Source organism: Micromonospora musae (genome assembly GCF_003626635.1).
GTDB classification, from domain to species: Bacteria; Actinomycetota; Actinomycetes; order Mycobacteriales; family Micromonosporaceae; genus Micromonospora; species Micromonospora musae.
In genome coordinates this window covers 344,523-401,247 of record NZ_RAZT01000005.1, presented here as the reverse complement: position 1 = coordinate 401,247, position 56,725 = coordinate 344,523, and the positions used below count along the sequence as shown (strand labels likewise).

Here is a 56,725-nt window from a genome sequence, read left to right as displayed (position 1 = left end):
GCTCTCCGTCGAGGTGGTCGCCGACAAGGTGCCGGTGCTCGACCACGTCAACGACGTGGTGCAGACGGTCGTACGCCCGACCGCAGGCGGTCTGGCCTTCGGTGCGGGCTCGACCGCCGAGACGGTCACGGTGAGCGACCCGGGCAACTTCTTCTCGTCGCACGAGTGGGTGCCGGTCGTGACCGGCGTGCTCATCGCGTTCGGCGTGCACCTGCTCAAGTCCGCCGCCCGTCCCGTCATCAACGCGACCACCGCCGGGGTGGGCGCGCCGGTGGCGAGCACTGCCGAGGACGCGACGAGCGCCGTGGTGTCGGTGGTGGCGATCCTGCTGCCGGTGCTCGTCCTGCTGTTCCTGGCCGGACTGCTCGCCTTCCTCTTCTGGTTCCGGCGCCGGCGCGCCGACCGGCGCCGGGAGCTGGAGGCGGCCCGAGCAGCCGGCTTCCGCGTCTAGGGTCTGCTTCACAAGGCTCGCCCGAGCGAGCCGAGCCCCAGGCGGCGGTCCGGCAAGGCGGAGGTTCGTGCGGATACCCCCGGTGTTGTATCCGGACGAACCGTCGCCGCCTGGGGCCGGCGCAGCCGGGCACGGTCTTATGGAACAGACCCAAGTGGATACGCCGCTGGCCGGCACCCGTGATGGGTGCCGGCCAGCGGTTGGTCGTGCTGTTTGGTTGTCAGCTGTTCCAGTACTGGCTCACCAGGTCGGCGGCCTGCTGCTCCCACTGCGCGTAGGCGTCCGGGTAGGCCGACACCTGCACGGTCTGGGCGGCGTCGGTCAGCGGCATGTCCTGCCAGCCGTCAACCTGCTTCAGACCCTTCAGGAACGCGGTGGTCGAGTACTGCGGGTCGGTGATCTGCTCCGGCGTACCCCAACCCGAGGTCGGGCGCTGCTGGAACAGGCCCAGCGAGTCGTGGTCGTTGGCGTCACCCAGGTGACCCAGGTTCTCCAACTTCGACTCCTGCAGGCTGGTGGCGATGGAGATGACCGCGGCCCGCTCGTTCATGTCCGACTTCTTCGTCGCGGCGATGATCGCCTTCACATTGGCGGTCTGCTCGTCGTCGAGGTTGATGCGGGACTGGGTGCCGTGGGTGCCGTTGGGCATCAGCTTGCCCTTGTCCACACCCGGCTTGTCAGCCTGCACGACAGCGACGGGCTTGGCATCCACCGCCGGGGTGGCGGCGTGGGCGGCGACGGGGCCGCCGATGACACCACCGGCGAACGCGAGACCAGCGATACCGAGAACGCTCTTACGCATGATCGTGTTCATGTCAAAGCTCCTTCGGGGGTGATGACCCACACCCGGGGGGGTGTGCAGGTCAGCGCCACGCTCGGGCGCTTCAAAAAGGGGGGAAAGTCTGAGTGGGCGCTTCCGCGAGAGGGAGTTCGCGGGGCCCGGTGTCCCGGGGCGAAGCGGGGGGGCTTCACCGCGCCGGGACGGTGTTCAACGGTCGGCGACCCGCCATCATTCCCGGCGACATGCCCGGGGGTCTCGGGGGCTTGCGGGACCGGGTTCAACGACCGGCGGCCCGCCATGATTCCCGGCGACGTGCCCGGGGCTTCGGGAGGCTCGGTGACCGTGGCCCGCTGCGACCCGGGAGGGGGTCGTGCGGCGGGACCGTGTTCAACGACCGGCAGGCCACCGTCATTCCCGGGGAGCCTCGCGGCTCGGTCCGGGCGGACGGGCCATCGGGCGGGGCTGCTACCTCGGCCGTCGGGGGTGTTCAACGCCCGCGACCCGGCCACGATTCCGGCCTGAGGATGCCACCGGTCACACCCCGAAACCGCCCAAACCATCAGCCTGGGGTGGCCGCACCCCAGGCTGCGCGCACGTGAACCGGACACCGTTCGCCAATCACCCCAGGCGCCGCTCGTGATCGACTCGGGGTCCTTGAAGTCGGGGCATCACGCGACCGGGACACCCCGACATCAAGGAACCCGAGTCGATCACCGACGCGCACGGGGCGATGAGCGCGATATATCCGGTTTGCGAGCCCGGGAGAAGGCGATGGGTCGCGCACAGCGACCCGGCTCTGCCGGGGGGACCGGCCCGATCCCCTCATAGGTCGATTCGGGGCCGCAAGGTCGGGGCATCACCCCGCCGGGACGCCCCGAAAAGCAGGCACGTCGAGTCGATCAACCCCAAGAGTGGCCGGGATCGGCACGACAGCCATCCCGCACGCGATCCGGCCCGTGCCGCCGGCCGATCAGGTCAAGGGTCGACTCGGGTTCCTTGAGGTCGGGGCATCCGCACCACCCGGACACCCCGACCTCCACGGACCCCGAGTCGATCACCGGTGGCCCGGGTACCCGGCGGCGAAAAGGCTCCGGCACGTTCATGGGGGTCAAAGTGCTCGAATTCCGGAAATCGGGAGATCGGCGGTGGTCCGATGGAGGTCACAGCGGTACGCGGCGAGATCGGGGCCGGCCGCCATTTCTGGCAGCCGGTGAGTCCGGATCGGCCGGGTGACCCGCAGGCTCTCAAGGAGGTCGAGATGACCGCGGCGATGCAGATGCCCCGCGTCGAGGAGTGTGTGGTCGCCTCGTGCGCGTACAACCACACCGGCGACTGCCACGCCTTCGCCATCACGATCGGCAGCCCCGACCACGCCCACTGTCACACCTTCGTACAGCTGCCGGTCCGCGCCGGGGTGGCAGAACTGACCGCTCAGGTCGGCGCCTGCCAGCGCGCCGACTGCCGGCACAACGAGCAGTTGGAGTGCCACGCACCGGCCATCCGGGTCGGCCCGGACAACGACCTGGCCGACTGCATCACCTACGCCGAACGCTGAGGCCGGCAACCGCCACCCGCGAACGCCGACGGCCGCAGCGCCAGAAGCAGCACCGCCAAGGGCGCCGGCAGCGCCGAGGCGGGCGCCCGCCAGGAAGCGTCGACAGCGCCGAAGGCCGGCACCGCCGAGAGGCGCTCATCGTGGGCGCGGGATCAGGTCAGCCCGTTCGCCTCGCGGATCACGGTGACCAGCTCGTCCACCACCCCGGTGAGGGCGAAGTCCCTGGGGGTGAAGACCCGGGCCACCCCGGCGGCCCGTAGCTGCTCCGCGTCCGGGGCCGGAATGATGCCGCCGACCACCACCGGAAGGTCCCCCCGCCCGGCGGCACGTAGCCCGTCGAGCACGGCGGGCACCGCCGCGAGGTGGGAGCCGGAGAGGACGGAGAGCCCGACCAGGTCGACGTCCTCCTCCACGGCGGCCGCCACGATCTGCCCGGCGGTCAGCCGGATCCCCTGGTAGATCACCTCGAAGCCGGCGTCGCGGGCGCGTACGGCGATCTGCTCGGCGCCGTTGGAGTGCCCGTCCAGTCCCGGCTTGCCGACGAGCAGCCGCAGCCGACCGGCACCCAGGTCGCGGGCGGTCGCGATGACCCGCTGCCGGACGGCGGCGAGCCCCGGGTCCGCCCCGGCGGCGGCGGTCGCGGTCAGCCCGGTCGGCGCCCGGTACTCGCCGAAGACCTGGCGCAGCGCTCCTGCCCACTCCCCCGTGGTCACACCGGCCCGTACGCAGGCGAGCGTGGCCGGCATCAGGTTCGTCGTGCTCGCCGCGTCGGCCTGCAGCCGGGTCAGCGCGGCATCCACCGCCGCCGCGTCCCGCTCCGCGCGCCAGCGGCGTACGGCGATCGCCGCGTCGGCCTCCACCGCCGGGTCGACCTGCTCGATCGCCTCGGCGCCGGTCGCGGTCAGCGGGGAGGGCTCGGTCTCGGTGAACCGGTTGACGCCCACCACCACGTCCGAGCCGACCTCCATCCGGTGCCGCCGCTGTGCCAGCGAGGCGACCAGGGCGCTCTTGAGGTAGCCGGTCTCCACCGCGGCGACCACGCCCCCCATCTCCAGCACCTTCTGCAGCTCGGTCCGTGCCCCGGCGACGAGCCCGTCGACCAACGCCGTCATCACGTGCGAACCCGCGAAGAGGTCCGGGTACTCGAGGAGGTCCGACTCGTACGCGAGCACCTGCTGCATTCGCAGCGACCACTGCTGGTCCCAGGGGCGGGGCAGACCGAGCGCCTCGTTCCAGGCGGGCAGCTGCACCGCGCGGGCCCGGGCGTCGCGGGAGAGCGTGACGCCGAGCATCTCCAGCACGATCCGCTGGATGTTGTTCTCTGGCTGCGCCGCGGTCAGGCCGAGCGAGTTGACCTGCACCCCGTAGCGGAACCGGCGCTGCTTCGGGTCGGTCACGCCGTACCGGTCGCGGGTGATCTCGTCCCAGAGCGCGCCGAAGGCCCGCATCTTGGCGACCTCCTCGACGAAGCGCACCCCGGCGTTGACGAAGAACGACAGGCGCTGCACCACGTCCCCCATCCGCTCGGCGGGCACCTGCCCGCAGTCACGGACCGCGTCGAGCACGGCGACCGCGGTGGCCAGCGCGAAGCCCACCTCCTGCACGGGCGTCGCGCCGGCCTCCTGGAGGTGGTACGAGCAGATGTTGACCGGGTTCCATCTCGGCATCGCCTCGAGGGCGTGCGCGACGACGTCGGCGGTGAGCCGGAGCGACGCCGCTGGCGGGAAGATGTGCGTCCCCCGGGAGAGGTACTCCTTGATGATGTCGTTCTGGGTGGTGCCGGCGAGCATCGAGGCGGTCCAGCCCTGCTCCGTGGCGACCGTCCCGTAGAGGGCGAGCAGCCACATCGCGGGGGCGTTGATGGTCATCGAGGTGTTCATCCGGGCGAGCGGGATGCCGTCGAAGAGGGCCCGCATGTCGCCGAGGTGGGCGACGGGGACGCCGACGCGGCCCACCTCGCCGACGGCGAGCTCGTGATCCGGGTCGTACCCGGTCTGGGTGGGCAGATCGAAGGCGACCGAGAGACCGGTCTGCCCCTTGGCCAGGTTGCGGCGGAAGAGGGCGTTGGTCGCGGTGGCCGAGCTGTGCCCGGCGTACGTGCGCATCACCCACGGACGGTCGCGCTCGGGCAACCGGCCAGGGAGACCCTTCTCGTCCATGACGGGAGTCTAAGTTACCGTTCAGTAAAACCGGCTGTGGAAAATTACACACGTCCATGGCGGAGACAGCCGGGCAGGAACGGCGTGACCTGGCTCCGATCACCACACCCCGCGCGGTCTGGCACCGCAGCCAGGCAGCACACTTGACGGCATGGAGAACGAGCTGGCGATCGCCGTACGAGGGCTGCGCAAGGCGTACGGCGACAACGTCGCGGTGGCCGGCGTGGACCTCGACGTCCGCCGGGGCGAGGTCTTCGCCCTGCTCGGCCCGAACGGGGCGGGCAAGACCACCACGGTGGAGATCCTGGAGGGCTATCGCCGACGCGACGCGGGCGAGGTCCGCGTGCTCGGCAGCGACCCGGCCGCCCCGGCCGCCGACTGGCGCTCCCGGGTCGGGATCGTGCTCCAGGGCACCGGCGAGTTCGACGAGCTGACCGTGGGCGAGGTGGTGCGGCACTTCGCCGGCTTCTACCCCGACGCGGACGATCCGGAGAAGGTCATCGCCCGGGTCGGGCTCACCGACAAGGCGCGGGCCCGTACGCACAGCCTCTCCGGCGGGCAGAAGCGCCGCCTCGACGTGGCGCTGGGCATCGTCGGCCGCCCCGAGCTGCTCTTCCTGGACGAGCCGACCACCGGCTTCGACCCGGAGGCGCGGCGGGAGTTCTGGGGACTGATCCGCGACCTGGCCGCGGCGGGCACCACGATCGTGCTCACCACCCACTACCTCGACGAGGCCGAGGAGCTGGCCGACCGGGTCGGGGTGATCGCCGGCGGCCGGATCGTGGAGGTGTCCACGCCCGAGCAGCTCGGCAACCGGCAGTCGGCCCTGACGACCGTCTCCTGGCGTACCCCGGAGGGGGTCGTGGAGAGCGTCCAGAGCGCGACGCCGACGGCGCTGGTGGCGGAGCTGGCCGGGCGTTTCGGCGGCGAGGTGCCGGGCCTGACCGTGACCCGGCCGACCCTGGAAGACGTCTACCTCACGATGATCGGACACCGATGACCACCACCACGAAGCCCGCGGCGCCGCTCGCCGCCACCGCGCCCCGACGGGTCGGCCCGGTCGCGCTCGGGCTGCGGCAGGGCCGGCTGGAGATCACCCAGTTCCTCCGCAGCCGGGAGTCCGTCGTCTTCACGATGGGCTTCCCGGTGATCATGATCCTGATCTTCGCGGCGATCTTCAACAACAAGATCGCGCCCGGGGTCAGCTACACCCAATACTTCATCACCGGCATGATCGCCACCGGCCTGATGACCGTCAGCTTCCAGAACCTCGGCATCTGGATCCCCATCGAGCGCGACCGCGGGGTGCTGAAGCGCTACCGGGGCACGCCGATGCCGAAGTGGGTGTACTTCGCCGGCAAGGTGATCATGGTGGTGGCGATCGGCGTGGTGGAGACGGTGCTGCTGCTCGCCGTCTCGGCCGCCTTCTTCGACCTCGACCTGCCGGCCACCGCCGGACGCTGGCTCACCTTCGCCTGGGTGGCGGTGCTCGGCGTGACCGCCTGCACGCTCTGCGGCATCGCCATCTCGTCGCTGGCCCGCACCGCACGCAGCGGCTCCGCCGTGGTCACCCCGCTGGCGCTGGTGCTCCAGTTCATCTCCGGGGTGTTCTTCGTCTTCACCGAGCTGCCCACCTGGATGCAGCAGGTGGCCGCGCTCTTCCCGCTCAAGTGGATGTGCCAGGGCCTGCGCTCGGTCTTCCTGCCGGACGGCTTCGGGGCGCAGGAGGCGGGCGGCTCCTTCGAGCTCGGCCGGGTCGCGCTCGTCCTCGGCGCCTGGTGCGTGATCGGCCTGCTGCTCTGCCTGACCACCTTCCGCTGGACCACCCGCCGCGACGGCTGACGCGATCGTCGCCGGACGACACCTGTCACCCGCCGGTGGCGACGAGCGCGGCACCGAGCGGCGTACGCCAGTAGAGCACCTCGCGCCCGGAGCGTCGTTTGTCGACGGCCCCGGCGTCGAGCAGCACCCGCAGGTGGTCGCTCACCGTCCCGAGGGAGAGCCCGGTGAGCGCCACCAGGTGCGACGTGCTCAACGGCGACTCCAGCCGAGCCAGGATGTCGGCCCGGTTCGCGCCGATCAGCCGGGCCAGTCCGTCGGGTGCGGGTGAGGTGGGGTCGACCAGGATCCCGCGCGCCGGATAGACCATCCCGAACCGGGTCGGCAGGTCCCAGACCACCCAGCCGCGCGGGCAGTGCGCGGGCAGGAAGATCAGCTGCTCGGCCCGGTGCAGCGACAGCGCCGGGTCGGGGTAGTCGTTGATCTGGAGGCGACCCTCCCCCAACCACCGCATGTCGCGGTTGAGGTCGGCCAGCACCCCGGCCCAGCCGCGCGTGCTCAACGCCGCGGTGCGCGCCACGATGTCCGCCCGCAGCCGACGTTCCCGCTCCGGCCACTCCGGCTCGACGGTGTGCGTCCAGACCCAGCGCAGGAGCTCCACCACCTCTCCGGTGAGGCCGTCCGCCAGCAGCTCGGCGGCGAGCGGCTCCGGGCGGGTGGCCCGCAGGTCGGCCCGGATCCGCTCGTCGGGCAGCGCCGCGACGGTCGCCAGCTCGGAGGCGAACGTCGGGTCCGGCAGGGCGGGCGCGATGGTGAGGAAGTCCGCCATCCACCGGGGGTAGAACGACGCGGGCAGCAGCGCCCGGACCACCGGCCGCGCGGCCAGCATCCGCTGGAACGCGTCGACGTGCGGCTGTCGCCAGGCCCGCTGCCACGGGGTACGCGGATTGATCAGCGCCTTCAGCGCCGCGACCGTCTCGACCATCGGCGAGACGGTGAAGCGGCTGCCCGCGAGCAGATCCGACGGCACCTGCCAGACACTCACGTTTCGCCTCCAGACGTAACTCTGTGAGAACCGGCCCGTCACCCCCGACCATCGTGCACGTGAGAACGTACGCAGAACTGTTCGCGGTCCGGGAGTTCCGGAACCTCTTCCTCGCGAACTGCGCGGGAATCGCCGCGCACACCACGTCGGCGCTCGCGCTCGGCGCGTTGACCTACGCGTCGACCGGCTCGGCTCTGCTCACCGCGTTGAGCATGTTCGGCGCACCGCTGGCGGGCGTCCTCGGCAGCCTGACGCTGCTCTCCGCCGCGGACAGTGTGCCGCCCCGCCGGGCGCTGACCCTCGCCGCGCTGCTGGTCACCGCCGGGGCGGCGGTGCAGGCCGTGCCCGGGCTGCCACTGTGGGCGCGCTTCGTGGTCATCTTCGGCAGCGCGTACGTCGGCTCGGTCACCGGCGGCGCCCGCTGGGCCCTGCTCACCGACATCCTGCCGGCCAACGCCTACGTCCTGGCTCGCGCCACGATGAACACCAGTGTCGGCGTCATGCAGATCGCCGGCTTCGGGCTGGCCGGCGTCCTGCTCGTCTGGCTCAGCCCGTACCAGGTGTTCCTGCTCGCCCTGGCCCTGCGCGCGGTGGCCGCGGCGGTCGGCTGGTTCGGGCTCTCCGAACATCCGGCTCGGGCGACCGAGCGGGTGACGGTCGCCCGAACCCTCCGGGTGAACCGGGCGCTCTGGGCCGATCCCGGTCGGCGGTCGCTGCTGCTCAACCTCTGGCTGCCCGGCGGCCTGATCGTCGGCTGCGAGGCGTTGTTCGTCCCGTACGCGGGTGACCGCGCCGGTTTCCTGCTCGCCGCCGCCGCCCTCGGCATGCTGATCGGGGACGTGCTGGTCGGGCGGTTCCTGACCCCGGCCCGCCGCGAGCGGTGGCTGCACCCGCTGCGGTTGCTGCTCGCTCTCCCGTACCTGGCCTTCGTGCTCGCGCCGCCGCTGCCGCTGGCCATGGCCGTCGCGCTGATCGCCTCGGTCGGCTACGCCGCCACGCTCCCGCTGCAGGAGCGGCTGGTCGCCCACTCGCCGTCCGACGCCCGTGGTCAGGTGCTCGGTCTGCACCACAACGGCATGCTCGCCGGGCAGGCGCTCTGCGCCGCCGTCGCCGGCGCGGTCGCGGACCTGGTGCCGGCGTACCACGCCGTCGCGCTGTTGGCCGGGGCGTCGCTGGTCGCCACGCTCACCCTCACCGCCGGGCTGCGGCGTACCGCGCCGCGAGCGGCCACGATCGGTGGCGTCGAGGATCGGACCAGGCCCGACCCGGCCGCCGCCGCACCCTGAGGGACGACAGGCGGCCGGTGGCGGGCCCTGGCCGTCCTCAGTACGTGTAGAAGCCCTTGCCGGTCTTGCGCCCCAGGTCACCGGCGGTGACCATGCGCTGGAGCAGCTCCGGCGGGAAGAACTTCTCGTCGGCGGTGTCGGCGTAGATGTTCTTCGCGGCGTGCAGCAGCACGTCGGCGCCGGTGAGGTCCGTGGTGGCGAGCGGGCCCATGGCGTGGCCGAAGCCCAGCTTGCAGGCCGTGTCCAGGTCCTCGGCCGAGATGACGCCCGACTCGACCAGCTTGACCGCCTCGACCACGAGCGCGGCGATCAGCCGGGTGGTGACGAAGCCGGCGATGTCCCGGTTGACCACGACCACCGTCTTGCCGATCTCCTCGGCGAACGCCCGTACGGTGGCGAGCGTGGCGTCACTGGTCTTGTAGCCGCGGACCAGCTCGCAGAGCTTCATCATCGGCACCGGGGAGAAGAAGTGGGTGCCGACCACCGCCTCCGGGCGCTCGGTGACCGCGGCGATCTGGGTGACCGGGATGGCGGAGGTGTTGGTGGCGAGGACGGCGTCGGACTTGCAGATCTTGTCGAGCGCCCGGAACACCTCGTGCTTGATCTCGAGCCGCTCGAAGACCGCCTCGACGACGATGTCGGCGTCGGCGGCGGCCTCCAGGTCGGTGGTCACGCTGATCCGACCGAGCGTCGCCTCGACCTCGGACGCCTCGATCTTGCCCTTCTCGGCGAACTTCTCCAGCGACTTCCGGATGCCGTCGACGCCCCGCTTCGTGGCCGCGTCGTCCAGGTCCCGCAGCGTCACCTGCCAGCCCGCCTGCGCCGCCACCTGGGCGATGCCGGAACCCATCAGCCCGGCCCCGACGACCGCGAGTCGACCCGCCATCTGCTCTCTCCCTCGCCTGATTGAGTGCTTGCCAGCACCCTAGTCGGCGACGCTGAACGATGGCTAAGCCGGTTGCGCTCAGATGGTGAGCTCCGGCTCCTCCGGCGCGGTGCCGCGCTCCACCTCGACCCCCAGGGCCCGCAGGTCGGCCACGAAGTCCGGGTAGCCGCGGTCGACGTGGTGCACGTGCGACACCTCGGTGACTCCGTCCGCGCAGAGGCCCGCGATGATCAGGCCGGCCCCGGCCCGGATGTCGGTGGCCTGCACCGGCGCGCCGGAGAGCCGCTCGTGGCCGCGTACGACCGCGTGGTGGCCGTCGGTCTTGATGTCCGCGCCGAGCCGCATCATCTCGTTGGCGAACATGAAGCGGCCGTCGAAGATGTTCTCGGTGATCAGGGAGGCGCCGTCGCTCACTGCGGCCAGCCCGATCGCCATCGGCAGCAGGTCGGTGGCGAACCCGGGAAAGGGCAGCGTCACCACGTCCACGGCGAAGGGCCGCTCGTCCATCCGGATCCGGAAGGCGTCCGCCCGGGTCTCCACCAGGCCACCGGCGGCCACCAGCTTGTCCAGTGCGACCTCCAGGAAGGCCGGGTCCGCCCCGGTCACTGTCACGTCGCCTCGGGTCATGGCGGCGCCGAACGCCCAGGTGCCCGCCACGATCCGGTCGCCGACGGTGGCGTGCCGCGCCGGGCGCAGCCCGGGCACCCCTTCGATGTGCAGGGTGGACGTGCCCGCGCCGGAGATCTGCGCGCCCATCTCCCGGAGCATCGTGCAGATGTCGACGATCTCCGGCTCGCGGGCCGCGTTGTCGATCACCGTGGCGCCGCGGGCCAGCACCGCCGCCATCACCAGGTTCTCCGTGGCGCCGACGCTCGGGAAGTCCAGCATGATCTCGGCGCCGTGCAGGCCGTTCGGCGCGGCGGCGATGACGAAACCGTGTTCACCGGAGATCTCCGCGCCCATCCGGGTCAGGCCGGAGATGTGCATGTCGAGCCCGCGCGAGCCGATGGCGTCGCCGCCCGGGTGCGCCACCCGTACGTAGCCCTGCCGGGCCAGCAGCGGCCCGAGCACACAGATCGACGCGCGCAGGCGGCGTACCAGGTCGTAGTCGGCCTCGGTGCCCAACTGGTCGGGCACGTCGATGGTCACCGACCTGGATCGGGCCACCCCGCCTCCCGCCACCATCGGATCCACCGGGTCGTCCGCGTCGAACCCGACGTCACAGCCGAGCCGGCGCAGCACCTCCCCCATGATCGCGATGTCGGTGATCCGGGGCACGTTGGTGATCACACTGCGCCCGGGGGCGAGCAGTGCGGCGGCCATCAACTTCAGCGCCGAGTTCTTCGCACCGACCACGTGCACGGTGCCCGCCAGCCGGGCACCGCCGTGGACCCGGATGACGTCGACGTCGTTGACCGAGGGATCGCCGGCGTCGCCGGGACCGACCGCGGTCGGCCAACCGGGCGCGCCCGGCCGCACCGGGATGGTCAGGTCCGGTATCCGTAGGCTGTTCGTCATGGCCGTCCACCTCACGCGCATCTACACCAGGGCCGGCGACGCCGGCACGACCAGGCTGAACAACAACGAGCAGGTGCCGAAGACCGATCCGCGGATCGTCGCGTACGCCGACGTGGACGAGTGCAACTCCTCGATCGGGGTCGCGCTCGCCCTCGGCCAGCTCGACGACGAACTGCGGGCGGTGCTCGGGTCGATCCAGAACGACCTCTTCGACGTGGGCGCCGACCTGGCGACGCCCGTCGAGCCGGAGCCGAAGTATCCACCGTTGCGCGTCACCGAGGAGTACGTCGATCGCCTCGAGGGCTGGTGCGACGAGTACAACGGGCGCCTGAGCAAGCTCGACTCCTTCGTCCTCCCCGGCGGCACCGCGGGCGCGGCGCTGCTGCACGTGGCGCGGACCATCGCCCGGCGCGCCGAGCGTGCGGCATGGGCGCTGGTCAGCCACGACCCGGAGCGGACCAGCACTCTCCCGGCAAAGTATCTCAACCGGCTCTCCGATTTGCTCTTTATCCTGGCAAGAGCGGCGAATCCGGCCGGGGACGTGCTATGGGTTCCGGGCGGGAAGCGCTGACCGGCGGCCTGCACCACGTCGAGGTGTGGGTCCCCGATCTGGCCGCCGCCGAACATGCCTGGGGCTGGCTTCTGGGCGAGCTGGGGTGGGAAATCTTTCAGGAGTGGCCCGCCGGCCGCTCGTGGCGGCTCGGCCCGACCTACCTCGTGCTGGAGGAGTCCCCGGCGATGAGTGGGCGGCGGCACGACCGGCTCGCACCCGGCCTGAACCATCTCGCCTTCCACGCGGGCCCGCCGGCCGCCGTGGACCGGCTGGTCGCCGCGGCGCCGGCGTACGGCTGGGCGCTGCTCTTCCCGGACCGGCACCCGCACGCGGGCGGCCCGGAGACCTACGCGGGCTATCTCACCGACGGCCAGGGGTACGAGATCGAGCTGGTCGCCGAAGCGGGCCGGTGACCGGGGACGGGGTCAGGCGGCAGGCCAGTCCTGGGAGGCCAGACGCGGCGAGACCGCCCCGGGTGGGGCGGCCTCGAGCCAGGAGAGGAAACCCGTCACGGTCGATCGTGCCATCGCGATCTCGACCGGAGCGTGGTGACTGGTACAGCGGAGGATCACCCAGTCGGCGGGCATGGAGAAGCGTTCCTGCCCCTCGGGCAGGCGCCGCCGCTCCACCGCGAGCCCCTCGCGCTCGAGCACCCGCTTCGGGCGCAGCGCGAAACTGAACAACCGGTACCAGCGCAGCTCGGCACCGACGAACCGGCCGAAACCGGGCGACCAGCCACGACCGTCGAGGAGCGTGGAGACCCGGACACTGAGCCGGATGGTGCCCCCACTGCGAGTGAAGAGGGCCCGCCGAACGAAGAGGGTCAGGAGCGCGCAGAGGACGACGGCGAAGCCGATTCCGATCCCCTCGACGATCTCCATCGACGGTGCGGGTCAGCGACCCTGCGCGGCGGAGACCGGGGTGGCGCTCTCGGCGAGGACCGTGACGCCTTCGGCGCTCACGGAGAGGAAGCCGCCGGCCACCTCGTAGGAGACCTGCTCACCGCCGGGGAGCTTGATGCGCACCTGACCGGGCTCGGCGAGCTGGCCGAGCAGCGGCGCGTGCCCCGGCAGCACGCCCAGCTCGCCCTCGGTCGTCCGGGCGACGACCATCTCGGCCTCGCCGGACCAGACCCTCTCCTCGACGGCTACGAGCTCGACGTGAAGCTGCTGTGCCACGCTGTCTCCTTGCTGCGGCGGCGGAATGGGCAAATTCTAATCCTGCCACCACCGCTTACCCAACGCGGGTGGCGCAAGACGTGCCGCGGCTACTTGGTCTTGTTCTGGAAGGTGGGGTGCTCGAGGAGGAAGGCGTCCAACTGCTCGTCCTTCAACGCGGCGAAGAAGTCGTCGACGCCGTCCTGGAACTGCTCCCCCTTGTAGGTCTTGCCGTCGAAGACCGGGCCGCCCGGGAGCTTGATCATCTGGATCGTGTTGGGGCGGATGTCCTTCAGCGCGAGCCCGAAGTCCAGCACGCTGTGGCCGCGACCGTTGAAGATCAGCGACTGGCCCGCCGCTCGGATCACCCGGTCCAGCTTGATCGGGTTGGAGACCACGTCGGCGCTGAACGCCTGGCCCACCATCGCCTTGACGAACTGCTGCTGGTGACGCTGCCGGCCGTAGTCGGCATCCGGCACACCGTTCTTCGGGTAGCGCTGCCGGACGTAGTCCAGCGCCTGCCAACCCTTGAGGTGGTGAGTGCCCTTCGTGTACACGGCCTGTGGCCCGACGTAGCCCTCGCCGTGCTGGTTGAACTCCCGGGGCTTGCCGTCCGGCTGCCGGTGCTCCGAGCGCACCTCGCGCTCGATGTACATGTCGACGCCGCCCATCGCGTCGACGATCTTCTGGAAACCGGTGAAGTTGATGATCGCACCGGCGTCGAAGCGCTTGATGCCGGTGATCTCCTGCACCGTCGTCGCCAGCAACTCGAAACCGCGGGCGGCGTCCGGGTTCTGCCCCGGCACCCGGCTACCGAACGACATCGCGGCGTTCAACTTCGTGGTCTCACCGCCGAAGTCCGCCTTCGGGAAGGCGGGGATGTCCACGTAGAGATCGCGCGGCACGGAGAAGAGATAGGCGCGATCCATGGTGGCGGGCACGTGCAGCACCATGATCGAGTCAGCGAGCGGCGGCGTCGTCGGGTTACGCGGATCGATGCCGACCAGCAGGAGGTTCAGCGGCCCCTTGATGTCGCTCTTCGGCGGCGCCGGGGCGCCGGCCGCCTCGTCACCGAAGAGATCGGCCTTGCCGACGGCCCCCTCGTACCGGGACTTCAGCGCCGCTGTGCCGACCAGCGCGGTGCCGCTGAGCACCATGAGCACAGTGCCGAAGATGGTGCAGATCCGCGCCCACCGCGGGATGGCCCGCCAGGTGGATCGCTTCCGGCCGTTCTTACCGGCCTTGGCCACGACTGTCTCCGTTCGTCACGCCGCTTCCCTGACTGAAGACGGCGTGCGTCCTCGAAAAGGTTGCACCGATCCGCATTGACCAGGTGTGAAGGTGCGGTGAACGCTACCTCGCATCCGCGCGCACGCCGAAAGCGAGGAACGGAGCAGTGGCGACCGTACATGCCAAAGGTGAACAAAAGGCCGCCCCGGCATTGCCGGGGCGGCCTTTTTGTGGAGGGCCTCGTCAGGCCTTCATCAGCTCTTCCGCCTTGCGCTCCAGGTCCTCCAGACCGCCGCACATGAAGAACGCCTGCTCAGGGAAGTGGTCGTACTCACCCTCGCTGATCTTCCGGAACGCCTCGATGGTCTCCTTGATCGGGACCGTCGAGCCCGGAACGCCGGTGAACTGCTCCGCAGCGTAGGTGTTCTGCGACAGGAAGCGCTCGATCCGGCGGGCTCGGCCGACCGTGACCTTGTCCTCCTCGGAGAGCTCCTCGATACCGAGGATGGCGATGATGTCCTGCAGGTCCTTGTAGCGCTGCAGGATCCGCTTCACCTCGGTGGCCACCGCGAAGTGCTCCTGGCCGACGAACTCCGGGGCGAGGATCCGGGACGAGGACGCCAGCGGGTCCACGGCCGGGTAGATGCCCTTGTCGGAGATCGACCGCTCCAGGTTGGTGGTCGCGTCGAGGTGGGCGAACGTGGTGGCCGGGGCGGGGTCGGTGTAGTCGTCCGCCGGCACGTAGATCGCCTGCATCGAGGTGATGGCCTGGCCCCGGACGGAGGTGATCCGCTCCTGGAGCTCGCCCATCTCGTCGGCCAGGGTCGGCTGGTAGCCCACCGCGCTCGGCATCCGGCCGAGCAGGGTGGAGACCTCGGAACCCGCCTGGGTGAAGCGGAAGATGTTGTCGATGAAGAGCAGCACCTCCTGCTTCTTCACGTCGCGGAAGTACTCCGCCATGGTCAGCGCGGAGAGGGCGACCCGGAGCCGGGTGCCCGGCGGCTCGTCCATCTGGCCGTAGACCAGCGCGGTCTTGTCGATGACGCCCGACTCGGTCATCTCGGCGATGAGGTCGTTGCCCTCACGGGTCCGCTCACCCACACCGGCGAAGACCGACGTACCACCGAAGTTACGGGCGACACGGGTGATCATCTCCTGGATGAGCACCGTCTTGCCCACGCCGGCGCCGCCGAACAGGCCGATCTTGCCGCCCTTGACGTACGGGGCGAGCAGGTCGATGACCTTGATGCCGGTCTCCAGCATCTCGGTCTTCGGCTCCAGGTCCGCGAAGGCCGGGGCCTTGCGGTGGATACCCCAGTGGTCGTCCGGGGTGAGCGTCTCGCCCTCGGTGAGGTTGAGGACCTCGCCGATCGCGTTGAACACGTGACCCTTGACCGCGTCGCCCACCGGCACGGTGATCGGCGAACCGGAGTCACGCACCTCCGCGCCGCGGACCAGGCCGTCGGTCGGCTGCATCGAGATGGCCCGGACCATGTTGTCACCCAGGTGCTGGGCGACCTCCAGGGTCAGCGTCTTCTCACCACCGGACAGGTTCACGTCGACGTTCAGGGCGTTGAACAGGGCCGGCATGGCGTCGCGCGGGAACTCGGCGTCGACGACCGGGCCGATGACCCGGACCACGCGACCGGTGGCCGTCTTGGTCTCTACTGGGGCAGTCATCACACTTCACTTCCCGACGCGGCAAGCGCGTTCGCGCCGCCGACGATCTCGCTGATCTCCTGGGTGATCCCGGCCTGGCGGGCCGTGTTCATCTCGCGCGTGTACTTCTCGATCATCTCTTCGGCGTTGTCGGTGGCGCTCTTCATCGCCCGCCGCCGGGCCGCCGACTCGCTCGCCGCCGACTCGATCAACGCCGCGTAGATCCGCGTGTTGATGTACTTCGGCAGCAGCGCGTCGAGCAGCGCCTCCGCCTCCGGCTCGAACTCGTAGGCCGGGAGCAGCCCCTCGGAGCGCGGCCGGTCCTCGACCTGCATCGGCCCGATGATCTTGGCGACCGGGGTCTGGGTCATCAACGAGTGGAACTCGGTGTAGACCATGTGCAGCTCGTCGATGCCGAGCACCCCGTCCACCCCGGCGCCGCCGTCGACGTCGTCCGCACCGGCCGTGAACGCCTTGATCAGCGTCTCGCCCACCGCGCGGGCGTCCGCGAACGACGGCTGCTCCGAGAATCCGGTCCAGTTCGCCTCGATCGGCCGGTTCCGGAACCGGTAGTAGCTGACGCCCTTGCGCCCGACGACGTAGAGCACCGGCTCCTTGCCGTCGGCCCGGAGGCGGGCGATCAACGACTCAGCCGTCTTGATCGCGTTGGAGCTGTAACCGCCGGCCAGACCCCGGTCGGCGGTTACCAGCACGACGCCCGCCCGCCGCACCCGCTCACGCGGGGTGAGCAGCGGGTGGTCGATCCGCGCGTTGGACGCGAGCGCGGTGAGCACGCCGGTGATGGCCTGGGCGTACGGCAGGGACGCCTCCACCCGCGCCTGGGACTTGGCGATCCGGCTCGTCGCCACGAGCTCCATCGCCTTGGTGATCTTCTTCATCCCCTTAGCGGAGCGGATCCGCTGACGAAGAACGCGTACCTGGGCCGCCATGGGATCAGCTCTCGGCCGGGCGGTCGGTCGCGCCGTCGCGGAAGCGGGTCACCGTCTCGCGGTTCTCGTCACCCTCCAGCGGCGCGGCCGGCGCGTCGTTGACCTGACGCTCGTCCTCCTTGCCGAGGAAGACCTGCTTGAACTCGGTGATCGCCGCGTCCAGGGAGCCGATGATGTCGTCGTCCCACTTGTTGTCGGCGATCCCCGCCAGCACACCGGCGTGCTTGTGCCGCAGGTACTGGAGGAACTCCGACTCGAAGCGCCGGACCTCGCCCACCGGGACGTCGTCCAGCTTGCCCTCGGTGCCGGCCCAGACCGAGACGACCTGCTCCTGCACCGGGTACGGCGAGTAGTTCGACTGCTTCAGCAGCTCGACCAGGCGGGCGCCGCGGTCCAGCTGGGCCCGGGAGGCCTTGTCCAGGTCGGAGGCGAAGGCGGCGAACGCCTCCAGCTCGCGGTACTGGGCCAGGTTGAGCCGCAGCGAGCCGGCGACCTTCTTCATCGGCTTCACCTGCGCGGCGCCACCGACCCGGGAGACCGAGGTGCCGACGTTGATGGCCGGCCGGACGCCCTGGTTGAACAGGTCGGTCTCGAGGAAGATCTGGCCGTCGGTGATCGAGATGACGTTGGTCGGGATGAAGGCCGAGATGTCGCTGGCCTTCGTCTCGATGATCGGCAGACCGGTCATCGAGCCGCCACCCAGCTCGTCGGAGAGCTTCGCGCAGCGCTCCAGCAGGCGGGAGTGCAGGTAGAAGACGTCACCCGGGTACGCCTCACGGCCCGGCGGGCGGCGCAGCAGCAGCGACACGGCGCGGTACGCCTCGGCCTGCTTGCTCAGGTCGTCGAAGACGATCAGGACGTGCTTGCCGCCGTACATCCAGTGCTGCCCGATGGACGAGCCGGTGTAGGGGGCGATGTACTTGAAGCCGGCCGGGTCGGAGGCCGGGGAGGCCACGATGGTGGTGTACTCCATCGCGCCCGACTCTTCCAGCTGGCCCTTGATCGAGGCGATCGTGGAGGCCTTCTGGCCGATGGCGACGTAGATGCAGCGGACCTGCTTCTTCGGGTCGCCGGAGCGCCAGTTCTCCCGCTGGTTCAGGATGGCGTCGAGGGCGACCGTGGTCTTGCCGGTCTTCCGGTCACCGATGATCAGCTGCCGCTGGCCCCGACCCACCGGCGTCATGGCGTCGATCGCCTTGATGCCGGTCTGCAGCGGCTCGAAGACCGACTGCCGGGCCATCACGTTCGGCGCCTGCAGCTCCAGCTCGCGGTAGCCCTCGTCGGCGATGTCGCCGAGGCCGTCGATCGGCTGGCCGAGCGCGTTGACCACGCGGCCGAGGAAGGCGTCGCCGACCGGCACGGAGAGCACCCGGTCGGTGCGCTTGACGCGCTGCCCCTCCTCCAGGTTGGCGGAGTCACCGAGAACGACGACACCGATCTCCCGGACGTCGAGGTTGAGCGCCACGCCGAGCGTGCCGTCCTCGAACTCCAGCAGCTCGTTGGTCTTGGTCGAAGGCAGGCCCTCGACGTGGGCGATGCCGTCGCCGGTGTCGGAGACGGTGCCGACCTCCTCGCGGGAGACGTCGGTCGAGTAGGAGGAGACGTAGCGCTCCAGGGCGCCGCGGATCTCCTCCGTCGAGATGGTCAGCTCGGCCATCCTCTGCTTCCTTATGTATCAGGGGCCCGGGATACCTAGTACCGACCGGTCCGAGTGGCGTCTGTCGTTGAGGGCGCTGCGCGGCTGAGCCGGTCAGCGCTTCGCGAGCGCGTTGCGGGTCTCGTTGAGGCGGCGCAGGACGGTGCCGTCGTACAGGTCGGAGCCGACCCGCACGCTCACGCCACCCAGAACGTCGGGGTTCACCGTCTGTCGCACGGATACCTCCCGACCGTATATCGCGGAGAGCCGAGCGCCCAGCCGCTGCTCCTCACCGTCACTCAACGGGGCGGCGACGGTCACGTACGCGACCTGCCGGTCCCGCCGCTCGGCGGAGAGCTCGACCAGCCGGGTGAGCGCCCCACTGAAGGAGCGACCTCCGAAGCCACCGAGCGCGACCCCGACGAGGCGGCCGGTGACCGGCCGGGCCTTGCCGGCGAGCAGCTGGTCGACCAGGGTCGCCCGCCGCTCGGACGGGACCATCGGGTCGGAGAGCGCGTTGGAGAGCTCCGGAGAGCCGGCGACGACCTGCCCGAAGCGGAACAGCTCGTCCTCGACCTCACTGAGCTCGCCGGCGGAGTCGGCGCTGGCCAGCAGCGCCTCCACGCCCAGCCGCTCGGCGCCGTCGAGAAGCTCGGACGGCGCCGACCACCGGCCGGAGACCAGCGCGGTGAGCAGGGTCAGCGCGTCCGCGCCGATCTTGCCGCTGAGCATCCCCGCGAGCAGCCCGGACCGGTCCTCGCCGGACCGGGCCGGGTCGGAGAGCGCCCGGCGCAGCCGCGGCTCCCGCCGCAGCAGGGCGGCGACGGAGAGGATGTCGTCGGCGGTGGTGGCCACCGCCGACGCCTCCGCGCCGCGGACGTACTCGTCGAGGCGCTCGGCCGCGATCTTGTACGACTCCCGGCTGGCGGCCTGCATCAGCGGGCCCCCGTGCTCTCGAGGCTGTCCAGGAACCGGTCGACGGTGCCCTTGCGACGTGCCTCGTCGGCGAGCGACTCACCGACGATCTTGCTGGCCAGGTCGACCGCGATCGTGCCGACCTCGGCGCGCAGCTCGCGCACGATGGTGGCCCGCTCGGCGGCGAGCTGGTCCTTGCCCGCCTGGATGACCCGGTCGGCCTCCTCCCGCGCCTTGGCGAGGATGTCCTGCCGGATGCCCTCGGCGTCGGCCCGGGCGTCGTCCCGGATCTTGGCGGCGTCGGTACGCGCCTCGGCGAGCTGCGCACGGTACTGCTCGAGCAGCTGGTTCGCCTCGGACTGCGCGGCCTCGGCGCGCTTGATGCCACCCTCGATGGCGTCGACCCGGGCCTGGAACGTCTGCTCCATGCGCGGGAAGACGAACTTCATCAGCACGAAGCAGAGCACGATGAAGGCGATGCCACCGACCACGATCTCCTGCCAGAGCGGCAGGATCGGGTTGTGCGCTTCACCGCCTTCTGCGGCGAGGAAGTACATGGAAGACCTCCCGGTCGAAGGGGGGCGGAATTACTGAATCGGGCCCTGCCACACGAAGCCGAATGCGACACCCAGCAGGGCGAGCGCCTCGATGACGGCGAAGCCGATCCAGACGTACGGCAGGGTGATCCGCGACGACTCCGGCTGGCGGGCGGTCGACTGGATGTAGGCGGCGAAGACCAGGCCGACGCCGATACCCGGGCCGATGGCGGCGAGGCCGTAGCCGATGGCGGCGGTGCTGCCCTCTACCGCGGCGAGAACGCTAGCGTCCATTGGTGTGGTTCCTCCTGGTTATCACGCGTGACTCTCACGCGGGACGACAACGGTTGGTGCGAGTGGATCAGTGTTCCTCGGCGAGCGCGCCCTGCACGTAGCTGGCGGTCAACACCGTGAAGACGTAGGCCTGCAGCACGATCACCAGGAACTCGAGGAAGGTGAGCGCCACGGTCATCACCCAGGACAGGACCGAGATCGGCGCCAGCAGGGCGTTGGCGTTGAGCATCGCGAAGCCGCCGAGCGTGAAGACCAGCAGGAGCATGTGGCCGGCGAACATGTTCGCGAAGAGACGAACGGCGAGCGAGAAGGGCCGGACCAGGAAGGTCGAGAACGCCTCGATCGGGATCAGCAGCGGCAGGATGTACCACGGCGCCGGGGGGATGAGGGCCCGCTTGAAGTACCCGCCGAAGCCGTGCTTCTTGATACCGACCCAGTTGAAGAGCACGTAGCTGATCAAGGCGAGGAAGGCCGGGAAGGCGATGTGCGAGTTCGGGGAGATCTGGAAGAACGGCACGATCGCGAAGAAGTTCGTCAGCAGCACGAAGCAGAAGAGCGTCGTGAAGTAGGGCGCGAACCGCACACCCTGGTGCCCGATCATCTCGACCGCGATGTTGTTGCGCACGAAGCCGTAGATCGACTCGGCGAGCCACTGCTTCTTGGTGGGCACCAACTGCGGCTTGCGGTAGGTGAGCAGGAAGAACAGGATCAGGATCCCGACCGCCAGCCACACCATGAACGTGATCTTGGTGAACCAGTAGTTGTTCTCCGCGCCCCACGGGGCGATGCTGGGCAGGTAGAAGTCCTCCACGCTGGGTGGGAAATTAACCTCGCCCTGTGCCAGGACGTTCGACTGTCCGAACACCGCGTCCCTTCCTATTTAGGCGTGCCGAGGTTGCGGATGACCAGGACGATGCCCCCGGCCATGCCGAGCACGATCCCGATGCCGGTGGCGATGCCCCCGGTCTCCAGCCATCCGTCAACCAGCCAGCCGATGAAGCCCCACACGAGCATGCCCGCGATCAGGTAGCTGAGCGCGGTCCAACCCTGACCGGCACCGGACGGAACATCGTCCGGGCCGCCAGCGCTGGGGGGTTTCTGGTCACCGGCCATGACGGGGCGAACGATATCAGTCGGGGAGAGAAGGCTGTGCCTCACCCCCCGCACAACCTGGTTGTGTGGGACACGGGTGGGCGAAGTCGTCGCGATGCACGCTACTCCCCTTCGGCAGGGGAGAGAATGACCGATCGGGGACACATCGGCGCGCGTTCCGAAAACTGGGACGCCGGCCCCGTCAACCCGCCACGCGTCGCGCGTGGACCGTGGTGAGCCACCAGATGTGCACGCCCGTCCAGACCGCCACCCCGGCGGCGATGCCCAGGCACATCGGGATGAGACCGGGCCAACCGGTCGAGGCCACCCCGACCATCACCGCGCCGATCACCGTGAACTTCGCGACGTAGAGCGCGAGGCCGAACGGCAGCACCAACTGCGTGTTGCGGGCGTCGACCCAGGCCAGCACCACAGTGGTGAGGCTGTAGCTGATCACCGTGACGGCCACCCCGGCGGCGGCGCCGAGCGCCGCGTCGGCCCCGCCGGTCACCCCGCCGACCACCGCCGCGACCCCGGCCAGCAGCACCGACGCGATCAGCAGCACCGGCAGGTGCCGCAGCCGCCAGCCCCGGTCCTCCGCTGCCCGCTCCGCGCGGGCCACCGGCTCAGCCACGGGGGTACGCCGGGAAAGTGGCGACCAGGTCGGTCACCTCGACGCCGATCCGGGCCAGCTCGTCGGCGCCCCCGGCCGTGGCCGGGTCGGTCCGCACGGCCCGGGCGATCAGACTCGCGATCTGCCGCATCTCGGGCTCCCGCATGCCCTGGGTGGTGACGCTCGGCGTGCCCACCCGGATGCCGGAGGAGACCATCGGCTTCTGCGGGTCGTACGGGATGGCGTTCTTGTTCAACGTGATGGCGGCGGCGTCGCAGCGCGCCTCCGCCTCCGCGCCCGTCACCCCGAGCTCTCGCAGATCGATCAGGGCCAGGTGGGTGTCGGTGCCGCCGGAGACCGGGCGCATCCCCTCGTCGGCGAGCCCCGTGGCGAGCGCCTGCGCGTTACTGATCACCTGGTCGGCGTAGGCCCGGTACTCGGGCTGCGCGGCCTCGCGCAGCGCCACCGCCTTCGCCGCGACCGCGTGCATCAGCGGGCCGCCCTGGGTGAACGGGAAGACCGCCTTGTCGATCCGCTGGGCCAGCGACTCCCGGCAGAGGATCATGCCGCCGCGCGGGCCGCGGAGCACCTTGTGGGTGGTGCAGCTGACCACGTCGGCGTACGGCACCGGCGACGGGATCGCCTTGCCCGCGACGAGCCCGATGAAGTGGGCGGCGTCCACCATGAGGTACGCGTCGACCTCGTCGGCGATCTCCCGGAACTTCGCGAAGTCGATCAGCCGGGGGTACGCGGTCGCACCGCAGATGATCATCTTTGGCCGGTGCGCCCGGGCCAGGTCCCGCACCTCGTCGTAGTCGATCAGCTCGGTGTCGCGCCGCACCGTGTAGCCCACCGTGGCGAACCACTTGCCGGAGAAGTTGACCCGGCTGCCGTGGGTGAGGTGCCCGCCGTGCGGCAGGTCCATGGCGAGGACGGTGTCCCCGGGCTGCACCAGCGCCGCGTACGTGGCCAGGTTGGCGCTCGCCCCGGAGTGCGGCTGGAGGTTGGCGTGCTCGGCGCCGAAGAGCTCCTTCGCCCGGGTGATGCCGATCTCCTCGGCCCGGTCCACCTCGGCGCAGCCGCCGTAGTAGCGCCGCCCCGGGTAGCCCTCGGCGTACTTGTTGGTGAGCGTCGAGCCGAGCGCGGCGAGCACCGCGGGCGAGGTGAGGTTCTCGCTCGCGATCAGTTGCAGCCCGCCCCGTAGGCGGTCCAGCTCGCCGAGCACCACGCCGGCGATCTCCGGGTCGGTGGCGCGGAGCTGCTCGAAGTCCGGCCCCCAGAAGGTGCTCGTCACGGTGTCCACGACGAAGCAGTCTATGGGGCCGCAGACTGGACACTGTGAGATGCCTGGTCACCGGTGCGACCGGATACATCGGCGGGCGGCTCGCGCCGCGACTGCTGGCCGACGGGCACCAGGTGCGCTGCCTGGCCCGCCACGCCGGCCGGCTGCGCGACGCGCCCTGGGCCGCAGCCGTGGAGATCGTCGAGGGCGACCTGCGTCGCCCCGAGACGCTGCCGCCCGCCTTCGCCGACGTGGACACCGCCTACTACCTGGTGCACTCGCTCGGTCAGGCCGGGTTCGAGTCGGCCGACCGGGAGGCCGCCGAGGCCTTCGCCGCGGCGGCCCGGGCCGCCGGCGTACGCCGCATCGTCTATCTCGGCGGGCCCGAGCCGGCCCGCGACGAGGCCTCGGCCCACCTACGGTCCCGCGCCGAGGTGGGGCGGATCCTGCTGGCCAGCGGTGTGCCGACGGCGGTGCTCCGGGCCGCGGTGATCATCGGATCCGGCTCGGCCTCGTTCGAGATGCTGCGCTACCTGAGCGAACGCCTGCCGGCGATGGTCACCCCGCGCTGGGTGCACAACCGGATCCAGCCGATCTCGGTCGAGGACGTGCTGCGCTACCTCGTCGGCTGCGTCGACCTGCCGCCCGAGGTCAACCGCGCCTTCGACATCGGCGGGCCGGACGTGCTCACCTTCGGCGACATGATCCAGCGGTACGCCCGGGTGGCCGGGCTGCGCGAGCGCGTCATCGTGCCGGTGCGCCCGCTGAGCCCCACGCTGTCGTCGTACTGGGTCGGACTGGTCACCCCGGTGCCGAACGCGATCGCTCGACCGCTGATCGAGAGCCTGATCCACGAGGCGGTCGTGCAGGAGCACGACATCGCCGCGTACGTCCCCGACCCGCCCGAGGGGCTCACCGGCTTCGACCAGGCGCTCGAGCTGGCCCTGGCGCGGGTGCGCGACGCCCAGGTGGAGACTCGGTGGTCGACCGCGAGCGGCCCGTACGCCCCGGCCGAGCCGCTGCCCAGCGACCCGGAGTGGTCCGGTGGTACCGCCTACACCGACCTGCGCGAACAGGTCGTCGACGCGCCCCCTGAGGCGCTCTGGCGGATCATCGAGGGCGTCGGGGGCGAGCACGGGTGGTACTCGTTCCCGCTGGCCTGGTCGGTGCGGGGCTGGTTCGACCGGCTGATCGGCGGGGCGGGGCTGCGACGCGGGCGGCGCGATCCGCACCGGCTCCAGGTCGGCGAGGCGCTGGACTTCTGGCGGGTCGAGGAGATCGAACCGGGACGGCTGCTGCGGCTGCGCGCGGAGATGCGGCTGCCCGGCCGGGCCTGGCTGGAGATGCGCGCTCTGCCGGCCGCCGACGGGCGCAGCCGGTACCAGCAGCGGGCGGTGTTCCTGCCGCGTGGGCTGGCCGGGCACACCTACTGGGCCGCCGTCACCCCGTTCCACGCGGTGGTCTTCGGTGGGATGGCCCGCAACATCGCCCGCGGCGCGGAGCGGGGCGGCAGTGACCTCAGTTCCCGGTCCGGGGGCCGGTGAGGTCGAAGGCGATCCGTTCGCTCGGCGGCACGAAGTCACGTACCGGCTGGTCCCGCAGCCCGAACGAGAGCACCTCCCCGACCGAGCGGGCCAGTTCGGCCTGCACCGGCTTGCCGACCGCGTCCCGGGGGTCGTCCGGGTTCGCGGCCATCGCGGCGACCGCGAGTTGCGGGGTGAAGGCGACCACCGTCTCCGTCTCGTACCGCTCGGAGCTGCCCGTCTTGCCGGCCACCGGCCGGCCCAGCCGCTGCCGCAGGTCGGTCACGGTCCCGCCGTCGCACCCGTTGTACATCGACTGGTCGCCGACCGGGCAGCGGGCCGCGTCCACGGCCGCCCGCGCCACATCGGTGTCCAGCACCTGCCGGCAGTCCGGCTGCGCCGCCTCCACCGGCCGCCCGGACGCGTCGGTGATCGACACCACCGGCGAGGGTGCGCACCAGGTTCCCTCGGCCGCCAGCGTGGCGTACGCGTTCGCCAGGTCGAGCGGGGTGGTCGCAGAGACGCCGAGGGTGAACGGTCCCCACTCCTTCGCGCCGTGCCGGGCGAGTTGGGCGTCGGACTCGGCCCGGAAGGCGACGCCCAACCGCTCGGCCATCTCCACCGCCTTGTCGGCGCCGACCCGCTCGATCAGCCAGGCGAAGTACGTGTTGACCGAGTTGCCGAAGGCGCTCCACATGGTGTGCCGGCCGTCGACCGACGCAGAGGAGTTCTGCGGGCACCATTGGCCGTCGCAGCTCGCCGGCCCCGTTGCGCGATAGCCGGTGACCAGGCGGCCCGGTGCGTCGTACTCGGTGCGCAGCGGCAGGCCGGCCTCCAGCGCGGCGAGCATGGTGAAGAGCTTGAAGGTCGAGCCGCCCTGGTAACCGTTGATGGCTCCGCCCCCGGCGACCAGCTGGTTCACGGTGTTCGGGTAGTTCTTCTGCCCGGCGGGGTTCTCGTCGACGCCGTAGTCGCGGTTCACGGCCATGGCGAGCACCCGGCCGGTGCCGGGCTGGACGACGGCGGTCGGCGCCGCCCGGCGGTCGGTCTCCGGGTAGATCCGCAGCACCTGCTCGACGGTGGTGCGCTGCACGGCGGGGTCGAGCGAGGAGACGATCGAGAAACCGCCCCGCCGCAGCGCCCGCTGCCGCTCGTCGGCGCTGGCGCCGAAGGCGGGTTGTGCGCTCCACCACTGGGTGAACCAGTCGCAGAAGAAGCCCCAGTCGTTCTGCGCCTCGGGCACCGCCGTGCAGTCGTTCGGCGTCTCGCTGGGGCGCAGCTTCAGCGGCTCCGCGTTGGCGCGCGCCGCCTGTTCGGGCGGAACCTGGCCGGACTCGGCGAGCTGTTGCAGCACGTACGACCGGCGGCCGAGGGCGGCGTCGGCGTCGCCGTTGATCGGCTCGTCGGTGTGCGGTGAGCGGACCAGGCCGGCCAGCAGTGCCGCCTCGGCCAGGGTCAGCTCCGCAGGCGACTTGGAGAAGTACCGTTTGCTCGCCGCCGCGATCCCGTACGCCCCGGCACCGAAGTACGCGATGTTGAGGTAGCGGGTGAGGATCTCCTCCTTGTCGAACTCCCGTTCCAGGGCGAGGGCGTACCGCATCTCCTGCACCTTGCGGGCGGCGCTCACCTCGGTGGCCGCCTGACGCTGATCGGCGGAGAGGCGGGGATCGGTGCTCAGGACGTTGCGGACGTACTGCATGGTCAGCGTGGACGCGCCCTGCCGGGTCTCGCCGCCGCGCTGGTTGACCGCGAAGGCGCGTACCACGCCGCGCAGGTCCACCCCGCGGTGGTCGTAGAAGCGGAGGTCCTCGGCGGCCACGATGGCCTGCCGCATCACCGGAGCCACCTCGCGCAGCGGCACGTCCACCCGGTCCTCCTGGTAGAAGGAGGTGATCAGGGTGGTGCCGTCGTTGGCGTAGAGGTTGGAGCGCTGCGCGGTCGGCGACGTGCGCAGGGTGTTGGGCAGCTCCGAGTAGGGCGTGGAGAGGGCGCTGAAGCCGATCCCGAAGACCAGCGCGACCGGCAGGGCCGCTCCCGCCAACACCAGACCGGCGAGCACGCCGGCGAGCAACACGGTCAGCACTTTGTCGAGATGGGCCCGGATCATCAGCTCTCCCCGCAGGAGCCGGTCACGCTAGGACCCGTTCAGAATGACCCGGAAAGCCCTGTTTCGCCGCCGATTCGCCTCAAACCCGGAGGAAACTCGCGAGGAGGACGGTCAGGGCAGAAGTGCCGCGGCGAGCGGCTGCACCGTCTCCTCGATCTCGTCGGCCACCCGGCTGAAGCACTGGTCACCCCGGCCCCACGGATCGTCGAGATCATCGGTGGCGAGCGAATGGGAATCGTGACGGGCCGCCTGCACCGCCGCCACCAGCGCCACCCCGCGGGCGTGTACCGCCTCCGGCGTGGCCGAGGACTCCGGCAGCCCAGCCACGTCCACCGCGCCCAGCAGCCGGCCGAACTCCCCCAGCACGAAGGTGCGCGCCGCGGCGTCGGGGCGCAGCGCCACCACGTAGTCCTGCTGGTCGGCGGTTGCCGTGAGGACGAGATCGGCGGCGTCGATGTGGTCCGAGCGGAGCTTGCGGGCGGCGAACCCCTCGGCGTCGCCGCCCCGGGACACCACCTGCCGGGCCGCCGGCGGGTTCATCTCCTCACCGGCGTGCCAGCCCCCGGTGCCGGCGCTGTGGCTGTGCACCAGCTCGTCGGCGCCGGCCGGGTCGAGGCCCAGCCGGGTCAGCCGCTCCCGTACGGCCAGCGCGAGCAGCCGCTCCGCCATCGGTGACCGGCAGATGTTGCCCATGCAGACGTGCAGCACGGTGAACGGTGGCACCTAGACTCCCTCGACGATGTCCGGCACCACGTCGCGCAGCTTCTCCAGCGGGATCGCGCCCTGGCGCAGGACCTGTGGCACCTCGCCGGTGAGATCCACGATCGTGCTCGGCACCGGATCCGGACAGGGGCCCGCCTCCAGGTACGCACGCACCGAGTAACCCAGCTGGTCGCGCGCCTCCTCGGCGGTGAGCGCGGAGGGCTGGCCCGTCTTGTTGGCCGACGAGACGGCCATCGGCCCGGTCTCCCGCAGCACCTCGAGCGCCACCGGGTGCAGCGGCATCCGCACCGCCACCGTGCCGGTCTTGTCCCCGAGGTCCCACTGCAGGCTCGGCGAGTGCTCGATCACGATGGTGAGCGCGCCCGGCCAGAACGCCTCGACGAGGTCCCGGGCCTCCCGGGGCAGCGAGAAGACCAGGCCGTCCAGGGTCTGCCGGGAGCCGATCAGCACCGGCGGCGGCATCTGCCGACCCCGGCCCTTGGCGTCCAGCAGCGCTTTGACGGCGTACGGGGTGAAGGCGTCCGCGCCGATGCCGTAAACGGTGTCCGTCGGCAGGACGACCAGTTCCCCGTTCTTGACCGCCTCGATGGCCGCGGCGATGCCGCGGTCCCGGTCGGCGGGCGACCGGCAGTCGTAGAGCATCACGAGGAGCCAGTCTGCCACGCCGGCCCGAGGTCGGGGCGGCGGCCGTCCGCACGTCGGGACGCGGTGGCGAACCGGGGCCTCCCGGTGAGGTCCCGATGCTCGGTGACGGCGGCGAACCGGCCGTCGGCGACGAGCAACGCCGGCACGTCCGCACCGTGCGTGTCGTCGTGCTCGATGCCGAGCATCCCGCCGGGCCGCAGCAGCGCCGCCGCGCGGGCGATCACCGGGCGGATGACCGACAGCCCGTCCGCGCCCCCGAAGACCGCCTCCGCCGGGTCGTACCCGGCCACCTCCGGGGCCACCACCGTGTCCGCGGGCACGTACGGCGGGTTGCAGAGCAGCACGTCGACCCGGCCGACCAGATCGTCGAGCAGGTCGGGGGCGGTGACGTCCGCCGCCACCACCTCGATCGGCCGGTCTCCCGCCGTGGCCCGGTCCCCCGCGTTGCGGCGCAGCCAGTCCAGCGCCGCCGGGGAGCGCTCGACCGCGACCACCCGGGCCGCCGGCAGCTCCTGGGCCACCGCGAGGGCGATCGCGCCCGAGCCGCTGCAGAGATCCACCACCAGCGGCGTGTCCCGGTCCCGCCCCTGCTCGATGCCCCAGCCGGCGAGCAGCTCCGTCTCCGGCCGGGGCACGAAGACGCCCGGCCCGACGGCCAGCTCCAGCCGCCGGAAGGCGGCGCTGCCGGTGAGGTGCTGCAACGGTTCACGGCTCACCCGGCGGGTCACCAGCGCGTCGAAGGTGGCGAGCTGGTTCGCGTCGAACCCGTCGGCGAGAGCCAGCCGGCCACGCGGCACATCCAGCACGTACGCGGCCAACAGCTCGGCCTCCGTCCGGGCGGCCGGCACCCCGGCATCGTCGAGGATCCGGGCCGCCCGCAGCACGGCGATCGATGGCCGAATCCTATTCGTCCCTTCGGGGGGGTGTTGCGGCTCGATGGTCACGACATAATCATGAAGCGTCGCGGGGCACGTCACGAGCGGGTGCGTACAGGCGCATGCCGACAGGAGGTCGCTGGTGGGTTGGCTCGACCGGGTCGAAGACCAGGTTGACGCGCTGACGCAGTCGCGGGCGTTGCAGGAGGCCAGCCGGTCCGCCGAGGCGTACACGGTGCTGGAACGGGTGCTGCGCACCACAGCCAGCCCACGCACCCGGGCCGACGCCATGGTGCAGCGCCTCTCCGCCCTGATCAATCTCGGGCGCACGGCGGAGTTCACCCGCGCGATCGAGGAGGCGTCGGCGGCCGTCCGCGACCTCGCCGAGCCCTACCTGCACGGGCACCTCAACGCCCTGGCCGCACTCGCCGCCCACCATCAGGGCGCGCTCGACCGCTGCGTCACCCACCTGGTCAAGGCCGCCCGCGCGCTCGGCGCCGTCGAGGACCCGGACCGGGACACCGCCTGGGGCTGGCACGACCTGGCGATGGCCTACTCCTACCTCAGCTTCCACGGCTACGCCCTCGGCGCGATCGAGCGGGCCCGGCAGCTCGGCATGGCCGCCGGGATCCCCGAGGAGACGTTCGCCGCGCCCGGCATCCGCCTGCGCAACGCCGTCGCGCTCGACCACAACGGCGACAGCGACGGCTGCCTGCGGGTGCTGCGCGACGTGGCGAGCGACCTGGCCCGCTTCCTGCACGGCGGGCGGGCCGGGCAGCTGCGCCCCAGCAGTCTCTCCGCGTACGGCTACGCCGCGGCCCGCCGGGCGGCGCTCGGCGACGAGATCGAGTTCAACAGCGACGCCGATCCCGCCCGGCTGCTCGCCCACGGCGGCGACAGCGCCCGGGCGCGGGACATGCGTGAACTCGGTCACGTCTGCCTCGCCATCGCCTCCGGCCGACCGATCGAGGCGGTGGCCCGGCTGGACACCGTCCGGGTCTCCAACGAGACGCTCGGCGCGGCCGAACCGGCCCGGCTGCGCAGCATCGCCCTGTCCCGGGCCGGTGATCACGCGGCCGCACACCGGGCGGACCGGCTGGCGTTCCGGCTGGCGGCGCAGCGCAACGACCGGCTGCGGGACGTCTACATCGACGGCATCGCGGCCCGCATCGACCACGAGGAGATGCGCCGGGAGGCCGCCCGCTACGAGGGCGAGGCGCTCACCGACCCGTTGACCGGTCTGCCCAACCGCCGCCGGCTCGAGCGCTACATCGCCAGCGTGGTGGCGCGGGGCGAGCAGGTGGTGATCGGGGTCTGCGACCTGGACGGCTTCAAGGCGGTCAACACCCGGCACGGACACCACTCGGGTGACCTGGTCCTCCAGCGCATCGCCGGGGTGATCAACCGGGTGATGCGCCGGGGTGACTTCGTGGCCCGCTACGGCGGGGACGAGTTCGTGGTGGTGCTGCCCGGCGCGGGCATGAGCGAGGCCGCCGAGGTGGCCCGCCGGGTCGGCGCGGCGGTGGCGAGCGAGGACTGGGAGGCGCTGGTCCCCGGCACCCCCGTCGGGGTGAGCATCGGCTTCGCCGAGGTCTCCGGCACCGGGCCGGCGCTTCGCGACGCGCTCAGCACCGCGTTCGAGATCGCCGACCGCGAGATGCTCCGAGCCAAGACCCGCCCCCGCGCCTCCTGACCCTCCCCCACGCACACCCTCCCCCTCCCCTTCCCCCGTCCCCCGGGCGTGATCAAGAGGTTTGCGTCACCGGGGTGATCGAAGGTGACGCGAAGCTCTTGATCAACGGGGCGACGGCGCCAGGGAGCCGGGGGCCGGGTCAGCGGCGGGTTAGTTCGGTGTCGCCGGCCAGGCGGGCGGCGCGGTCCGCCTCGGCCAGCGCGTCGAGCACGCCGTCGAGGTCACCGGCGAGGGCCAGATCCAGGTTGTACGCGGTGTAACCGATCCGGTGGTCGGTGATCCGGTTCTGCGGGAAGTTGTAGGTGCGGATCCGCTCCGAGCGGTCCACGGTGCGCACCTGCGCCTTACGCGCGTCGGAGGCGGCCGCGTCGGCCTGCTCCTGCGCCGCCGCGAGCAGCCGGGCCCGCAGGATCCGCATCGCCTGCTCCCGGTTCTGCAGCTGCGACTTCTCGTTCTGGCAGGACACCACGATGCCGGTCGGCAGGTGGGTGATCCTGACCGCCGAGTCGGTGGTGTTCACCGACTGCCCACCGGGGCCGGACGAGCGGAACACGTCGATCCGCAGCTCGTTCGGGTCGATCGTGACGTCGACCTCCTCGGCCTCCGGCAGGACGAGCACACCGGCCGCGCTGGTGTGGATGCGGCCCTGCGACTCGGTGACCGGGACGCGCTGCACCCGGTGCACCCCGCCCTCCCACTTGAGGCGGGACCAGACCCCGTTGCCGCCCTCCGGCACGCCCTTGGTCTTGATCGCCAGCGAGACGTCCTTCATCCCACCGAGGTCGGAGTCCTGGGCGTCGATCACCTCGACCAGCCAGCCCCGCCGCTCGGCGTACCGGGTGTACATCCGCAGCAGGTCACCGGCGAAGAGCGCCGACTCCTCGCCACCCTCGCCGGCCTTGATCTCGACGATCACGTCCTTGGCGTCGTGCGGATCGCGCGGGATCAGCAGCTCCGCCAGCCGCTCCTCCAGCGCCGGCATCGTCCCGGCGATCGAGTCGACCTCGGCGGCGAAGGACGGATCCTCCGCGGCCAGCTCCCGGGCGGCGGCCAGGTCGGCGCGCGCCTGGGCCAGCTCACCGGCCGCCTTGTGCAGCGGCACCAGCTCGGCGTACCGGCGACCGACCCGGCGGGCGACCGCCTGGTCGGCGTGGATGGCCGGGTCGGCCAGGCGCTTCTCCAGGTCCGCGTACTCGTCGAGAAGGGCGGTCAGACGCTCGCTGCTCATGCTGCGGATGCTCCTTCGACGCGAGGACGGAGGGCCGGCGTACCGGAGGGGAACCGGCGGTAATACGGACGGCGCCCGCGTCCGGTGGGAAACCGGACGCGGGCGCCGAACGAGGAGTTACTTGGCCTTCTTGGCCTGAACCTTGGCGTACTTCTGCTGGAACTTCGCGACCCGACCGGCGGTGTCCAGCACGCGCTGCTTACCGGTGTAGAACGGGTGGCAGGCGCTGCAGGTCTCGACGCTGATCTCGCCGCCCTTGGCGGTGCTGCGGGTCGTGAAAGTGTTGCCGCAGGAGCAGCGGACCTCGGTGGTCACGTACTCCGGGTGGATGTTGGGCTTCATGTCGCCTCGGTCCTTTCGTCGGTGGTCGCCGGGTCGCCGTCGCCACCCGCCGCATGTACGACGGGCTCAGGCGTGAACCGGAACCGGTGGCCGATTGACCAGTGTGCCATGGCTGCCGGCCTGACCCGTCATCGGGCGGCACCGCTGGTCCGGCTTCGACAACGCACGGCGTCCCACCGGCATTCCCGTCCGCTGTCCGGGCATTCACCCGGCACCCACCCCCGGGTCGTACCCCGGGTGGGGCACGATCGACCCCGCGCCGCAGGGCGCCCGCCGGAGGCCGACGACGGAGGTGTACGCGATGCCCCGCCTGATCGCGACCCGCGGGCTGCCCGCCTCGGGAAAGACCACCTTCGCCCGTACGCTCCAGCCGTCCGTGGTCCGGGTGAACCGCGACGACCTGCGGCGGATGCTGCACGGCGAGCGGTTGTTCACCCAGTGGGCGGAGGCCCAGGTGACCACCGCCCAGCGGGCCCAGGTCGAGGCGCTGCTCCGGGCCCGGGCCGACGTCTGCGTGGACGACACCAACCTGCGCGCCCGGACGCTGCGGGACTGGGCCGAGCTGGCCGAACGGTACGGCGCCGAGTTCGAGGTGCACGACTTCACCGACGTCCCGCTGGACGAGTGCCTGCGCCGGGACGCCGCCCGGCCGGAGCCGGACCGGGTCGGCGAGGCCGCGATCCGCCGGCTGCACGAGCGCTACCTGGCGGGGCGTCCGCTGCCGCTGCCGGTGCCGCAGGCCCGCGCCGGCCGCCCGAAGCGGGTGCACCCCGCCCCGGCGGGAGCGCCGGAGATCGTTCTGGTGGACATCGACGGCACCGTCGCGCTGCACGTCTCCCGCAGCCCGTACGACATGACGCGGGTCGCCGAGGACGAGCCGAACGAGGCGGTGATCGCCGCGGTCCGGGCCATGCACGCGGCCGGGTACGGGGTGGTCTTCTGCTCCGGCCGGGACGCCTCGGCGCGGGTCGACACGATGGCCTGGCTGGCGCGGCACGTCCGGGTGCCGTACCTCGCGCTGCACCTGCGGGCGGTGGGTGACGCCCGGAAGGACTCGATGGTCAAGCGGGAGATCTACGAGCGGGAGGTGCGGGACCGCTACCGGGTGGTCGGTGTCTTCGACGACCGGGCGCAGGTGGTCCGGATGTGGCGTTCCCTGGGCCTCACGGTGTTCCAGGTCGCCGACGGGGACTTCTGAGGCGGAGGGGCCCCGGCGACCGGGGCCCCTCCCCTGCTCAGGCGGCAGCGCGCAGCGCCGTGGTGATGGTGGCCTGGGCGCGTACGCCGTTGACCGTCACCGCCAGCACCAGCGAGGCGCCGGGGCGCAGCGCGGTGAGCCGGCCGGTGGCCGGGTCGAACCGGGCCACGTGCCACGGTCGCAGCCCGGTCAGCGGCCCGATGTGCACGTTCGGCGACGCGGACCAGTCGGCGCTCACCGGCGCGGCCACCGGGACCGTACGCCCACCCGGCTGGGTCAGCGTGGCGGTGACCGTGACCGGCTTGCCGAGGGCGACGCCGGTCGGGGCGTTCACCGCGAGCCGGTCGGTGTGCGCGTGCACCTCGGCCGTCACCCAGCGCGGCCCGTCGGCGAGCGGGTCCCGCCGGGCCCGGTCGGCCTCGGCGGGGCTGACCGGGTCGACGCCGAACTCGGTCCAGCCGGTGAAGCCGCCCCGGTCGGCCGGGGTGGAGGGCGTCTTGCCGGAGTTGCCGTTGATCACGTACGGGACGCCGTCCACCCGCTCGGCGTGGAACGTGCCGACGTGCCCGCCGACGAAGAGCGCGCCCTTGCCGGTGCGGTGCTGGAAGTCGGCGAGCCACTGCTCCAGGAGCGCCGCCTCCTTCCGGTCGCCGAGCTGGCTCGCCTGCGCCGGGCTGGGATCGCGCGGTGGATGGTGGTGCAGTACGACGACGGAGCCGACGGCCGGGTCGGTGGCCGCCGAGTCGAGCGCCTCGCGCAGCATCCGCACCTGGTCGAAGCCGCCACCACGCAGGGAGCCGGTGGAGGTGTCCAGCGTCACGAAGCGGGTGCCCCGGTGGTCGAGGACCCGTGACGTGTCGCCGAAGACGGCCCGGAAGTTGCTGATCGGCGCGCCCATGATCTCGTGGTTGCCGGGCACGTAGTACCAGGGCAGTTCGTCGCCGAGCTCCTCGTCGAGCAGCCGTTTCGCGAGTTCGAAGTCGGCCGGGTAGGCGGTGTCCACCAGATCACCGTTGATCACCAGGAAGTCCGGGCGGGACGCCTTGATCTCGCGCAGCGTACGGCGGGCCTGGGCGACCAGCTCACTCTCCGGGTCGGCCGCGACGAACTGGGCGTCGGACATCACGGCGAAGCGCCACGGCGCGGCGTCGACGGTGCCGTCGGTGACCACCACCCGGTCGGTCTCCGGCTCTTCGGCGGGTACGTCCACCGACGGCGGCACCTTGGCCACCAGGTCGTCGATGACGATCTCGCTGGTGTACTGGGCAGCGGCGTCGGTCTCGGCCACGTAGAACCGCCGGATCCGCACCGGGTACTGCACCCCGGCCGGAACGGCGAACTCCACGTACCGCCATCCGGTCCAGGTGATGTACGGCCCGCGCAGCACGTGCTGGGTGTCCTGGGCGTCGTGCAGGTGCAGGCTCGGCCACTCCCCCTTGCCGTTGCCGTGGATCCACATTCCGAACGCCTGCGGTTGACCGGGGACCTCGATCCAGGCCGGCGGGTCCGCGTACGCGGCGCGGGTGCCGGTGGACTGGCCGAAGTCGTACGAGAGCTTCAGGCCGGTGCCGGTGTGGCCCGGCACGGGAGCGACGGATCCGCTCGCCCGCGCCTGGCTGAACCTCCAGGCGGCCCCGTCCTCGAAGTCCGCCACCGGCTGGTCGGTCAGCCCGATGGTGACCGGGACGACGGTGCGCTCCCCTCGGACCTGGACGGTGACGAGGGCGGCACCGGTGTCGCGCAGCGCGGTGACCGTGAGGTTGCCGTCGTCGTCGGGGACGATCCGCAGCAGGTCGTGGTCGTACTCCAGCTCCAGGTCGGCGGGCTCGATCGGAGCGGTGTTCCCCTCGGCGTCGCGTCCGACCACGCCGAGGCGTGCCTTGCCGTCGAGCCCGGTCAGGCCGACCCGCTCGACCGTGGCGTCGATGCCGGCGAGCGGCCCGAGGACGGTGAGGTCGAGCGATCCGGTGGCGCCACCTCGGCGCGCGGTGACGGTCGCCGGGCCGGGCAGCAGGGCGCGGAAGATGTTGTCGCCGTCCACCCGGCCGCGCGTCGCGGGTCGGGTCTGCCAGCTCGGCCTGCCGGCCGCCGGACCGTACGTCTCGTCGTGGCCGGCGGCGGTGAGGCGGCGGCTGAGCCCGGGGAAGACCCGGTCCGGCCGGCCGCCGCGGACCGGGGAGACGCCCGGCGCGGCGGTCGGGTCGGCGGCCGTTCCCACCCAGTAGCCGGTCAGCCGCCCGCTGCCCTTCGGGGCGTAGAGGGCGAGGCCGTTGGGGACGGGGCGCTCGGAGCCGTCCGAGGGGCTGTTCTCCACCTGGACGGCGGCCGCGCCCGGCTCGCGGGCGAGCAGCGTCGAGGAGCCGCCGCCGTCGAGGTTGAGCGCGTTCTGCGCACCCAGCTCGGCCATCATCCGGCCCATCTCGGTCTGCGTGACGCCTCGGCTGTCGACCTGCCGGCCGTCCACCGTCAGCATGATCATTTTTCGGCCGTCGGCGGTGAAGCCGACAGCCGTGCGCGGCGCCAGCGACGGATCCGCGATCGTCTGCACCACGCCGTCGCGGACCAGCACGTTCCCGCCGCCGACCGCGGCGTGCAGGTTGCTGCCGTCGGACGGCTTCGGCTGCCAGGCCACCTCCACCGGGTCACCGGGGCGCAGCCCGGCGAGCGCGTCGGCGCCGCCCTCCCGGCCGAGCAGGAGGGTGGTCCCGGCGGGGATGGGTCCGCTGCCCGCTGCCGGGTCCACCCGGGCCACGTGACCGTCGACCACGGTGACCTCGGTGACGCGCGTCGCGCCGGAGACCGCCCGCTCGCGGGGGTACGTCCCCCAGAGCGCGGTGAAGACACCGACGCCGCCGGCCTGGACCATGTTGTTGAACTGGGTGAGCGTGACCGCTCCGGTGGGCAGGGTGGCGGTGCCGTCGAAGTTCACCTCGACGACCCGGCCGACGCCCTGGCTCGTCACCGCCACCGCGTTGCGGTGCCCGCTTACCGCCGACTGGATGAGTTCACCGTCGCGGATGCCGACCCCCTGCGCGGCTCCGGAGTTGTTGATGTCGAAGAAGTCGCCGTTGACCGCGGCGACCGCGCGGGTACGGTCCACGGCGGCGCGCAGCGGCTCTGTTCCGCTGACCACGCCGGAGTTGACGTAGTCCACGGTGACGCCGCCGTTGAGGTCGGCGGTGAGCGCGTCGGCGCGCAGCCAACCTTCGGCGTCGTATCGGTCGAAGGAGGTGAGCTGGACTCCGGGCGCGACGGGGCGGCTGGTCCTCGTGGTCTCCAGTCCACCGGCCGGCTCGACGTCGACGTCGGGGACGGGGACGGGGGCGGTGGCGGTGGCCGGCGCGGCGTAGCCGGCGGTGGTCGGCGCGGCGGTGGCCGGTGGTGGGCCGGCCAGGGTCAGCAGCGGCGTCAGCAGCAGGACGCCGGCGAGGTGGGCGGATCGTCTGCGGGTACGCATGGACGACAGTCAACCGGACACTGAATAGAAGTTTCAATAGCGTCCGCATGAATGGAGGAAAGCTGCACTCATGTCCGGCGATGTCGATCCGGAGTGGAGCGATGGGACGGGAAGTCGCCGCGCCGGCCGGTACAGCAGGAGGGGCACGGCCGACCGGCCGTGCCCCTCCTGTCGCCTCCTACCCCGGGGTCACTCCCCCGGCGTGGACTTCGCGATCTGCATCAGGAACTCGATGTTGGTACGCGACTGCTTGAGCCGGTCCAGCAGCAGATCCAGAGCCGCCTGAGAGTCCAGCGAGTGCAGGACCTTCCGCAGCTTGTGGATGATGGCCAGCTCCTCCGGCGCGAGCAGGACCTCCTCCTTGCGGGTACCGGAGGGGTTGATGTCGATCGCCGGGAAGACCCGCTTGTCGGCAATCTTCCGGTCCAGCTTCAGCTCGGCGTTGCCGGTGCCCTTGAACTCCTCGAAGATGACCGTGTCGGCCATCGAGCCGGTCTCCACCAGCGCGGTGGCGAGGATGGTCAGCGACCCGCCGTTCTCGATGTTGCGGGCCGCGCCGAGGAAGCGCTTCGGCGGGTAGAGCGCGGTGGAGTCGATACCGCCCGACATGATCCGGCCGCTGGCCGGGGCCGCCAGGTTGTACGACCGACCGAGCCGGGTCACCGAGTCGAGCAGCACGACCACGTCGTGTCCCAGCTCGACCAGGCGCTTCGCGCGCTCGATCGCCAGCTCGGCCACCGTCGTGTGGTCCTGCGGCGGGCGGTCGAACGTGGCCGCGATGACCTCGCCCTTCACCGACCGCTGCATGTCGGTGACCTCTTCGGGACGCTCGTCCACCAGCACCACCATCAGGTGGCACTCCGGGTTGTTGCGGGTGATCGCGTTCGCGATCGCCTGCAGCACCATCGTCTTACCGGCCTTCGGCGGTGAGACGATGAGCGCCCGCTGCCCCTTGCCGATCGGCATGACCAGGTCGATCACCCGGGTGGTCAGGATGTGCGGCTCGGTCTCCAGCCGCAGCCGCTCCTGCGGGTAGAGCGGGGTCAGCTTGTAGAACTCCGGCCGACGCCTGGCCTCCTCCGGCTCCATCCCGTTGATGGTGTCCAGCCGGACCAGCGGGTTGTACTTGTCCCGCCGCTGCTCGCCCTCGCGAGCCGCCCGGACGGCACCGGTGATCGCGTCACCGCGACGCAGGCCGTACTTCTTGATCTGCGACATCGACACGTACACGTCGTTCGGGCCGGCGAGGTAGCCGGTGGTCCGGACGAAGGCGTAGTTGTCGAGCACGTCGATGATGCCGGCCACTGGGACGAGCACGTCGTCCTCGCCGACCTGCGGCTCACGGGCACCCTCGCCGCCCTCGGCACGCTCACCACGGCCGCGGCGACGGTCCCGGAAGCGGCTGCGCCGGCCCCGCCGGCCACCGCCCTCGCCGTCGTCGTCGCCGTCGAGCTCCCGCTCGGCACGCTGGCCCCGGTCACCACGGTCGTTGCGGTCACCACGGTCACCGCGGTCGTTGCGGTCACCGCGATCGTTGCGGTCCGCGCGCTCAGCCCGGTCGCCGCGCTCGGCCCGCTCGTTGCGGTCCCCACGCTCGCCGCGCTCGGCCCGCTCGTTGCGCTCACCGCGGTCACCACGCTCGGCACGGTCGCCGCGCTCGGCACGGTCGCCGCGCTCGGCACGGTCGCCGCGCTCGGCACGGTCGCCGCGCTCGTTGCGGTCACGCCCACCGCGGCCCTCGCCCCGATCGGCACGCTCACCGGTCTCGGCCGTCTCGGTCCGAGTCTCGGCGACACGCTCCTCGGTACGCGCCCGACGCCGACCCCGGCCGCGACCCTCGGTCTCGGTGGTGGCCTGCTCGGCGGGCGCCGCCTCGGCGGTACGCCGCTCGGCCTCCGGCCGCTCAGTCGTCTCCCGCACCTCGGCGTGCACCTCCTCACGGGCCGGAGCAGCCGCGGCCGCGACCTCGGCCCGAGGTCGAGGGGTCCCGGCGGCGGCGCCGCCCTGCCGCTCGGAGATCGCGCTGATCAGCTCGCCCTTGCGCATGCGGGCCGTGCCGGAGATGCCGAGCGACGCGGCCAGGCTCTGGAGCTCTGGCAGCAGCATCGCCGACAGACCGGTGCCGCTGCGCCGCCGACGAGCGGGAGCGGCGGTGGTGGCTTCGCCAGCGACGTTGGAAACATCCGACGTCACGTCGGTGGTGTCGCTCAATGGATTCCTTCCCTCGATAGGCCGTGACTGCCCGGAGTCGACAAAGCAGGTGGCCGGGCGGCCTCGGTGCACCCGCCTCGCGTGAGCGCGTCGCGGGAGTCTGTGACACAGCAGCCGGTCCGTTTCCGACTCACCAGCCTCGGTGAGCAGGTCTCGCCGTCTGCGGCGACCTGCGGAAACTGCGGTGCGGCGTGGCCTTGGCAGGGGTGACGGGCTTACCGCCGAGAGCTTCGGGGGTGCGCCGACCCGCAGGAAGATCGCATGCTTCGCGGCTGTGCTAAGTCTAGAGCGTAATCAACTCTTCCGACCTGCGGCAACAGGGTCCCGCTCGGCGTGTCCAAGTCTACCCCGGGTGACCCGGGCACCGCTGACATCTATCGGTAACCGCCAGACCTGCCAGTCTCTTCCCGCGTCGAAGCCCTCCGGCGGAGCGCTGAGCGCCAGCACCGCCGGCCCGGCCCCACTGACCACAGCCGCCACACCGGCCTCACGCAGCTCGCTGACCAGGGCGGCCGTCTCGGGCATCCCGTCCGCGCGGTAATCCTGGTGCAGCCGATCGAGGGTGGCCGGCAGCAGCAGCGCGGGGTCGGCGGTGAGCGCGTGCACGAGCAGCGCCGCCCGCCCCGCGCTCAACGCGGCGTCACCGTGCGGCACCGCGGTCGGCAGCGCCGCGCGGGCCACCGCGGTCAGCCCGCGCCCGCCGGGCACGAAGACCGTGGGGCGTACGCCCTCGGCGACCGGACGGGTGACCGCCCGCGCGCCGGACGGCTCCGTCCAGGCGATCGTGAAACCTCCGAGCAGGCAGGGCGCCACGTTGTCGGGATGGCCCTCCAGCTCAGCGGCGAGTCGGAGCACGGCAGCGCCGTCGAGCCGACGCTCTCCGTCGACCACCAGCGCCCGGGCCAGCAGCACACCGGCGACGATCGCCGCGGAGGAGGAGCCCAACCCGCGGGCCTGCGGGATGCGGTTGACGCACTCGACGGCCAGCCCCGACGGCTGCCCGCCGAGCCGGTCGAAGGTGGCACGCATGGACCGGACCACGAGGTGACGGTCGTCGGTGGGCAGCTCGCCCGCGCCCTCCCCGGAGACGGTGACCCCGACGCCCGACGGGGCGATCTCCGCCGACACGTCGTCGTAGAGCCCGAGGGCGAGCCCCAGCGCGTCGAAGCCCGGCCCCAGGTTTGCGCTGGTGGCGGGAGCCCGGACGCGGACCGGCCCGGCTTCGAAGTTCTTCGGCACCGGCTCATGCTATGGCCCGGCTCCGACATCCCCGCCGTCCGCCCGACCCGTGAGATTCCGCCGTCTCCGCTAGCCTGTGCCGCGATCACGGATCGGAGGCCGGGTGAGTCCCTTCTGGTACACGGCGGTGCAAGCGCTCAGCCACCTACCGTCCCTGCTGGTGCTGGTGATCGGTCTGGTGCTGACCGGCGTGGCCCGGAGACGACTGCCCGGCCGCCCCCTCAGGCTGATGGTCGCCGGTCTGGGAGTGCTGCTGGTCGACGTCGGCCTCGGAGTCGGTGTGTCGTTCGTACTGCCCGCCCTGCTCTCGGCCGAGGCGACCGGGAGCCCCGGTTTCGACGTCGTGCAACTGGTCGTGGTGACGGGCTTGATCAGCACCCTGCTGCAGCCGGCCGGGCTGGGCCTGGTCATCGCGGCGGCGCTGACCGGCCGTCGTACGCCTGAACCGGTGCCGGCCACCGGCCCGGGGAGCTGGCCGACGTCGCCCGTGGCAACGGCGATCCCGAGCGGCGCTCCGTACGCGGGCGACCTCCCGCCGCTGCCGGCGCCGGCCCACCCGGCTGTCCCGTCGGTCAGCGGGCCGGCTCGGGAACCGGATCGGTGAGGGAGAGTCGCCGGGTGGCGATCCGCCAGCCGACCGCATAGACCACGGTGACCAGGCCGCAGCCGGCGAGCACCACCCGCTCGTCCACCGCGTCGACCACGAGCGCGACGGCGAGTTGGCTGATCGAGATGGCCAGCGTCGCCAGCATCATGTCGGTGGCGAACACGCGCCCGCGCAGCCGGTCCGGCACCTCACCCTGCAGCGCGTAGTTCGACATAACCCAGTTGCTGCCGCCGGCGAAGTGGGCCACGAAGACCAGCACCAGCACCAGCGGGAACCAGCCCACCGCCGAGGTGCCGAGGTAGGCCAACCCGTACAGGGACATCGACACGGCCAGGCCGGGCAGCAGCAGCGACCGGTTGGTGAGCACCCGCCGCATCAGGATGGGCCCGACCAGCGCCCCCGCGCCGCGGACCGCGAAGAGCAGCCCGGTGCCGGCCGGCCCGGCCCCGTACACGGCGGCCAGCAGCGGGAAGACCGTCAGCACGCCGTTGCCCAGGCCGACCGCCGACTTCACGGTCACCAACGCCAGCACCCGCGGGCGATGTCCGATGTAGCGCAACGCCTCGCTGACCGCGGCCCACGCCCGCTGCGGCGGCACGCCGGGCTCCCGCGGGGCCTGCAACGGCCGGCGGATCGTCGCGGCCAGGATCGCGGCGAGCGCCAGGCCGACCGCGGCGATCCAGAAGCAGGCGTACGGCCCGACCCGGTCGCTGAGCACGCCGCCGAGCGAGGCGCCGACGACCGTCATGGTCCCCCACGCCGAGCCGGCGATCGCGTTGCCGGCGGCCAGCTCCTCCGGGTCGAGGACGTTGGGCAGGGCGGCCTGGGCGGCGGGCGAGTAGAAGCCCTTGGCGACCGCGACCACCCCGATCGCCAGCAGGCCGAGCCAGGCGGTGTCGGCGCTGCGGACGCCGAGCAGGAGCAGCACCCCGAGCAGGGCGGCCACGTTCGCCGCCATCATGATCTTCCGCCGGTCGAACCGGTCGGCGATGGCGCCGGTGAACGGCAGCAGCAGCGCCACGACGCCGGTGTCCACGGCCAGCACCAGCGCGCCCCACACGCCGCTGCCGGTGAGCTGCGGCAGCAGCACCAGCAGCGGAACCATGACGAACCAGTCGGCTCCGAAGACCACCAGCTCGGCGAGGAAAAGATTGCGGAAATTCCGGTTGTGGGTAAGGACCGACAGGGTGGACGCCACGGACCAGGACCCTACTCCGCCGGCCGGAACACCCCTGCGCGGTACGCCCGTCCGTCTCGAATGGAACGCCCCCGGCGGATCGGAACCCGCCGGGGGCGTACCTGGAGCTGTGCTGCCTACTCGGTGGGCGGCAGCGGCGAGGTGCGGCTCTTGGGCAGCTTGAGCACCTCGAACTGGTCGGTGCCGTCGATCAGCGCCGCCGAGGGAGCGGGCCGCGTCTCCGGCCGGTTCCCGTTGCCGTTGCCCGCGTCCGTCCGGGCGCCCGCGGGGACCGGTTCGGGCTCGGCCGCCGTACCCGCCGGGTCGGTCGGCTCCGCCGGCCCCGCCGGCGAACCGTCGGCCCGCCGCCGACGCCGCTCCCGCAACGACGCCTTGGTGTTCTCCACCATCGTGTAGAGCGTCGGTACCAGGAGCAGGGTCAGCAGCGTGGAGGTGAGCAGACCGCCGATCACCACGATCGCGAGCGGCTGCGAGATGAAGCCGCCCTCGCCGGTGAGCCCGAACGCCATCGGCAGCAACGCGAAGATGGTCGCCACCGCGGTCATCAGGATCGGCCGCAGCCGGTGCCGGCCGCCCTCGACGACCGCGTCCTGCACGCTCAGGCCCTGGGCCCGGTACTGGTTCACCAGGTCCATCAGCACGATCGCGTTGGTCACCACGATGCCGACCAGCATCAGCATGCCGATCAGCGCGGGCACCCCGAGCGGCGTCCCGGTGACCAGCAGCAGACCGATGGCGCCGGTGGCCGCGAACGGGATCGAGATCAGCAGGATCAGCGCCTGGATGAGGCTACGGAACGTGGCCACCATGATCAGGAAGACGATCGCGATCGCGACGAGCACCGCCAGCCCCAGGTCGCCGAAGGCATCCGCCTGGTCGGCGCTGACCCCGCCGATCACGAACGTCGCCCCCGGTACGTCGATCGCGTCGAGACGCTGACGCAGCTCCTCGGTGGTCGCGCCGAGGTTCGAACCGGTGGAGGTGCCGGTCACCGTGACGCTGCGCGCGCCGTCGATCCGGGTGACCTGCTGCGGACCCTCGGCCCGCTCGACGGTGGCGATGTCCCCCAGCTTCACCGGTCCGACCGGCAACGCACGCAGCTCGTCGATGCTGAGCGGCGGGTTGTCGGAGAGTCGGAGCAGCACGTTCTGCTGGCCGCCGTCGAGGGCGACCTGCCCGAGCGGAGCACCCCGGAACGCCTGCGCCACGAGCTGGCCGACCGCGGCCTCGGTGAGACCCGCTCGACCGGCCTTCACCCGGTCGACCGTGACGTCGACCCGCGGCACCCGGTCGGCGAGGCTGCTGGTGACGTCCGCCACGTCCGGCGTACCGGCCACCGCCTCCTCGGCCGCCTTCGCGGCCCGGTCGAGCACCTCCGGGTCGGCGGCCTGGACGACCACCTCGAGCCGACTCGCGGAGGCGTCCTGCCCGCCACCGAAGGTGAACTCGCCGGCGTCGGAGCCGAGCGCGTCGAACTCCTTGCGCAGCTCCTCCCGCATCTGCTGGGCGTCCGTGTCGTCGCCCAGCGCCAGCGACCAGCTGGCCACGTTGTTCCGGCCGCCACCCAGGAAGCCCAGGTCGCCGCCGCCCGCCGTCACCTGGTACGTCTCGACGCCGTCGGTCTGCTTCAGCACCGCCTCGACCTTGCGGGCCGCCTCGTCGGTGGCGGCCAGGCCGGTGCCGGCCGGCAGCTCCTGACGGATGCTCAGGGTGTCCTGCCCAGAGTCGTCGAGGAAGTTCGTGTCCAGCTTGCTGGCGAGACCGAACGTGCCGAAGAGCACCAGCACGCCCAGCCCGACGGTGATCCACCGGGTGCGGCGGGTACGGGTGGCGAAGCCGATCGCCGGCAGGTACGCCCGCTGAAGCGGGCTGCGCAGCTCCTTCTCCTCCGCGGCCCGGCGTACGGCGGCGTCGTCCGGAGTGCCGCCCGAGGGCTTCAGGAACCAGTACGCGAGCACCGGGATGACGGTGAGCGCGACCAGCAGCGAGGCGAGCAGCGCCACGGTCACCGTGATGGCGAACGGCGCGAAGAGCTGCCCGACGAAGCCACCCACCAGGGCGATGGGGGCGAAGACGGCGACCGTGGTGAGGGTGGACGCGGTGACCGCGCCGGCCACCTCGCGTACGGCGTTGACGATCGCGTCGCGCTTCGGCTCGCCGTACCCGAGATGTCGTTTGATGTTCTCCAACACGACGATCGAGTCGTCCACCACCCGGCCCACCGCGATGGTCAGCGCGCCGAGGGTGAGCAGGTTGAGCGAGTAGTCACCGATCCAGAGCGCGATCAGCGCGACCAGCACCGAGAGCGGGATGGAGACCGCGGTGACCACGGTGGAGCGGACCGACAGCAGGAAGACCAGGATGACGATGACCGCCATGACCAGGCCGAGCAGGCCCTCGGTGGTGAGGCTCTCGATCGACTTCTCCACGAAGGGCGCCTGGTCGAAGATCACCGTCAGCCCGGCGCCGGAGGCGTCGCGCAGCGCGTCGAGCCGGTCGCGGATCTCGTGCGAGATCTGCACCGCGTTGCCGTCCGGGCTGGCGGTGACCGCGATGCCCAGGCTCTCCTCGCCGTTGGTGCGGGTGATCGCGGTGGCCGGGGCGAGCGTCTCCTCGACGGTCGCCACGTCGCCGAGCCGGACCGGGTTCGCCCCGGGCGCGACGACGATGCCGCGCAGGTCGTCGAGGGTGCCCACCGGGGTGCCGACCTGGACCGGGAGCGCCTGGGCGCCGTCGGTGACCGTGCCCGCCGGCACCGCGACGCCGTTGGTCTTCAACGCCGTCCCGATCGCGCTCGGGTCGAGCTTCGCGGCGGCCAGCTTCGCCAGGTTGGGCTTGACGACCACCACGTCGCTGCGGGTGCCGGTCAGTTCGACGGTCCGCACCCCGTCGATCGCCTCCAGCTCCGGCAGCACCTCGGCGCGCAGGTTGTCGGCGAGGGCACGCTCGTCACCGCCACCGGTGGCGGCGATCACCACCGCCGGCAGGTCGTCGGTGCTGCCCGCGAGCACCTGTGGCTCCACGCCCTCCGGCAGCTGCGCGCCGATCCGGTTCAAAGCGGTCTGCATCTTGTTGACCGTGTCGTCGAGGTCGGTGCCGAACTCGAACTGCACCTGGACGGTCGCCATGCCCTCGCGCGATGTCGAGTTGACCGTCTCCAGGCCGGGCAGGCCCTGGAGGCTGTTCTCGATCGGCTCGACGACCTGGGACTCGACGATCTCGGGTGTCGCGCCGGGGTAGGTGGCCATCACGAAGGCGGCCGGGAACTCCAGCGACGGCAGCAGTTGCTGCTTGAGCGACGGCACGGCGAACAGTCCGAAGACGGTGGTCACCACCGCGATGAGGGCGACCAGCCCTCGGTTGGCAAGGCTTGATCTGGCGAGCAGCGACATCGGCCTGGCTCACTCCTAGAAAAATTTGCAGGGCATGCAAAGTGTGCCCGACCCGCTCGCCCCGCCCCGCGCCGGGTACTGAGCAGTACCCCAGCTCTCATCCGCCCCCACCGGCACGGCCCGCCCCCGCCCCCGCCTCCACCCCGCCTCCACCCCGGTGATCAAGAGGTTTGCGTCACTCCGTTCGGCGTGTCGCACCGCAAACCTCTTGATCAACGGAGCCAGGCGGTGGGGCCGGGAGGCCGGCCCGGGAGGTGGGGGGTGGAGGGGTGGGGGTTAGGCCAGGTCTAGGGAGCGGGCGGCCGCTAGGGGGTCGTTCTGGATGGTGATCGGGGCGGGCGCGGTGGAGATCGCCCACTCCGGATCCTTGAGCCCGTGCCCGGTGACCGTGCACACCACGCTGGCCCCGGCCGGGATCCGGCCCGCGGCCGCCTGCTGGAGCAGCCCCGCCACGCTGGCCGCGCTCCCCAGCTCCACGAAGGCCCCGACCTCCCGGGCGAGCAGCCGGTACGCGGAGAGGATCTCCCGGTCCGTCACCGCCGCGATCAGCCCGCCGGAGGCCTCCCGGGCGTCGATCGCCCGGGTCCAGCTGGCCGGATTGCCGATCCGGATGGCGGTGGCGATCGTCGACGGTTCGCGTACCACCTCGCCGGTGACCAGCGGCGCCGCCCCGGAAGCCTGGAAACCGAACATCTTCGGGGCGCGGGTGGCCCGCCCGTCCGCCAGTTCCTCGCTGTAGCCCATCCAGTAGGCCGAGATGTTGCCCGCGTTGCCGACCGGCAGGCAGTGAATGTCCGGCGCGTCGCCGAGCGCCTCGACGATCTCGAACGCGGCCGTCTTCTGGCCGTGCAGCCGGTCGATGTTCACCGAGTTGACCAGCGCCACCGGATAGTCCTGGGCGAGCTTGGCGGCGAGCGCGAGGCAGTCGTCGAAGTTGCCGTTGACCTGGAGCAGCTTCGCGCCGTGCACCAGCGCCTGAGCCAGCTTGCCCAACGCGATCTTGCCCTGCGGCACGAGCACCGCGCAGGTCAGGCCGGCGCGGGCCGCATACGCGGCGGCGGAGGCGCTGGTGTTGCCGGTGGAGGCGCAGATGATCACCTTGTTGCCGGCCTCGACCGCCTTGGAGACCGCGACCGTCATGCCGCGGTCCTTGAAGGAGCCGGTCGGGTTGGCCCCCTCCACCTTGAGGTGCACGTCGCAGCCGAGCCGCGCGGAGAGCACCGGCGCCGGCAGCAGCGGCGTGTTCCCCTCGTTCAGGGTGACGACGGGCGTGGCGTCGGTGACCGGCAGTCGGTCCCGGTACGCCTCGATCAGACCACGCCACATGTCGCTCTCCTCGCCTCGTCCGCTCCACCGACCAGGGGCACGCCAAGCCTGGACCAGCCTCGCCGACCGGCCCCCGAAACACCCCCCGTTACCCACCTGGCGGGACACCCCTCGACGCGCGGCACGCGCCGCCGCCGTCCACGCCGTGCCTGACGCGGCTCACGACCGTTCCGTCGCAGCTCCACCGCCGGGCGCACGCCCGGCGCCGGCCCCGGTCGCCCTCGCCGGAGACCCGTCACCGGGTCAAACGAGTCACACCCCGCCCTCGACCCGGAGCACGCTGGTCACCGAACGGACCATCTCCAGACCCCGCAGCTCGGAGACGGTCGCGGCGAGCGCGGCGTCCGGCGCGACGTGGGTGACGATGACCAGGTCCGCATCCGTGCCGCTGCCGGGCGTCGAGCCCTCCGCCGGGCCCTGGCGCACCGTCGCGATCGACACCTCGTGCCGGGCGAACACCCCGGCCACCGCGGCCAGCACACCCGGCCGGTCGGCCACGTCGAGGCTCACGTGGTAGCGGGTGAGCGCCTCCCCCATGGGCCGTACGGAGAGGTCGGCGTACGCGCTCTCGCTGGCCGCGCGCACCCCGGCGAGCCGGTTGCGGGCGACCGCCACCACGTCGCCGAGCACCGCGCTGGCGGTCGGCGCCCCGCCCGCGCCACGGCCGTAGAACATCAGCTGACCGGCCGCCTCCGCCTCGACGAAGACCGCGTTGAACGCGTCGCCGACACCGGCCAGCGGGTGGGTCAGCGGAATCATCGCCGGGTGCACCCGGACGTTGACGGTCTCCCGGCCGGCGGTGTCCACCCCCCGCGCGGCGATGCAGAGCAGCTTGATGGTGCACCCCATCGCCTTGGCGCTGGCCACGTCGGCGGCGGTGACCTCGGTGATCCCCTCCCGGTGCACGTCGGCGGCGTTCACCCGGGTGTGGAACGCCAGCGAGGCGAGGATCGCCGCCTTCGCCGCCGCGTCGAAGCCCTCCACGTCGGCCGTCGGGTCGGCCTCGGCGTACCCCAGCTCGGTCGCCTCCTCCAGCGCCTCGGCGAAGCCGGCGCCGGTGGCGTCCATGGCGGAGAGGATGAAGTTGGTGGTGCCGTTGACGATGCCGGTGACCTGGGTGATCCGATCCCCGTGCAGCGACTCGCGCAGCGGGCGCAGCAACGGGATCGCCCCGGCCACCGCGGCCTCGTAGTAGAGGTCCGCGCCGCCCTCGGCGGCCGCGTCGTGCAGCGCGCCGCCGTCCTCGGCGAGCAGCGCCTTGTTGGCGGTCACCACGCTCTTGCCGGCCCGCAGCGCCTCGACCAGCCAACCGCGCGCCGGCTCGATGCCACCCACCACCTCGACCACGACGTCCACGTCGTCCCGCTTGATCAGGCCGAGCGGGTCGGTGGTGAAGATCGCCGGGTCCACCGGCAGCTCGCCGCGGTCACGACCGAGCCGGCGTACGGCGATGCCGGCGAGCTCCAACGGGGCGCCGATCCGGGCGGCGAGGTCGGTCGACTGCTCGTGCAGCAGCCGCACCACCTCCCCGCCGACGGTGCCGCAGCCGAGCAGCGCCAGGCGCACAGGTGAGGTCATCCAACATCCAATGCGAGCAGGTCCTCTTCGGTCTCCCGCCGGACGATCAGACGTGCCTGGCCGTGACGCACCGCGACCACCGGGGGGCGCGGCACGTGGTTGTAGTTGCTGGCCATGCTCCGGCAGTAGGCGCCGGTGCCGGGCACCGCGACAAGATCTCCGGGCTGCACGTCGGCGGGCAGGAATTCATCCTTCACCACGATGTCCCCGGACTCACAGTGCTTTCCCACCACGCGGGCGAGCATCGGCTCGGCGGCCGACGCCCGGGAGGCCAACGTCGCGGAGTAGGAGGCGTCGTAGAGGGCCGTACGGATGTTGTCGCTCATTCCGCCGTCGACGCTGACGTAGGTGCGGATGCCGTCGACGTCCTTGACCGTGCCCACCTCGTAGAGGGTGAACACGGCCGGGCCGACGATCGCCCGACCGGGCTCGATGGAGAGGCGCGGCACCGCCAGCCGCTCGGCCTCGCACTCGCCGTCGACGATCTTGCGGAGCCGCTTCGCCAGGTCCTCCGGCGCGGCCGGGTGGTCCTGGGTGGTGTACGCGATGCCGAAGCCGCCGCCGAGGTCCAGCTCGGGCAGCTCCACGCCGCGGGCGTCGCGGATCTGCGCCTGGAGCGCGAGCACCCGTCGGGCGGAGACCTCGAAGCCGCTGGCGTCGAATATCTGCGACCCGATGTGCGAGTGCAGGCCGCGCAGCTCCAGCACGTCCTCGTCGAGGATCTTGAAGGCGGCCGCCGCGGCCGCTCCACCGGCGAGCGAGAAGCCGAACTTCTGGTCCTCGTGGGCGGTGGCGATGAACTCGTGCGTGTGCGCCTCGACGCCGACGGTGACCCGGACCAGCACCCGGGGGCGTACGCCCCGCTCGCGGGCGAGCGCCGTCAGCCGGTCGATCTCGGTGAACGAGTCGACGATGATCCGCCCGACCCCGGCGTCCACCGCCCGGGTCAGCTCGGCGATCGACTTGTTGTTGCCGTGGAAGCCGATCCGCTCCGGCGGCATCCCGGCGGCCAACGCCGTGGCCAGCTCACCGCCGCTGCACACGTCGAGGTGCAGCCCCTCCTCGTCGATCATCCGGACCACGGCCCGGCAGAGGAAGGCCTTGCCGGCGTAGTAGACGTCCACGTCGGGGAAGGCGTCCCGGAAGTCCCGGCAGCGCGACCGGAGATCGTCCTCGTCCAGCACGTAGACCGGGGTGCCGAACTCGGCGGCGAGGTCGCGCACGCTCAGCCCGGCGACGCTGAGCGCGCCGTCGTCGGCACGCCGGACGGTGCGCGGCCAGAGCGCCGGCATCAGGGCGTTGACGTCTTCCGGCGTACGCAGCCAGCCCGGCCCGCGGCTGCCGATCTCACCGTGCAGCGCGCCGGCCTCGTGAGCCCGCATCAGTACCACCTTCCGTTCGCGACTGCGGGGCTCGCAAGCTCACTCCTCGCGCTCACCGACTACATCCTCTCCGGTGCGGTGACGCCGAGCAGGTGCAGGCCGTTGGCGATCACGGTCCGGGTGGCGTCGTTGAGCCAGAGCCGGGCCCGGTTGCCGTCGCCGATCGGCTCGTCGCCGCGCGGCAGGATCCGGCAGGCCGGCTCGTCGTAGAACCGGTGATAGGCCGGCGCGACCGTCTCCTCGAGGTAACGCGCCACCCGGTGCGGCTCCCGCAGCTCGGCGGCGGTGGCCACCACGGCGGGGAACTCGGCGAGCGCCTTGAGCAGCTCGTTCTCTTTCTCGTTGCCGAGCAGCTCGGGACGGAAGTCGGCGCTGTCGCCGCGGACCAGCCCGACCTCAGCAGCCTGCCGGGCCACGCCAGCCGTCCGCGCGGCGACGTACTGCACGTAGTAGACCGGGTTGTCGCGGCTCGCCCGGGTCCACAGCTCGACGTCGATGTCGATCGGCGAGTCACTGGAGTAGCGCGCCAGCGCGTACCGGGCGGCGTCCACGCCGATCGCCTCGACCAGGTCCTCCAGGGTGATGACCGTGCCGGCCCGCTTGCTCATCCGCATCGGCTGCCCGTCGCGGACCAGGTTGACCAGCTGGCCGATGAGGATCTCCAGATTGCGCTCCGGGTCGTCGCCGAAGCACGCGGCCATCGCCTTCATCCGGCCGATGTAGCCGTGGTGGTCGGCGCCCAGCATGATCACGACCCGCTCGAAGCCGCGCTCCCGCTTGTCGAGGTAGTAGGCGCAGTCGGCCGCGAAGTACGTCCACTCGCCATTGGACTTGCGCAGCACCCGGTCCTTGTCGTCGCCGAACTCGGTGGTGCGCAGCCAGGTCGCCCCCTCGGCCTCGAAGACGTGGCCCTGTTCCCGCAGCCGGGCCAGGGCGAGGTCCAGCTCGCCCCGGTCGTGCAGGTCCTTCTCGTTGAAGTACGTGTCGAACTCGACCCCGAAGTCGCGCAGCGAGGAGCGGATCTCGTCGAACATCAGCGCGACGCCCTCGGTCCGGAAGACCTCCTGGGCCGCGGCGTCGTCGAGGGAGAGCACCTCCGGCCGGCGGGCCTGCACCTCGGCGGCGATCTCCGAGATGTACGCCCCGCCGTAGCCGTCCTCCGGGACCGCCTCGCCCCGCGCCGCGGCCAGCAGCGACCGGGCGAACCGGTCGATCTGGGAGCCGGCGTCGTTGAAGTAGTACTCCGTGCCGACCTCGGCGCCGGTGGCCCGCAGCAGCCGGCTCAGCGCGTCGCCGACCGCGGCCCACCGCACACCGCCGATGTGCACCGGGCCGGTGGGGTTGGCGGAGACGAACTCCAGGTTGATCCGCTGCCCGGTGAGCCGCTCGCTGCGGCCGTACTCGGCACCGGCCTCGACGATCACGCGGGCGAGCTGACCGGCGGCGGCCGCGTCCAGCCGGATGTTGAGGAAGCCGGGGCCGGCGATCTCCACGGACTTGACGCCCGGCGCCTTGCCCAGCTCCTCGGCGAGGGCGCTCGCCAGCTCCCGCGGCGGCCGACCGACCTTCTTGCTCAGCTGCAACGCCAGCGTGGAGGCGTAGTCGCCGTGCTCCGGGTTCCGGGGTCGCTCGACGGTGGTCTCCCCCGGCAGAACAGCGGGGTCGAGGCCCCGTTGGGTGAAGACGGCGTGGGCTGCGGCGAGGACGACCTCGGCGAGTTCTGCGGGAGTCACCGATCCATGTTATCGGGGGTAGACTCGGTGCCCGCGGCGGTGACCCGTTGTGCGTACCAGACCCGCCGGCTCCCTGACCGACCGACCTGACGAGGCACGATGAGCATCAGCACCCCGGGCGGCGAGCAGCGCCGTCCGACCGTGGTCAGCACGGGCAAGAAGCCGGCCGCAGGCCGGCCGGCGTCCGGCGCCAAGGCCGGATCCGGCAAGCCGACGGCAGCCCGCGCGGGCGGGGGCAAGGGTCCCCGCAAGCCGATCGCCCCGGTCAAGGTCAGTCAGGGCCGCGCCAAGGGCCCGATCATCCTCTTCGTCGTCGTGGGCCTGGTGGCCGCCGGCATCATCGGCTTCGGCGCCTGGGCCGCGTTCCAGGGCTCCAAGCCGTGGGAGGAGCGGGCCGACGCGATCAGCGGCATCGTGAACTACCGCGAGAAGGACCCGGAGCTGGTCAAGGGCAGTAACCACCAGCCCGGCCCGATCAAGTACACGGTCTCCCCGCCGGTGGCCGGCCCGCACAACCAGGCCTGGCAGAACTGCATGGGCGACGTCTACGACGCCCCGATCGCCAACGAGCACGCGGTGCACAGCCTGGAGCACGGGGCGATCTGGATCACCTACCGCCCCGACCTCCCGGCCGACCAGGTCAGCAAGCTCGCCGAGAAGGTGCGCGGCAACGAGAAGATGCTCATGAGCCCGTTCGAGGGGCTCGACAAGCCGATCTCGCTGCAGGCCTGGGGCTACCAGCTCAAGCTCGACAACGCCGACGACAGCCGGATCGACGAGTTCGTGAAGACGCTGCGGGTGAACGCCTCGATCGAGGGGCCGACCGCGCTGTGCAACCAGGGCATCACCGCCACCGGCACCACGCCGCGTGACGACGGTGTGCAGATGCCGACCCAGTAAGGATCGTGATGACGGCTCCCGCCACGCTTGACAGCTCACCCGAATCCCCGGCCGCCGACGGCGGCCGGAGGTCCGGCACCCGCCTCGGCCTGGTGGGAGTCGCCGTCGCCGTCGTGGTCGCCCTGCTCCTCGGTTTCGCGGGGGGCCTGCTGACCCCCCGGTTGACCCGCCCCGGTGACGACTCGGTGGAGGCCGGCTTCGCCCGGGACATGACCGCCCACCACGCCCAGGCGGTCGAGATGGGGATGATGGCGTTCCAACGGGGCACCGACCCCGAGGTACGCCAGATCGGCGGCGACATCGCCAGCGGCCAGCAGGGCGAGATCGGCATCATGCAGACCTGGCTCCGCGGATGGGGGCTGGATCCGACCGGGTCGCAGCCGCGTATGGCGTGGATGCCGGACGGCGCGAGCCTGGTCAAGAACGGGCTGATGCCGGGCATGGCCACCCCGCAGGAGATGGAGCGGCTGCGCGCCGCCCAGGGCCGGGAGTTCGACCTCCTGTTCCTGAACATGATGATCAATCACCACCTGGGCGGTATCCACATGATCGACGGCGTGCTCGATGCCGGCGACGAGTCGGAGGTGCTCCGGACGGCGCAGATCATGAAGAACACCCAGCAGACCGATCTCACCAACCTGCAGAACGCGAAGAAGCGCCTCGGCGGCTGACGCGTCGCTGACTCTCCCGACGACCGAGAGGTCTGGATCAACCGGTTCCACCGGCCGATCCGGACCTCTCGGTCGTTTCCGGCCGGTTGGCGCGGTGATCGACCCCGACCCACGCGGAGATCTTCGTCCAGCACACCGAGCATCCTGCGCGCTTTGGGCGGTCTGCCCGATTACGTGCGTTGGAGAGTTTTCTCCACACATATCGTGACCAGTTGCGATTCGGGCTCGTTGCGCAAGACGTGGGGGTTGCACTGAGAGACGCACGGCGTTCGGTCACCAGCTGGTGCCGTCGCCACACCATCGGCGGTGACGGGGCGGTGGCAGCCGCCCGTCGCGGACAGCGGCAGAGCGAGCCGGGAATGCTCAGCCGCGAACAGGAACTCGAACTGATCGACACCCTGCGAGGTGTCCACCCGGACCAGTTCGATCTGGATGAGGAGCTGTGGACGCGGCAGAGCCTGACCGCCCTCATCCAGCGTCAGTTCGAGCTGCCGATGGACGCCGGCGCGGTCGGGGCGTACCTGCGGGCCTGGGGGTTGGGTCCGCGGGAGCCCCGCGAGCGGGCCTGCGGGCTCTGCGTGGGCGCGGTCGAGCGCTGGGTACGCAGCGAGTACCCGGCGATCACCCGGGCCGCCCAGGAGCACCTCGCCGAGGTCTACTGGATCGGTCGGGTCCGCCTGCGCGGCACGATGCCGGCGGCGGACGTCATCTCCGCCGTCTCCTCCCGCGGCCGGGTGCGTTTCATGATCACTACCCCGAACGTCGACCCGCCGCTGCCCCGTGACTTCGTCCTGCGGCTCAGCGGCGCGGAGGAGCGCACGGTGCACCTGATCGTGGACGGCTCGTGGGCCCGCAACGAGTGGCCTCGCCGGCTACCCCGGCGGATCGTGCTGCACCCCCTGCCCAGCTGCGGCCGAGCCCAGGCCGCCTGACCCTGCGGTGCGGTCGCTCAGAACCGTGTTGATCAAGAGGTTTGCGTCAACTTCCGCGCGGATCCTGACGCAAACCTCTTGATCAACACGTCCAGGGGCAGGGTGGGGTGGGTGAGGTTGAACAGGGGTGACGCGCGCGACGGATACCGATTCGGCGTTCGTACCGGGCGTTTGCTAGTCTTTCCCAGTCGCTGAGCCCCCGTAGCTCAGGGGATAGAGCACCGCCCTCCGGAGGCGGGGGCGCAGGTTCGAATCCTGCCGGGGGCACACTTGCTAAGGAAGCTTGACCAGCACTGAAGGCCGTTGACCAGGCAACTGGGCAGCGGCCTTCGTCGTTGTCTCGAACCGGGTCCGGCGCTCCACCGCCTGGTGTTCCTCCGCGTGCCGGCTCTCTCGTCGTTCGCCTGAGCCGGCCCGCGTCCCGCGCACTCCTGCTGAGCCGTCAGCGCGGGGTCGACGTCCGTGTCCGGGACCGGCTGGTCACCGCTTGCGCGCGGCGAACCCGCCGGCGACGGCCAGGATGACCCCGCCGACGATGAGCGCGTAGCACAGCAGTTGCAGGATCCCGCCGCCGATGTTGGGGCCACCCCATGCCTCGGGGAACGCCTGTCGCGCCCAGAGGTTGGTGAGCGCACCCACCAGGCCGGCGACTGCCGCGAATGCGCCGAGCTTCACCAGTCGCACCGCGATCTCCCCCCCTGCGGAACCCGGGGCCCGAGCCACCGTCCACAGAGTAACTCCGGCCGGGGCACGCGCAGCCCGCACGGAATCGCCCCGGAGGAGGAGAGGTGGTGGAGGACGGCACGAAGAAGGCCGCCGACCAGGGGAACCTGGCGGCGGCCGCTTCGTGTCTCCGCTCCGGGCCACTGGCGCGGCGCGGATCACTTCGAGCGCCGGTCAGAGGGTCTTGACGAGTCCACCGTCGATGACGACATCGCTGCCGGTCATCCATGATGCGGCGGGGCTGGCCAGGAACACCACCAGATGGGCGATCTCCTCGGCGGTGCCGAACCGGCCGAGTTTGATCCCGCCGAGGCCGTCGGCCATCGCGCTCATCGCACCATCCATGTCGGTGCCCATGGCCGTGGCGAGTTGTTCGCCGAGTGCGCCGGGCGCGGTCCACAACGGGGTCGCCACCGGGCCGGGTGAGACGGTGTTGACGCGGATGCCCTGGGACGCGAACTCCGCCGACAGCGACTTGCCGAGGTTGGTCAACGCCGCCTTGGTGGCGGAGTAGTCCACGACGCCGGGATCGGGCAGCAGGGCGTTGACGGAGCCGACGTTGACGATCGCGCCGCCGCCGCGCTCGATGAGCGCGGGCACCGCGACGCGGGTGGCCCGCACCGCGGAGAGCAGGTTGAGCTCGAAACTGCTCATCCAGTCGGCGTCGCTGACCGACAGGAACCCGCCGAGCCGGGGACCGCCGCCGGCAAGCGCGCCCATGTTGTTGACCAGCACATCCAGGCCACCGAACCGCTCGATGGCGGCGGCCACGAGCCGGCCCGGCCCCGCTGCGGTGGAGAGGTCGACGTCGACCGTCGCCAGCACCTTGTCGGAGGCCAGCCCGGCAAGATCGCTGCTGGCCCTGCGGCTGCCCGCGACCACGCGGGCGCCGGCATCGAGCAGCTCGCGGGTGACGGCAGCGCCGATGCCCTTGCCGGCGCCGGTCACGACGGCGACCTTGTCGGTGAGATCAAACGAAACAGACATGCGTGTCCCTATTTTCTTGATCGGTCGGTCAAATAAATGGGCAGGCGGATGCCACGCCCAGGGGTGAGCAAGAGGTCAGGGGTGGAGCATCGCCAAGGCGGTGTCGAGCGCCCGGATCAGGGTGCTCCGGTCGGCGCCGCCCGCTTCCATCACCCGCAAGCCCTGAATGGTGGCCACGGTGAGCGCCGCCCAGCCGGTGAGGTCCACCGTGTCGGCGACCAGGCCGGCCGCCCGGCCGCGTTGCGCCGCCTCCAGCAGCGCGGCCTCCAGGCCGGCGAACGCCGCCGTGACCCGGGAACGGACCGCGGCGTCCTCACCGGCCCGCTCGGCGGCCGCGGCGACCAACAGGCACCCTCTCGGGTCATCGGCGCAGCTACCGTCGAGCAGCGGCAGGATCGCCTCCCGCAACGCCACCCGAACGTCAACGCTGCCGGACACGGCTTCCACCAGGGGAAGGTAGAAGTGCTCCCGGTAGCGGTCCAGCGCCGCCAGATAGAGCTTCTGCTTGTCGCCGAACGCCAGGTACAGCGACTGGCGCCCCACACCGGTGGCCTCGGTCAGATCCGTGAGCGACGTGCCCTCGTAGCCACGCTCCCAGAACGTACGCATGGCCGCATCCAGTGCCGCGTCGGTGTCGAACTCCCTCGCCCGCCCCATGACACCACCCTACACCGTTTC

50 protein-coding genes and 1 tRNA gene (1 of these 51 running past the window's edge) are annotated in these 56,725 nt (G+C 71.7%); 15 read left to right on the top strand and 36 right to left on the bottom strand.

Features of this window, described 5'->3' with window-relative positions:
- Positions 1 to 451 carry the 3' portion of a DUF4126 domain-containing protein gene (locus tag D7044_RS12580; protein WP_120679900.1) on the top strand. It extends 167 nt beyond the left edge of the window, so only the last 451 of its 618 coding nucleotides appear in the window; the start codon falls outside the window, past its left edge; the stop codon is at positions 449 to 451.
- A 220-nt stretch (positions 452 to 671) separates the two neighbouring features.
- On the opposite strand, the gene D7044_RS12575 is transcribed toward D7044_RS12580, so the two are convergent.
- On the bottom strand, positions 672 to 1,265 hold the full coding sequence (locus D7044_RS12575; protein ID WP_120688912.1) for a hypothetical protein: 594 nt from the start codon (positions 1,263 to 1,265) through the stop codon (positions 672 to 674).
- Between the two features lie 1,225 nt (positions 1,266 to 2,490).
- Between D7044_RS12575 and D7044_RS12570 the strand changes: the two genes are divergently transcribed.
- Positions 2,491 to 2,787: a DUF1540 domain-containing protein gene (locus D7044_RS12570; RefSeq protein ID WP_120679898.1), complete on the top strand. Its 297-nt coding sequence runs from the start codon at positions 2,491 to 2,493 to the stop codon at positions 2,785 to 2,787.
- 152 nt (positions 2,788 to 2,939) lie between these two features.
- On the opposite strand, the gene D7044_RS12565 is transcribed toward D7044_RS12570, so the two are convergent.
- Complete coding sequence (locus D7044_RS12565; protein WP_120688911.1) at positions 2,940 to 4,946, bottom strand: protein meaA; 2,007 nt, start codon at positions 4,944 to 4,946, stop codon at positions 2,940 to 2,942.
- A 151-nt stretch (positions 4,947 to 5,097) separates the two neighbouring features.
- On the opposite strand from D7044_RS12565, the gene D7044_RS12560 reads away from it, so the two are divergent.
- Both D7044_RS12560 and D7044_RS12555 read left to right on the top strand, forming a co-directional pair.
- On the top strand, positions 5,098 to 5,946 hold the full coding sequence (locus tag D7044_RS12560) for an ABC transporter ATP-binding protein (protein ID WP_120679520.1): 849 nt from the start codon (positions 5,098 to 5,100) through the stop codon (positions 5,944 to 5,946).
- Positions 5,943 to 6,788: an ABC transporter permease gene (locus D7044_RS12555; protein WP_120688910.1), complete on the top strand. Its 846-nt coding sequence runs from the start codon at positions 5,943 to 5,945 to the stop codon at positions 6,786 to 6,788. Before D7044_RS12560 ends, D7044_RS12555 begins: the two co-directional genes overlap by 4 nt.
- A gap of 25 nt (positions 6,789 to 6,813) precedes the next feature.
- Here D7044_RS12555 and D7044_RS12550 read toward each other — a convergent pair whose 3' ends face one another.
- Positions 6,814 to 7,770 (bottom strand): helix-turn-helix domain-containing protein, encoded by a 957-nt coding sequence (locus D7044_RS12550; RefSeq protein ID WP_120688909.1) that lies wholly within the window; start codon positions 7,768 to 7,770, stop codon positions 6,814 to 6,816.
- 59 nt (positions 7,771 to 7,829) lie between these two features.
- Between D7044_RS12550 and D7044_RS12545 the strand changes: the two genes are divergently transcribed.
- Positions 7,830 to 9,056, top strand: a complete 1,227-nt coding sequence (locus D7044_RS12545) for an MFS transporter (protein WP_120688949.1) — start codon at positions 7,830 to 7,832, stop codon at positions 9,054 to 9,056.
- A 37-nt stretch (positions 9,057 to 9,093) separates the two neighbouring features.
- Here D7044_RS12545 and D7044_RS12540 read toward each other — a convergent pair whose 3' ends face one another.
- Together D7044_RS12540 and murA are read right to left on the bottom strand one after the other, a co-directional pair.
- Entirely contained in the window at positions 9,094 to 9,942 is an 849-nt protein-coding gene (locus tag D7044_RS12540) for a 3-hydroxyacyl-CoA dehydrogenase family protein (protein WP_120679514.1), read from the bottom strand.
- A gap of 78 nt (positions 9,943 to 10,020) precedes the next feature.
- Entirely contained in the window at positions 10,021 to 11,460 is a 1,440-nt protein-coding gene (gene murA / locus D7044_RS12535) for a UDP-N-acetylglucosamine 1-carboxyvinyltransferase (RefSeq protein ID WP_120679512.1), read from the bottom strand.
- Between murA and D7044_RS12530 the strand changes: the two genes are divergently transcribed.
- Together D7044_RS12530 and D7044_RS12525 are read left to right on the top strand one after the other, a co-directional pair.
- The gene (locus D7044_RS12530) at positions 11,459 to 12,031 is read left to right on the top strand and encodes a cob(I)yrinic acid a,c-diamide adenosyltransferase (RefSeq protein WP_120679510.1); all 573 of its coding nucleotides are present in this window, start codon (positions 11,459 to 11,461) and stop codon (positions 12,029 to 12,031) included. The genes murA and D7044_RS12530 overlap by 2 nt on opposite strands.
- The gene (locus D7044_RS12525) at positions 12,007 to 12,426 is read left to right on the top strand and encodes a VOC family protein (protein ID WP_120688908.1); all 420 of its coding nucleotides are present in this window, start codon (positions 12,007 to 12,009) and stop codon (positions 12,424 to 12,426) included. The genes D7044_RS12530 and D7044_RS12525 overlap by 25 nt, the downstream gene beginning before the upstream one ends.
- Positions 12,427 to 12,438: 12 nt before the next feature.
- Here D7044_RS12525 and D7044_RS12520 read toward each other — a convergent pair whose 3' ends face one another.
- The 13 genes from D7044_RS12520 to D7044_RS12460 all read right to left on the bottom strand — a co-directional run bounded on the left by D7044_RS12520 (position 12,439) and on the right by D7044_RS12460 (position 23,398).
- Positions 12,439 to 12,894, bottom strand: a complete 456-nt coding sequence (locus D7044_RS12520) for a DUF2550 domain-containing protein (protein ID WP_120679506.1) — start codon at positions 12,892 to 12,894, stop codon at positions 12,439 to 12,441.
- 12 nt (positions 12,895 to 12,906) lie between these two features.
- Positions 12,907 to 13,191 carry a F0F1 ATP synthase subunit epsilon gene (locus tag D7044_RS12515; protein WP_120679504.1) on the bottom strand — a complete coding sequence of 95 codons (285 nt, stop codon included), beginning with the start codon at positions 13,189 to 13,191 and terminating at the stop codon, positions 12,907 to 12,909.
- Positions 13,192 to 13,280: 89 nt separating this feature from the next.
- A complete protein-coding gene (locus D7044_RS12510; protein ID WP_120688907.1) occupies positions 13,281 to 14,420 on the bottom strand; it encodes an LCP family protein in 1,140 nt (379 codons plus the stop codon).
- Between the two features lie 223 nt (positions 14,421 to 14,643).
- A complete protein-coding gene (atpD, locus tag D7044_RS12505) occupies positions 14,644 to 16,080 on the bottom strand; it encodes a F0F1 ATP synthase subunit beta (RefSeq protein WP_120679499.1) in 1,437 nt (478 codons plus the stop codon).
- Entirely contained in the window at positions 16,080 to 17,009 is a 930-nt protein-coding gene (locus tag D7044_RS12500; protein ID WP_120679497.1) for a F0F1 ATP synthase subunit gamma, read from the bottom strand. Before D7044_RS12500 ends, atpD begins: the two co-directional genes overlap by 1 nt.
- 4 nt (positions 17,010 to 17,013) lie before the next feature.
- The gene (gene atpA, locus D7044_RS12495; protein ID WP_120679495.1) at positions 17,014 to 18,666 is read right to left on the bottom strand and encodes a F0F1 ATP synthase subunit alpha; all 1,653 of its coding nucleotides are present in this window, start codon (positions 18,664 to 18,666) and stop codon (positions 17,014 to 17,016) included.
- 93 nt (positions 18,667 to 18,759) lie between these two features.
- Positions 18,760 to 19,581 carry a F0F1 ATP synthase subunit delta gene (locus D7044_RS12490; RefSeq protein ID WP_120688906.1) on the bottom strand — a complete coding sequence of 274 codons (822 nt, stop codon included), beginning with the start codon at positions 19,579 to 19,581 and terminating at the stop codon, positions 18,760 to 18,762.
- The gene (locus D7044_RS12485) at positions 19,581 to 20,117 is read right to left on the bottom strand and encodes a F0F1 ATP synthase subunit B (RefSeq protein WP_120679491.1); all 537 of its coding nucleotides are present in this window, start codon (positions 20,115 to 20,117) and stop codon (positions 19,581 to 19,583) included. The genes D7044_RS12490 and D7044_RS12485 overlap by 1 nt, the downstream gene beginning before the upstream one ends.
- Before the next feature lie 30 nt (positions 20,118 to 20,147).
- Complete coding sequence (locus D7044_RS12480; protein ID WP_120679489.1) at positions 20,148 to 20,390, bottom strand: ATP synthase F0 subunit C; 243 nt, start codon at positions 20,388 to 20,390, stop codon at positions 20,148 to 20,150.
- 67 nt (positions 20,391 to 20,457) lie between these two features.
- Entirely contained in the window at positions 20,458 to 21,255 is a 798-nt protein-coding gene (gene atpB, locus D7044_RS12475; RefSeq protein WP_120679487.1) for a F0F1 ATP synthase subunit A, read from the bottom strand.
- Positions 21,256 to 21,266: 11 nt separating this feature from the next.
- Entirely contained in the window at positions 21,267 to 21,503 is a 237-nt protein-coding gene (locus D7044_RS12470) for an AtpZ/AtpI family protein (protein ID WP_120679485.1), read from the bottom strand.
- 181 nt (positions 21,504 to 21,684) lie between these two features.
- Positions 21,685 to 22,116 (bottom strand): hypothetical protein, encoded by a 432-nt coding sequence (locus tag D7044_RS12465; RefSeq protein ID WP_120679483.1) that lies wholly within the window; start codon positions 22,114 to 22,116, stop codon positions 21,685 to 21,687.
- A complete protein-coding gene (locus tag D7044_RS12460) occupies positions 22,109 to 23,398 on the bottom strand; it encodes a serine hydroxymethyltransferase (RefSeq protein ID WP_199716592.1) in 1,290 nt (429 codons plus the stop codon). The genes D7044_RS12465 and D7044_RS12460 overlap by 8 nt, the downstream gene beginning before the upstream one ends.
- A gap of 35 nt (positions 23,399 to 23,433) precedes the next feature.
- Here D7044_RS12460 and D7044_RS12455 point away from each other — a divergent pair, with 35 nt between their 5' ends.
- Positions 23,434 to 24,921 carry an SDR family oxidoreductase gene (locus D7044_RS12455; RefSeq protein ID WP_120679481.1) on the top strand — a complete coding sequence of 496 codons (1,488 nt, stop codon included), beginning with the start codon at positions 23,434 to 23,436 and terminating at the stop codon, positions 24,919 to 24,921.
- Here the strand turns inward: D7044_RS12455 and D7044_RS12450 are convergent.
- From D7044_RS12450 to prmC, 4 genes are all read right to left on the bottom strand, one after another.
- On the bottom strand, positions 24,896 to 27,007 hold the full coding sequence (locus D7044_RS12450) for a transglycosylase domain-containing protein (protein ID WP_120688905.1): 2,112 nt from the start codon (positions 27,005 to 27,007) through the stop codon (positions 24,896 to 24,898). The genes D7044_RS12455 and D7044_RS12450 overlap by 26 nt on opposite strands.
- A gap of 111 nt (positions 27,008 to 27,118) precedes the next feature.
- Positions 27,119 to 27,730: an arsenate reductase/protein-tyrosine-phosphatase family protein gene (locus tag D7044_RS12445; protein ID WP_120679477.1), complete on the bottom strand. Its 612-nt coding sequence runs from the start codon at positions 27,728 to 27,730 to the stop codon at positions 27,119 to 27,121.
- A complete protein-coding gene (locus tag D7044_RS12440; protein WP_120679892.1) occupies positions 27,731 to 28,372 on the bottom strand; it encodes an L-threonylcarbamoyladenylate synthase in 642 nt (213 codons plus the stop codon).
- Positions 28,372 to 29,319: a peptide chain release factor N(5)-glutamine methyltransferase gene (prmC, locus tag D7044_RS12435; protein ID WP_120679475.1), complete on the bottom strand. Its 948-nt coding sequence runs from the start codon at positions 29,317 to 29,319 to the stop codon at positions 28,372 to 28,374. The genes D7044_RS12440 and prmC overlap by 1 nt, the downstream gene beginning before the upstream one ends.
- A 73-nt stretch (positions 29,320 to 29,392) precedes the next feature.
- On the opposite strand from prmC, the gene D7044_RS12430 reads away from it, so the two are divergent.
- Entirely contained in the window at positions 29,393 to 30,943 is a 1,551-nt protein-coding gene (locus D7044_RS12430; RefSeq protein WP_120679473.1) for a GGDEF domain-containing protein, read from the top strand.
- 139 nt (positions 30,944 to 31,082) lie between these two features.
- On the opposite strand, the gene prfA is transcribed toward D7044_RS12430, so the two are convergent.
- Both prfA and rpmE read right to left on the bottom strand, forming a co-directional pair.
- A complete protein-coding gene (gene prfA / locus D7044_RS12425) occupies positions 31,083 to 32,171 on the bottom strand; it encodes a peptide chain release factor 1 (protein WP_120679471.1) in 1,089 nt (362 codons plus the stop codon).
- 117 nt (positions 32,172 to 32,288) lie between these two features.
- On the bottom strand, positions 32,289 to 32,513 hold the full coding sequence (gene rpmE / locus D7044_RS12420; protein ID WP_120679469.1) for a 50S ribosomal protein L31: 225 nt from the start codon (positions 32,511 to 32,513) through the stop codon (positions 32,289 to 32,291).
- 301 nt (positions 32,514 to 32,814) lie between these two features.
- Between rpmE and D7044_RS12415 the strand changes: the two genes are divergently transcribed.
- Positions 32,815 to 33,711 (top strand): phosphatase domain-containing protein, encoded by an 897-nt coding sequence (locus D7044_RS12415; RefSeq protein ID WP_120679890.1) that lies wholly within the window; start codon positions 32,815 to 32,817, stop codon positions 33,709 to 33,711.
- 37 nt (positions 33,712 to 33,748) lie between these two features.
- Here D7044_RS12415 and D7044_RS12410 read toward each other — a convergent pair whose 3' ends face one another.
- From D7044_RS12410 to thrB, 3 genes are all read right to left on the bottom strand, one after another.
- Positions 33,749 to 37,168: a phosphodiester glycosidase family protein gene (locus D7044_RS12410; RefSeq protein WP_120688904.1), complete on the bottom strand. Its 3,420-nt coding sequence runs from the start codon at positions 37,166 to 37,168 to the stop codon at positions 33,749 to 33,751.
- Positions 37,169 to 37,357: 189 nt separating this feature from the next.
- Entirely contained in the window at positions 37,358 to 39,379 is a 2,022-nt protein-coding gene (gene rho, locus D7044_RS12405) for a transcription termination factor Rho (protein WP_120688903.1), read from the bottom strand.
- Between the two features lie 294 nt (positions 39,380 to 39,673).
- The gene (thrB, locus tag D7044_RS12400; RefSeq protein ID WP_120688902.1) at positions 39,674 to 40,618 is read right to left on the bottom strand and encodes a homoserine kinase; all 945 of its coding nucleotides are present in this window, start codon (positions 40,616 to 40,618) and stop codon (positions 39,674 to 39,676) included.
- Positions 40,619 to 40,721: 103 nt separating this feature from the next.
- Between thrB and D7044_RS12395 the strand changes: the two genes are divergently transcribed.
- Positions 40,722 to 41,222, top strand: a complete 501-nt coding sequence (locus D7044_RS12395) for a hypothetical protein (protein WP_120688901.1) — start codon at positions 40,722 to 40,724, stop codon at positions 41,220 to 41,222.
- On the opposite strand, the gene D7044_RS12390 is transcribed toward D7044_RS12395, so the two are convergent.
- The 6 genes from D7044_RS12390 to argS all read right to left on the bottom strand — a co-directional run bounded on the left by D7044_RS12390 (position 41,191) and on the right by argS (position 51,834).
- A complete protein-coding gene (locus tag D7044_RS12390; RefSeq protein WP_120679459.1) occupies positions 41,191 to 42,423 on the bottom strand; it encodes an MFS transporter in 1,233 nt (410 codons plus the stop codon). The two genes, D7044_RS12395 and D7044_RS12390, sit on opposite strands and share 32 nt — an antisense overlap.
- A 116-nt stretch (positions 42,424 to 42,539) precedes the next feature.
- Complete coding sequence (locus D7044_RS12385) at positions 42,540 to 45,815, bottom strand: efflux RND transporter permease subunit (protein WP_120688900.1); 3,276 nt, start codon at positions 45,813 to 45,815, stop codon at positions 42,540 to 42,542.
- A gap of 276 nt (positions 45,816 to 46,091) precedes the next feature.
- The gene (gene thrC / locus D7044_RS12380) at positions 46,092 to 47,141 is read right to left on the bottom strand and encodes a threonine synthase (RefSeq protein WP_120679455.1); all 1,050 of its coding nucleotides are present in this window, start codon (positions 47,139 to 47,141) and stop codon (positions 46,092 to 46,094) included.
- A gap of 252 nt (positions 47,142 to 47,393) precedes the next feature.
- Positions 47,394 to 48,707 (bottom strand): homoserine dehydrogenase, encoded by a 1,314-nt coding sequence (locus D7044_RS12375; RefSeq protein ID WP_199716600.1) that lies wholly within the window; start codon positions 48,705 to 48,707, stop codon positions 47,394 to 47,396.
- Positions 48,708 to 48,715: 8 nt separating this feature from the next.
- On the bottom strand, positions 48,716 to 50,101 hold the full coding sequence (gene lysA / locus D7044_RS12370; protein ID WP_120688947.1) for a diaminopimelate decarboxylase: 1,386 nt from the start codon (positions 50,099 to 50,101) through the stop codon (positions 48,716 to 48,718).
- A gap of 59 nt (positions 50,102 to 50,160) precedes the next feature.
- Entirely contained in the window at positions 50,161 to 51,834 is a 1,674-nt protein-coding gene (argS, locus tag D7044_RS12365; protein WP_120679451.1) for an arginine--tRNA ligase, read from the bottom strand.
- 99 nt (positions 51,835 to 51,933) lie between these two features.
- On the opposite strand from argS, the gene D7044_RS12360 reads away from it, so the two are divergent.
- The 4 genes from D7044_RS12360 (at position 51,934) to D7044_RS12345 (ending at position 54,604) form a co-directional block, all read left to right on the top strand.
- Entirely contained in the window at positions 51,934 to 52,734 is an 801-nt protein-coding gene (locus tag D7044_RS12360) for a DUF3105 domain-containing protein (RefSeq protein WP_120688898.1), read from the top strand.
- Between the two features lie 8 nt (positions 52,735 to 52,742).
- Positions 52,743 to 53,405 carry a DUF305 domain-containing protein gene (locus D7044_RS12355; protein ID WP_120679448.1) on the top strand — a complete coding sequence of 221 codons (663 nt, stop codon included), beginning with the start codon at positions 52,743 to 52,745 and terminating at the stop codon, positions 53,403 to 53,405.
- Positions 53,406 to 53,644: 239 nt separating this feature from the next.
- Positions 53,645 to 54,337: a winged helix-turn-helix domain-containing protein gene (locus tag D7044_RS12350; RefSeq protein ID WP_120679445.1), complete on the top strand. Its 693-nt coding sequence runs from the start codon at positions 53,645 to 53,647 to the stop codon at positions 54,335 to 54,337.
- Between the two features lie 195 nt (positions 54,338 to 54,532).
- A tRNA-Arg gene (locus tag D7044_RS12345) sits at positions 54,533 to 54,604 on the top strand.
- Positions 54,605 to 54,817: 213 nt separating this feature from the next.
- On the opposite strand, the gene D7044_RS12340 is transcribed toward D7044_RS12345, so the two are convergent.
- From D7044_RS12340 to D7044_RS12330, 3 genes are all read right to left on the bottom strand, one after another.
- Positions 54,818 to 55,021 carry a hypothetical protein gene (locus D7044_RS12340; protein WP_120688897.1) on the bottom strand — a complete coding sequence of 68 codons (204 nt, stop codon included), beginning with the start codon at positions 55,019 to 55,021 and terminating at the stop codon, positions 54,818 to 54,820.
- Positions 55,022 to 55,234: 213 nt separating this feature from the next.
- On the bottom strand, positions 55,235 to 56,047 hold the full coding sequence (locus D7044_RS12335; protein WP_120679440.1) for an oxidoreductase: 813 nt from the start codon (positions 56,045 to 56,047) through the stop codon (positions 55,235 to 55,237).
- A gap of 75 nt (positions 56,048 to 56,122) precedes the next feature.
- Entirely contained in the window at positions 56,123 to 56,704 is a 582-nt protein-coding gene (locus D7044_RS12330) for a TetR/AcrR family transcriptional regulator (RefSeq protein WP_120688896.1), read from the bottom strand.
- Positions 56,705 to 56,725: the final 21 nt, after the last annotated feature.

Excerpts from the sequence above, each read along its gene's own strand:
- D7044_RS12555 (WP_120688910.1), top strand. The coding sequence starts at position 5,943 with ATGACCACCACCACGAAGCCCGCGGCGCCGCTCGCCGCCACCGCGCCC.
- D7044_RS12565 (WP_120688911.1), bottom strand. The coding sequence starts at position 4,946 with ATGGACGAGAAGGGTCTCCCTGGCCGGTTGCCCGAGCGCGACCGTCCG.
- D7044_RS12540 (WP_120679514.1), bottom strand. The coding sequence starts at position 9,942 with ATGGCGGGTCGACTCGCGGTCGTCGGGGCCGGGCTGATGGGTTCCGGC.
- D7044_RS12485 (WP_120679491.1), bottom strand. The coding sequence starts at position 20,117 with ATGTACTTCCTCGCCGCAGAAGGCGGTGAAGCGCACAACCCGATCCTG.
- D7044_RS12530 (WP_120679510.1), top strand. The coding sequence starts at position 11,459 with ATGGCCGTCCACCTCACGCGCATCTACACCAGGGCCGGCGACGCCGGC.
- rpmE (WP_120679469.1), bottom strand. The coding sequence starts at position 32,513 with ATGAAGCCCAACATCCACCCGGAGTACGTGACCACCGAGGTCCGCTGC.
- D7044_RS12355 (WP_120679448.1), top strand. The coding sequence starts at position 52,743 with ATGACGGCTCCCGCCACGCTTGACAGCTCACCCGAATCCCCGGCCGCC.
- murA (WP_120679512.1), bottom strand. The coding sequence starts at position 11,460 with ATGACGAACAGCCTACGGATACCGGACCTGACCATCCCGGTGCGGCCG.
- atpD (WP_120679499.1), bottom strand. The coding sequence starts at position 16,080 with ATGACTGCCCCAGTAGAGACCAAGACGGCCACCGGTCGCGTGGTCCGG.
- D7044_RS12570 (WP_120679898.1), top strand. The coding sequence starts at position 2,491 with ATGACCGCGGCGATGCAGATGCCCCGCGTCGAGGAGTGTGTGGTCGCC.
- D7044_RS12335 (WP_120679440.1), bottom strand. The coding sequence starts at position 56,047 with ATGTCTGTTTCGTTTGATCTCACCGACAAGGTCGCCGTCGTGACCGGC.
- D7044_RS12560 (WP_120679520.1), top strand. The coding sequence starts at position 5,098 with ATGGAGAACGAGCTGGCGATCGCCGTACGAGGGCTGCGCAAGGCGTAC.
- D7044_RS12415 (WP_120679890.1), top strand. The coding sequence starts at position 32,815 with ATGCCCCGCCTGATCGCGACCCGCGGGCTGCCCGCCTCGGGAAAGACC.
- D7044_RS12480 (WP_120679489.1), bottom strand. The coding sequence starts at position 20,390 with ATGGACGCTAGCGTTCTCGCCGCGGTAGAGGGCAGCACCGCCGCCATC.
- lysA (WP_120688947.1), bottom strand. The coding sequence starts at position 50,101 with ATGCGGGCTCACGAGGCCGGCGCGCTGCACGGTGAGATCGGCAGCCGC.
- D7044_RS12520 (WP_120679506.1), bottom strand. The coding sequence starts at position 12,894 with ATGGAGATCGTCGAGGGGATCGGAATCGGCTTCGCCGTCGTCCTCTGC.
- thrC (WP_120679455.1), bottom strand. The coding sequence starts at position 47,141 with ATGTGGCGTGGTCTGATCGAGGCGTACCGGGACCGACTGCCGGTCACC.
- D7044_RS12360 (WP_120688898.1), top strand. The coding sequence starts at position 51,934 with ATGAGCATCAGCACCCCGGGCGGCGAGCAGCGCCGTCCGACCGTGGTC.
- D7044_RS12450 (WP_120688905.1), bottom strand. The coding sequence starts at position 27,007 with ATGATCCGGGCCCATCTCGACAAAGTGCTGACCGTGTTGCTCGCCGGC.
- D7044_RS12525 (WP_120688908.1), top strand. The coding sequence starts at position 12,007 with ATGGGTTCCGGGCGGGAAGCGCTGACCGGCGGCCTGCACCACGTCGAG.
- D7044_RS12385 (WP_120688900.1), bottom strand. The coding sequence starts at position 45,815 with ATGTCGCTGCTCGCCAGATCAAGCCTTGCCAACCGAGGGCTGGTCGCC.
- D7044_RS12330 (WP_120688896.1), bottom strand. The coding sequence starts at position 56,704 with ATGGGGCGGGCGAGGGAGTTCGACACCGACGCGGCACTGGATGCGGCC.
- D7044_RS12440 (WP_120679892.1), bottom strand. The coding sequence starts at position 28,372 with ATGCTCTACGACTGCCGGTCGCCCGCCGACCGGGACCGCGGCATCGCC.
- D7044_RS12470 (WP_120679485.1), bottom strand. The coding sequence starts at position 21,503 with ATGGCCGGTGACCAGAAACCCCCCAGCGCTGGCGGCCCGGACGATGTT.
- D7044_RS12410 (WP_120688904.1), bottom strand. The coding sequence starts at position 37,168 with ATGCGTACCCGCAGACGATCCGCCCACCTCGCCGGCGTCCTGCTGCTG.
- prfA (WP_120679471.1), bottom strand. The coding sequence starts at position 32,171 with ATGAGCAGCGAGCGTCTGACCGCCCTTCTCGACGAGTACGCGGACCTG.
- atpA (WP_120679495.1), bottom strand. The coding sequence starts at position 18,666 with ATGGCCGAGCTGACCATCTCGACGGAGGAGATCCGCGGCGCCCTGGAG.
- D7044_RS12490 (WP_120688906.1), bottom strand. The coding sequence starts at position 19,581 with ATGCAGGCCGCCAGCCGGGAGTCGTACAAGATCGCGGCCGAGCGCCTC.
- D7044_RS12500 (WP_120679497.1), bottom strand. The coding sequence starts at position 17,009 with ATGGCGGCCCAGGTACGCGTTCTTCGTCAGCGGATCCGCTCCGCTAAG.
- D7044_RS12575 (WP_120688912.1), bottom strand. The coding sequence starts at position 1,265 with ATGAACACGATCATGCGTAAGAGCGTTCTCGGTATCGCTGGTCTCGCG.